This window comes from Rossellomorea sp. GAMAL-10_SWC (assembly GCF_049568075.1).
GTDB lineage: Bacteria > Bacillota > Bacilli > Bacillales > Bacillaceae_G > Gottfriedia.
Map to the genome: position 1 here is coordinate 2,076,168 of NZ_CP144911.1, position 57,671 is coordinate 2,133,838.

Below are 57,671 nucleotides of genomic sequence, written 5' to 3' on the forward strand. Positions count from 1 at the left end.
TCAATTCATTACTAAAATAGAAATGACTAAGAAATTGAACCAATCTAGAAAATCACTACATGAATTTGTTGAACTAACTAAAGATCATAAATTGGATGATAAGGGAATGCCACATCCGATTTTTGGACAAATCAATTTAAAACAATGGATTCCTTTTATAGGTGTTCATGAAAAACGTCATATTGAGCAAATTAGAGAATTAAAAAACGAATTATTTATTAAATAATCGGATTATAGTTACTTGGAAGTTGATTATAGAAGTTTTCCTAAATACAAAAAAGAGCTTACGCCTTGTAAGCTCTCTTTTATATTGAAGAAATTGCCTCTAATTCTTTTTGGTAAAGACTAAGGATTTGATCTTTATGTACTTCTAACTGATTTGACACTTGAGAAATTGAATAGCCGATAAATAGTGGCGATACAACAAATCTAGGAATAATTTTACAAATAATTTTCCCCTTCCATTTATAAAAGAATAAGTTATAGCTTTGAAGTCCTTTATAAAAATGGTTAAGTAAGTAATGTGTAACCGTTTGTAAGTAGACGGCCATTTGTGGAACAAATTTGGGTTCATCAATAAGAATATTGAATTCTCTAAATCCCATAATTGGATGAGTAGAAATGTTTAATTCATATCCATTACCCGACGAAATGGTAATCCCCTCAAAATATACATCTGTTACCTTTTTGTCGTAATCAATATTTTTTAAGCCAACAATTTGCATATGCGGATGACTCAGTGTTCCCCCTGATAATGGGCCATGATTTTTATATAAAATAACAGATTTAAATTCCCCTGTTGATTCCATTTCATCCCATTTATCAATTGCAAAGGCTAATAATTCTGTCAAATGTGTTAATGAATATTTCGAAGGATCTCCTTCACAATCATCGCTTTCAATAATAACAGTTTGAAAAGTATCTTCTAATGTCGGAAATTTATTTTTCAAATAAATGATTGAGCCAGCTGTATCGATAATATCCGTTAAGTTTTCACGATCACAGAATGGGCATTTAACTTCTTTATTTTTAATACTATCAGGTTTTTTAACGCCTATGTCCATCTTAAATTGTAAAACCTCATTTTGAATATCCATTTCGGTTTCCCCTTTGAATAAATTGAAAAAAAGTTAGACTAAATATTCTCCTCTTTGAAAATACATCATTTTTTAGTTAATACATTATTGTTTTTTTCTTATTGAAAATTGCCATCTTATTTCAACAACTTAGCAAGATGTATATTCTATTACTTAAAATAATAATAAACGATACAATGGATTATCAATTAAAACGCTCATTAATAACCATTAATTTTTAGATTTAACAATTTACTTAAATGAAATTCTATTTTCACCTTAAATACTTTAAGTTAATTTATATTCGTATAAACCAAAATCTCATGTAAAATTAAATCAAATTATTTTAGTGACTTAAAATAGTATCTTTTTCAACTAAGTTTCAAATACTAACAACGATATTCAATTGAATATCAAAGATATCCTAAATTATCTTAGAGGTGAATCAAACATGACATTAAAAAATCATTTAGATCCTCATTCTCAGAAATTTTACCACAATTGGACTAGACCTAAACATGCTAAATCACAAGTCAATGGACATACTATGGAGTCTCAGAACACGATCATTTTAAGAAGCAATGCTAAGGCACATAGATGGTAAAAATGGATAATTAAGGAGCAGGAAGACATTTAGATGTCTTCCTTTCTTTTATGAAATTAAAAAACTAGCCATGACATTTGCCATGGCCAGTAAAACAATCATTATTTATTTGTTCCATGTTGCTTAGTAGGTAATTTTTCATTTGGTGTTCCATTACCTTGATGTTCTTTATTTTTTTGGTCTTTTCTTTGTTTTTCATGTAATTTTTCGACAAATTCATGTGTATCTTCCATTTATTAATCCTCCTTAGTAAAGAATCTAAATGTTACTTTAACCAATCAGGTAGGAAAAAATTCATATTAGCGTGATATAGAAGTTACATTAGAATTTGAATCAAAAATAAAACAGAATTAACAATCAAGATTGTTTGAGCAATTCCAAATAAGAATCCTGTTATGAAACGTAAGAAATTATTACTTTCTCTCCATTTCCACTTTTGTGTATACCCATCAATTAATAACGGAATCATTAAAATAGGAATATACCACCAAAATATAAATGATGAGATCATAAATAGAAATGGAAGAAACAAATACCCCAGAAGTATGGCAGTACATCTTGCACATAGTGGAAAAGTATAAGAACCTATTTGAAATGACCTTTCTTGCTTACGATGACATGGAATCCAATTTAAAATCAAAATTAATCCCCCTATTAGCTTGGACAATCTGGGCTACAATCACAATCTGGTGCACAATCCGGTGTGCAATCAGGCATGTGATGATGACAATCAGGTATGTCACAATCTGGTATAAAACCAAAATCACCGCAATCACACCAATCGAATCCCCTTTTCTGTCTCCTCCGCTCATAGTAAATAATCATAATAATTCCAAAAACGATACTTGCACTAATCAAAATTAGTCCTTTTACTAAAAAACCCTTTATAATTAAAACAATTCCTAAAATAAGAAGAATGAAAAAACCACTGATTAAGAAAAAGACCAACTTTACCACTCTTTCTTAAATATAATGAAAGACTAACCTGATGTTAGTCTCAGACTGATAATCAAATTTTTTTGAACTTTGTGTATTTACTAAAGATTAAACTGATGTTAGTCTTGTGCTTATTCACATAAAACTTAGTAATAATCCCAAATAAGTCTATTTTGAACGTTGAGTCGCTGCACCAATTAATATAAAAATAGCTGATAGTATATGCATAATCATACCAAATATCGGAATCCATGCAAGACAAGAAGTTACGATTCCAAAAATATTTCCACTAGCAGAGACACCAGCCTTTTTCGCTAACACGAGTGTAATAATGTGGAGGATTAAAGCTATAAATAATGGCGTATATCCAAAACCAATAACGATTGAACCACCTAGAACAGGTATCCCGAGTAATGCTTCAAAACCACCCGAAATCCATTTCATATTTTTCACGTTTGATCTCATAAAATCTCCTTTTCAACTTAAAAATGTTAATTTTTTCTAATAAAAACTATTGTATTCGATAAATTCTTTTACGGATAGTTTTTATTATAAATTCCATTTAAATTCAGTCTAAAGAATGAGAATTTCAGAAAGTGTAAAAATTAAAAAGCAAGAGACAAAAACTCTCTCTTACTTTTTTATCAGTTATATTGTTGTAAAAAAGCCCTAACCGAATTTGCAATTGATTGCACATCTTTAAGTTGCTCATTTTTAAAGCTAAGTGATGTTTTCTTTTCATCTAATCCCAATGACTCTTGTAGTAAACCTGTTAAACCACGATATGAACCAGCTTTATCTACTGCTACCACCATAAACAGTCCATCTTTATTCGGTTCGATCATACATTCAATTTCATCAAATCGCCATTCTCTTTTAGAGCTTGGAACAAACTCCCACTCTTGATAAAATCGACCATTTTGAGCCTCCACTTCAACCTGACGTAAACGAAAGCCCAAAATTTTAAAAGCTTCTACAAAGTTTGCTAATTCTTCATGTGCATGAACCTTTAAGAAATCAGTATCTGTTGGGTCTATACTTAAATCGATATCTAAATCAGTCTCAATCCAAACTTGGCCATGTCTTAATGTAATCGGTGTGTAAAATGGCAATTGGAACGAAAAAGGAATTACTTTTTCTTCATTCGCTTCAATTTTCATTTTGCCGGATACACGTTCTTCATGTAATTGAATTTTAACGTTTACCTCATCGTCTCCACTTTTCTTTTTAGCATAAGACTTTAATTTAAGCCCAATATGATTAATTTCTTGTGCAACTGAACCACCTTTAATTTCAACTACACCTTCAACATTTTTTCCTGGATATAAATCTTTCGTATGAATAATTGTATCTACCGAAGCTGCTCCAATTCCTAGTCTAGCTAGTACTTTTTTAAACATCAGATCCCCTCCAAAAAAATTACTACATTTCCATTATATAGTAGATTACCATTCTTGAATAATCTAAATTTAGTAATTATTCCCTTCTATACATTATGAATAATAGATAGAATTAGTAGACAAGTTATTAGTAGGATAAGCATATTTTATAATATGAAATTAATTTTGGAGGTGTCATATGCACTTTATTTTTATTAAGAAAAAATGGTTATTAATTTGCTTTCTCCTTGTAGTGATTGGATTAAGTGGTTGGTATTACTTAACTCCAAATTCAGTTCAAACTGCAGTAGAGCAGCAGCACGTAAAAACAATAGACATCGATATGATTACAGCTGAATTCAGTACAAAACTAGATGATGGAACGGAAATCGAAGCTTATAGATGGGATCCAGGTACGATCGTTGTTGAAAAAAACCAAAAAGTAAATTTAAAAATTCATGGAATAAACGGAAAAGAACATAGTTTCCATATCGAAGGAACAAATATCACGGGTGTAGTTGTCAAAGGTAAAACGACTGAGGTACCTTTATTCATTAAAAAAGAAGGTACATACCGATTAATTTGTGATACACATTCCCATGACGGGGCACCGATGATTGGTTATATTGTTGTAGATTAATTATTTAATAACAGAAGCTGGTAAATCAATCTGGCTAATATGAACAACTAATTTTATTTCATGAAAAAAGATAGTAAAAATAGTCTAGTTTACTATATTTACTATCTTTTTCTGATTCTTGTTTATTTAATTGATACTTTACGTACATTTTTACCTTTTTTTAAAGTAATTTGTTTACTCCAAGTACCTTCCATTGGTAGTTCCAACCTCACTTCATATATACCTGTATTTATTTTCTTCATACTCGCTTCAACATGATGATTCATACTTTTCATTTCCACTTTAAAATTAATCGAATCTACATCAACTTCTTTTCCATCTGAATCTACTAAATTTACTAGATACACATGTGTATGGTTTTTATTTCTTAATATTTCTTCGTTAATTGAAAATTGAATATGATCTAAAAAAGGGCTCGATTTAACTTCAGCCTTTTTTCCACAGCCAGAACAAACTAGTAAAATACATAACATAGTTATGAATATGTAAAAGAATTTCTTCATTAACATCACTCCTTTTTAGATAAAATTCTCACCCCTACTTTACTTAAAAAGGTTCATTAAATTTGTGATAAAATGTGAAAGCATAAATTAAAAATAAAATTATTGTAATCTCATCATACAATTAAGCTTTTTCAACATATAATTGAACGTTATAACTCAATAAACTAAGGATCCTACATAGGGAGGAGTTTAACTTAATGTTCTTAGAATGGGCTAGCATTGTCTTAACTGTTTTACTTTCATCATATGTCATCTTAATCGCAAATAGAAAAAAAGAAAAACTTTCTTGTACAGCTGGAAAAATGATCAGTATGACCAATTCAATGATGACAAGTGTCACCGTGGGTACAATCTTTGGTATTTTTTTTCGGAATACAGATTTAACAATCCCTACAATTATTTCAATGACTGCAGGCATATTAATAGGATACTTAACGGGTAAACCTTTATCATTAATGGCTGTACTAGAAGGTATAACTGCTGGAATTATGGGTGGAATGATGGGAGCAATGCTTGGTATAATGCTACAGGAAACTTATTTAAACATTTTAATCTATTTTATAGATGTTGTTTTTGTATTAGTTACAATCCTATTAATTAAAGTGATTGATCTAGAAGTAAGCAAATTCAATAAAAATGAAAAATCTATCCAATCAATTTGATCATTAAAATAGCCTACCTCTTTTAAATTAGGTAGGCTATCATATTTTAGTAAAAAAAAATAAAATACGATCCAAATGAGCTGTATCGCATAGTAATTGAAATTCAAACTCTTTTTCTTCACCAAAATTTATTTCTTTTGAATCATCCTCTTCAATAATTACCGTATCTCAGAGTCTTTTTAAATGAATTGATAACAACTTTAATCCTCCAGCTTTAGTAAATTATTCATTACCTTGTTTTTCTTCTCTACGTTCATATAATATCCCTGCGATTAAGGCAAGTAAAACATTTGTTATTAACAATGGACTAAATCCAGAACCACAAACTACTGATAAAAAAAACGCAATAATAACGAAAAGGACTGGCAAATTCATTTTGTATTCTCCTTAAATGAAAAGTTAAATAATGTTGGACATATTTAAGACTATTTTATATTAAAATTATTTTACCATGAATTAACTATTTTCTAACAATTCAAAAAAAAAAAAAAAACGATTCATTTGAATCGCTTTGTAGTGATTATTGGTTGATTATTTCTAAATTTCTTGTTTTACTTCAAATCGATTATCAATTCTACTTGCCCCCAGACATTTCTATTATATCTGAACGATTCTCGTTTTGAACAAATATGACTACTCAGTTATCATTTATAATAACCTACTCACTCTAAACATTGTGTTTAGGAAGTTGATATGTTCCAATTGGTGAAGTTGAAGTAAGAAATTCTTGATGACTTTCTATAAATAATTTACCTATCTGAGCCCTTTTTTCTATTGCTTTTAGATGAAGCTCAGATTCCTTTATCATCATTTCAATCTGCTCATACTGTTCAATACTTTCATATTGCCAAATCGCTTCAATTTTATCATTCGATTCGTTTACCCACCTGCCAATCAATTTAGCGCCATGCTTAATTTGATTCGGATATAAATATTGATGAAAAAAATCATTAAATTGTAATAATTTTTCTGGGTTTATTTTATAAGACTTCTTTCTATAGATCATTTTTATTTTCCACTCCATAAAGTGAATTTAGACAAGCGTTTTTTTAATAAATTGATTTACTTCCTTAAAAAAAAGTTCCTTCTCTTCTAAAAATGGATAATGATTACTTTCATTTAAAATGACTAATTTCGATTTTTCTATTCCTTCAGCCATTTCTTCTGAATATTCGATTGGACATTGTACATCATGTTTGCCACAAATGATTAAAGTTGGACAACTTATTAAAGCTAACTTTTTTGTTACATCGTAAATTTGATATTCCCTATTAAAATAATTAAGTCGAATTGCAGACATTTTTTTAGAGATTGGTAAATTAAAATAGTCATGGTATCGTTCAGGTTTATGTAAAGATAGCTTTGTTCGCTCAATTGATAGCGCTTTTCTTTCTTCATTAGACACTTCATTACTTTTTAATCTTTCAATTAATTCTTGCATGTTATTAAATTGCGGATGAGCCCGGTTATAAATACAGTTTTTTGAAAATGTTGCATAGTCTCTTGCTGCAGCCCCAACGATAATATTATGATTTAAAGAATTTGAAAAATAGATCGCATAAATGATTCCAAGCATTCCACCGGTAGAATGTCCAGCAAAATTCCAGGATGAATAGCCTAACGTTTCCCTAATGTCTTCTAAATCAAAAATCGTTTCTAACATACTTAATTCATAAGGAAAATGTGCTTTTTCGGAATTACCTGTTTCTCTTAAGTTTATTAAAATAACTTTAAATAATTTAGTAAATGAATTGGCAAAATAATCTCCAGTATCATTAAACTCAGAGTAATTATGTGTGACACATAAAGGCTCTCCCTCACCTTTACAAAATACTTCAAATGTACCTCGTTTCGTATTAATTAGTCTCCGTTCCCATTTCTCCATAGCGTAAAAACCTCTATTTTTTGACATACTCTACTATTTCTTGAAAATAGGTACTAATTCCTATCATTTAAAAAATTGTTCACATATTATTCAAAATTAATAATACGGAAAATTCAGTTATCTCTGAACAATATAATACCAAACTGCTTCTTCTCCAAAGTAGTCACCAGTTGGATTAAATCCGGATTGCTTATATAAATTCATAGCTAATTTATTATCCTTATGAACTGTTAAGCGAATTTCATTGCATTGCTGAAATTTATTCATTATCCATTTTATCATTTCAGCAAATGCTAATTTACCATAACCTTTACCCTGAAACTGTTTATCAATTAAAAACCCATTTATCCAATAACTATTTGTTGTATGTTCTTCATAAGCATGCATAATAAATCCGACCATTTTCTGATCATCATAAATTGCAAATGGGATATATTCCACATTTTCGCCATCTGGTTTTATATATACTTTTGCAATGGATACTGCAACTGAAGGAACAAAATTCAATTGTTCACTATCTATATCAAGTTTTAAAGCTTCTTCCCAATTTTCTCTTGTTACGAATTCTAAATGAATAGTCATCGATAGCCTCCCTTTCACCTTAAATTTAAACCCCTTATATCATATCACTTTCTTTACAAAATTCAGAAATTTCCAAAATTACGGTAAATGAAATTTTTAATTAAAAGCGAATATTTTTTAGTCTTTAGGCAATAACAACCTTGAAAAGCAATTTTTCATATTTACTACCTAATTTTTATTTAGCTAGTACATTTAATATATATGAAAGGAAATTATTATGAAAAAAATTGTTATTATTCTCTCTATCTTATTTGCATTTGCATTTGGTTCATTGGCTGGCATTGGTTTTAGTAAAGCTGAATTTGCAAGAAGCACACAAGAACATAATGTTATGTCTACTAATTGGTTTCAATCCTCTGCGGAAAATAAAGCTTTGCAAATTCAAATTTATAATCAAGCAAAAGAAGAGCTTGCTGAAACAATGGTTAAAAAGAAAGCAAGTGATAAATTAAATAAAAAGGCAAAACCAGCCGCAGTAGTTTTAGACATTGATGAAACAATCCTTGATAATTCCCCTGATACTGCTTGGTCCATTAAAAATAATACTTCCTACCCACAAGGCTGGGATGAATGGATCCATATGGCAAAAGCTAATTTAATCCCAGGTGCAAAAGATTTCTTGCTCGCAGCGAAAAAAATGAATGTGGATGTTTTTTATCTTACAAATCGTCCTGAAAAAACACGAGATGACACAATTAAAAATTTGAATTTACATGGATTACCGAATGTTGACTCAAAACATTTATTTTTAAAAACAGATATAGCTCAAAAAGGACCACGACAAGCAGAGATTGCAAAAACTCATGAAATTGTTATGTTAGTAGGCGATAATTCAAACGATTTATCAGATATTTTTTATAAAGCGGATTTGAAAACTCGAAAAGATAATGTCGATAAAATTGCAAAGGACCTAGGTATAAAGTATATCCAATTACCAAATCCGATGTATGGAGACTGGGAAGATGCGATCTATCATTACAAAATGTCAAAAACTCCAGATGAAAAAGCAGTCGATCGTTATAAGGCATTACAGCCAATGAAATAGATAGCTTCCTAAGGTTAGATGAGTTAGTTTTAACTTATCTGACCTTTTTTCTTTATTAAAAATCCAACATTCGATTGGATAATTACTATTTTCATATGATTAAATCATATCATTTCTTGTATTATTTAACTCTAACATATCCCCCTTTTTATCAATACTACGGTTTTTCAATACATTTAAATTCGACAATACTCCCGAATTACCACAATTAATATGCCCTAAAATTTTTTTTCAAAATTTTCTTTAAACATTAGTCTGATAGACTTTGATTTAAGCAGGAAAATGCCAACACAATGAGGAATTTATTCTAAAAACAGATATTTTGTCTACGGATATTGTAGCCTTGATTCAACAATCTTAATTTTAGTGTTTTTTCTTTTCTACAAAAATGATTTGCGAAATTTGTTCAAAGCAATGATTTCACCAATTTTTCCTAGGATTTGTATTAATGAAATATACAAGGAGATGTGACAAAATGTTAGAAGTAGGAAATTTAAAGGAAACCGAACAAACCATTTTTAATCATACTGGCCCGATTATCCAAACAATTGATCGCGAGATTGAGATACTTTCTCGGAAAGAGGAACCGTTAGTTGTCTTACTTGATAATGTTTTAAGTGATGAAGAATGTGACGAGCTAATAAACCATGCAAAATTACGTATGAAACGGTCAAAAATTGGGTTAACTCCTGTGGAAAATGAGATGCGAACAAGTAGTGGTATGTTTTTTGAGGAAAGTGAAACGGAACTGATCAAACGCATTGAAAAACGAGTCGAAACGATTATGAATATTCCAATCGAACATGCAGAACCATTACAAATTCTTCATTACGAGCCTGGTCAGCAGTATAAACCGCATTTCGATTACTTTTCTAATCATCGGACAAATAATAATAGAATCAGTACACTTATTCTCTATTTAAATGATGTGGAAGAAGGCGGAGAAACGATTTTTCCTACACTTAATTATTCTGTTACCGCCAAAAAAGGCACTGCTTTATACTTCGAATATTTTTATCAGGACGAAGCAATCAATGAACTAACGATTCATGCAGGTAGTCCTGTTATTAGCGGAGAAAAATGGGTTGCGACTCAGTGGATGAGACGACAACGTATTCGTTAGTATTAAAAAAATAAATAGGTTTTAAAGTTAATATTTTGTATATTTAGGACCTTATATTTCAGATAATTCTAATAATATTTGGTCCTATTTTATGTATACTGTATTCATTATTGTTTTTCCAGTAGCCATATACACTCTATGAGGTACTATAGTTCACTTTTTTTCTTTTTAACTTCCTCATGAACACTCTATGAGGTACTATAGCACTCATTTTTCCTTTTTAACTTCCTCATGAACCCTTTATGAGGTACTATAAATCACTTTTTTTCTTTTTTACTTCCTCATGAACCCCTTATGAGGTACTATAAATCATTTTTTTCCTTTTTTACTTCCTCATGAATCGCCCATGAGTTACTATAATTCTATTTTTTTCTTATTTTACTAGCCCATAAACACCTCATGAGTTACTACAAACATTATCCCCAAAATTCCCCGACTCATTAACGCTAACGGAAATCACCATCAAAAAAACGCAAGGTATCGACCTTACGTTTCACAAATCATTTGTTTATTCAACTTCCTTCAAAAAGCCTTCAACTACTCGAATATACTCTTCTGGCTCTTCTATGTACGGCATATGTGCACTTTGCTCAAAAACGTGGAATTTTGAATTAGGCGTTAGCTCGCTGAAATATTCAGTTGATTTAGGTGTTGCTTCATCGTATCTACCACAAGTGTACATTGTAGGGATTTGGATGTCTTTTAATTTTGAAGTGCAGTCAAAATCCTTTAAGTTTCCAGTTACATGAAACTCGGATGGTCCCCACATAATATTGTATACTTCTGGATTTCTGTAGTGTTTTCCTTTTTTAAGGAATTCTGGATATGGGTCTAATCTGCAAACAAAATGTTTGTTAAATACAGCGTTGGCATTTTTGTATTCCTCTGAATCTGTTGTACCATTTTCCTCGCACTTTATTAATGTTTCTTGTACATCAAGCGGGAGTAGTTTTCGATTTCGATCTTGATCCTCAGCCCATAATGGGGCACTTAAACAAGGGCTTGAAAAGATTATACTTTTCACTCCAACTGGTCTCGATAAATAATAAGCAGCAGCAAGTGTTGTACCCCATGAATGACCAAGTATATGAAACTTATCAAGCGATAGAGCTTCTCGGATTTGACTAATTCTTCCACGAATCTATCAATATTCCATAAAGTAGTATCTGTTGGACGGTCAGACTTTCCACAGCCTAACTGATCATAAAAAATAACTGGGCGATCTTCTGCTAATACGTGTAGACCTTGCATGGAATAATGCGATGATCCAGGCCCTCCATGTAAAACAACAAGAGGGATTTTAGATGAATTTTTATTATGAAACTGATACCACACTTTCCCGCCTGTTACTTCAATAAAACCCTCAATCACATTCATTTATTTCTCTCCTTTTCATTCAAACAGTAAATTAATACCCATTCAACCATTGTTTTTTTTAATAATATAAGCAAGTGCTAATGGAATCATTGGAAGAAATGCAACCAACTTAAACCAACTCTCTACGCCACCAAAATATAGTGTTGGTAGTATTAATGCAACTCCGCTTAATATTAATGTTTTCCAGGATTTTTTCCATAGTCCTAAAACTAAAAGAATAAATCCAGAACTAATTAACAACCAAAAGATTAAACCTACCCAATAGAATCCAGCATGTTCCACTAATTCACACCCTAGTCAGTTTTATGTATTACAGGATAAAATTTAAAGATGATTCCGATAAAAAAATAAACGATAGGTATTATTTCATATTTAAACTTGGAAATTCTATATTTATCTGAATTTTACCACATTTCTATTTTAAATAGAAAAACAATATGTAGTTACAAGTTAAGGTGATTAAAAATAGTTATTTTTACTTAAACAGCCTTATTCAAAGAAATTGCGTAAAAGTCATGAAATATTATGAGATGAAATAATATAGGAAAGTAAGGCATTTAAAAGCCAATGGGGGCGATTTTATTGGCATATGTAGAACTTGATTCTCATACAAAGCTCTACTATGAAGATCACGGAGAAGGTCAAACAGTTGTTTTTGTTCATGGAGTAATGATGAGTAGTAAGTTTTTTCATAAACAAGTACCGTATTTTAGTAAAAATTATCGCGTCATTACTTTAGACTTACGAGCACATGGTAAGTCCTCAAAAGTTCAATATGGGCACACAGTGGCACAGTACGCTCGTGATTTAAAATGCTTTATTGAAAAACTAGATTTAAAGGATGTAATTTTAGTAGGTTGGTCAATGGGAGCTTTTGTATTGTGGGATTATGTTAATCAATTTGGGAGTAAAAATATTAAGGCGCTAACAGTTGTTGATCAATCTGCATCCGATTATATATGGCCAGATTGGGAGTTTGGAGCATTTGATTTTACGATTTTAAAAAATGTAATGCAGTCGATCCAAGAAGATCAGAACAAATTTAATAGTGATTTTATATATGGTATGTATATGGATCAACCTGATCCAAAAGAACAAAAATGGATCTTAAAAGAAATGAATAAATTACCTGCAGCGATTGCAAGTACAATCGTGTTTAATCAAACGGCTGTAGATTATCGGGATACTCTTTGTAATGTTGATATTCCAACATTAATTTGTTTTGGTAGTCATGGATTTTTTCCATTAGCCGCTGGTGAGTTTATACAAAAAAATATAAAAGGTTCAAAATTTGTTCCATTTTATAATAGTAGTCATCTTTTATTTTTGGAAGAAACAGATAAGTTCAATCAGGAGCTAGACGAATTTTTTAAGGAAGTACAAAAATCTGGAAAAGGAAAAACAAAATCTAGAAAAAAAGAAAAAAGAAAAGCAGGAAACTAAATGGTGAACAAGGAATGCAGGATTTAGGCCATTTAGGATTGAAAAATTTTGTTTTCAATTCTTGCCCTACCTGCTTTTCTTGTTTTTATTCTTCCTGCCATTAACTTCACTTAAACCAACCTTTTTCTTTTGATTGTTTTATAGCTTCGATTCTATTTTTAACCTCTAATTTGTCCAAAATCATAGATATATAATTTCTAACTGTTCCTGTTTTCAGACTCAATTCATCCGCAATTTCTTGTGTGTTTTTACCATCCGCTACTAGTTCTAAAACTTCTTTTTCACGGTCAGTTAACGGATTTTCTTCAGCGTATACATCATCCATAAGTTCTGGAGCATAAATTCTCTTCCCGGCAATAATACTTCTAATTGAACTAGCTAACTCTTCACTTGGACTATCCTTTAATAAATAGCCTTTTACACCCGCTTTTAATGCTCTTTGAAAATAACCTGATCTAGCAAAAGTTGTTAAAATAATCACTTTACAATCTAAAGCTTTTAATTCTTCTGCAGCTTCAAGTCCAGTTTTACCAGGCATTTCAATATCCATTATACAAATGTCAGGTTGTAATTGCTTGACTAGTTTAACTGCTTCTTCTCCATTTGATGCTTGACCAACAACTTCCATATCATCTTCTAGATTAAGTAAAGAACCAAGAGCACCTAATAGCATTCGTTGGTCTTCAGCAATTACGATCCTAATCATACTAGTTCCTCCAATTCAATTTGTTTTACATCGATTGGAACTGTCATAATTAAAGTCATTCCGTTTTCACAGTTTACCTCTAATGTTCCATTCACAAATTCGAGTCGTTCCTTCATTCCAATTAACCCATAGCCAGTTGTAAACTTTTCCAATTTACAACCAACTCCATTATCTATTACCGAAAAAATTATTTCATTTTTCATTTGTTTAATTGATATTTTACATAAAGTGGCACTACTATGTTTTACAACATTTGTTACGGCTTCCTTTAAGCACATACTGACAATATTTTCTGTCAGTAAGGAAACATTTGAAAGTTGGAAGTTTTCGTTACATTCAACTGTAATTTCAGCCGCATGTAGAATTTGCTTAATTCTTATTATTTCGTCTTTAATTCGAATCCCTCTCATTTGAGAAACGATTTTTCGTACCTCATTTAAAGCTGTTCTGGCCGTTTGTTGTACATCCTTTAATTCATTTTGAGCTAAATCCGGATCCTTTGTAATTAACTTTCTAGCTAAGTCACTTTTTAAGCCAATCAGAGAAAGTTTTTGACCTAGTGTATCATGTAAATCACGAGCAATTCTTTGACGTTCTTCTAGTTTTACAAGATCTGATATACGTTTATTAGCATCTACTAACTTTTCTTCCAATTGCCCTCTTTCATTTCGACTGTAAAGACTAAATGGTAATAAAATAACGCTAATCCAAGTAATGATAATAAATGGAAGTTGCCTAATGATTAATTCTTCTTGAAGGATAATCGTGATGTTGATTGATATTGTAGTGATGACTAAATGAAGGATATATAAAGTTAAAAAAGTAGCTCGATTTTTTCTCTTTCCAATCATATAAGCTATAAAAAATGCAAAATATACATAGCTAAAAAGTATATTCATTGAAGTGGATATGATGATTAAGATGGATGACCATAGAAAAATTGACCATCCTTTTGATCTGTACGCCAATCGATAGATAATAAAAAATGATATTGTTAGTAAAATCCCGATTATGATTCTTAAAGTGGAATGAGCAGAAAGAAAAATAAAATAAAATGGCAATATTCCTAAAACTGTCCAAATATATGGTGAGATTCCTGTACTTTTTAGGAAAACTAAATATCTTTTAAACATAAATTTACCTCATTATTCAAACATTTTGTGACCTACTTTAACAATCTTATCATATTTAAGCAAAGTTAATCTTTATAAAAATGTAAATAAAATACATCAAAAGTTCAGACAGTGTCTGAACTTTCGTGATTTACTTTATAGATTGATTTTATATCTTTAAATCCTACAAATCGCTTTGTTTCTTCATCCCATAATCTGAATTTTAAAGATGTAAAACTTGTTTTTAGTGTAATCGTCGGTACATTTTGTAATGGAAGCGTATTATTATGAACAGACTCTAAATTATAATTCGGTACCCTTGGACTTAAATGATGAACATGGTGGTATCCAATATTACCAGTTATCCATTGTAATACTTTTGGAAGTTTATAAAAAGAGCTTCCCTCAACCGCTGCTTTTACATATTCCCAATTCGCATCTTCTTCAAAATAAGTGTCTTCAAATTGGTGCTGTACATAGAAAAGCCAAATTCCTAATACTGCCGAAATGAAAAAGATCGGACCTTCCACTATTAAATAATTTTCCCAACCTATTGTATAGCAAAATAAAGCTGAAACCCCAACAATTAAAATATTCGTTAAATAAGTGTTTAGTCTTTCTTTTAATTTTGCATTTTTCGTATTGAATCGATTGGAAATTAATACGATATAAATTGGTCCTAAACCAAACATGATTAATGGATTACGGTATAGACGATATTGTATTTTTGTCCAGAAAGGTGCTGCAACGTACTCTTCAACAGTTAAAACCCACATATCTCCAATTCCACGCTTATCTAAGTTACCACTGGTCGCATGGTGGACTGAATGACTATGCTTCCACTGGCTGAAAGGAAATAATGTAACAACGCCTGTAATTGTGCCAAGAACTTTATTTGCTGTTTTATTCTTAAAAAACGATTGATGACAACAGTCATGGAAGATAATAAATATCCTTATTAAGAATAGTGCAGCAACTATATCAATAAAGATCGTTAATACTACTGAAATAGAAATACTTTTATAAGCAAGATACCACAAGAAGATAAATGGAATAAAAGTATTAATCATTTGCCAAATACTAGCTTTTAAATTTGATTTTTCATAAGGAATAATTTGCTTTCGTAAACTCTTTTGATTTTCTTTTGACATTTAGAAGTTCCTTCCTAATGTTGTAACTTTTCATTATTATATTATCCTAATTATATAAGTTAATTTTTCTAGTGGTAGTAGCAGGCGTCATATGAAAAAGATGACAAATGTCATATTAAATTAAACGCTTACTTTCAATCTCGATTTCATCTAAACATATTAATTAGAATGTTTAATTTTTTGGTAAATATTATGGTTTTTTCATAAAAAAAAGTAATACTCAAATAGTATTACTTTTTAATCAGTTAGAACTCCATAATAAGCAATTTTTATGGTGTTGCCACTTTTTTATTATTTTTTATTTTTCCAAAAGGTTTAAAATACGTAATGAACGTCATGAATGCTAAACAACTTAAGTTAAATATTCCAGTTATAATAATCGAAAGCCAAGTTGACTCAAATTTATTTTGATTAAGTGCACTCGCACCTAATCCTTCTGCGGTTTTTACTAAATATGCGAACCAATCATTAATCAAAAAGATGCCAATCAGAATAATTAAGACAGTTAGAATAAGTTTTATAACAACCCAATAATGCTTTACTAATCCCCACTGCGTCCATACAGAAAGTAAAATCCCAGTAACTAAAGTTGCAAGTGCAGGATATTTTAGTAAATTTTCATCAATGATATGCATACTTGATAATGTATAAATAAGCTGCTCCGAGTTTTGGGCATTTTTTAAATCTAAAGCTAATATTATTAAACTTAATGTACCTCCAAACCAAGCACATACTGCTAAAACATGTACACTAACTAATATATTTTTTTTCGTTAAATTTAATTTCTTTTTAGCCACTACTCTGTTCCCTCCGTTTTCATTAATTTTATACTTTTCATCATAGTGGCAACATATAAAACTGCTATTATCAATTTCTTAAATAATTCTTAAATCATTTCTAAAACTAAATTGCTTATTAATTGACGACCAGATAAAGTTACTTCACCGCTGTTTTAACATGAAAAAATTTGTATTTTCTTTGGTGAAGTATTGAAATTAATGTATTTTCTCATTGAATATGAAAAAGAGTCATCTTATAAGCGAGTTTACTAACTCACAGGATCACTCTTTATTTATTGTATTGAAATTTAATCTTTAAACCGATATCCCGCTCCCCATATCGTCTCAATATAATCCGGATTGGACGGGTCAACTTCTATTTTTTCTCGGATTTTTCGGATATGAACAGTTACAGTAGAAATATCTCCGACCGTTTCAAATCCCCAAATTCGATCAAATAATAATTCTTTACTAAATACTTTATTTGGATTTGAAGCAAGAAATGTAAGTAAGTTAAATTCCTTCGTTGTGAATATTTTTTCTTCTCCATTAACAAGAACTTTTCTAGAATCTTTTTGAATTGTAAGTCCCCTTACTTGAAGTTCATCTACATTAAGATAACCTTTATTTGCTAAACGTTGATACCTTGAAAGATGAGCTTTCACTCTAGCAATTAATTCACTTGGACTAAATGGTTTCACGATAAAATCATCTGCCCCTAGACCAAATCCCCTAATTTTATCAATATCTTCTGTTTTTGCTGAAACAATTAGGATTGGGATGTCTTTTCTTTCTCGGATTTTCTTACATATTTCAAATCCATTTAATTCTGGTAACATTAAGTCGAGTATGATTAAATCATATTCCTGAGATAAAGCTTTTTGAAGTCCGCTTTTCCCATTTGATTCGATTTCAACTTCAAAATCATTTATTTCTAAATAATCTCTTTGTAATAAAGCGATACTTTGATCATCTTCTATAATTAAAACCTTTTTCATTTTGTCACCTTTAATAATGATTTCTTATTTAATGAAAGAAAAATGTTTGTATATTCACCAATTTGACTTTCTGCCCACACTTCTCCACCGTGCTCTTCTATGATTCTTTTTGCAATAGCCAGCCCGAGTCCCGTCCCACCTGTTGATAGATTTCTTGATGGATCGGCTCGGTAAAAACGATCAAAAATAAACGGAAGCGCCTCTTTCGAAATCCCTTTACCATTATCATGAAATTTTATTTTTATTTTTTCTTTGTCATCTATTAATTTTATAGTAATTTGCTTTTCATCTTTATCCATGTATTTCAAACTATTTTGAATGATATTTGTCATTACACGTTTGAATTGTTCACGGTCTATTAGTACAATACTATTTTCTCGATCCACATTCTCACGATAAGTAATACTTACATTTATCGGTTTTAAATCAAATTTCAATTCCTCAATCCGATCGACTAAATAATCATGAATATTTACTTCTTCAAAATGGAATGGTACTCGTTTTAAATCTAACTTCGAATAAAGGAATAGTTCATTAATCAATTGATCCATATCTAAGGTTTTCAGATAAATTGTTTCAATATACCTGTCCATTTTTTCTGGGGTGTTCGCCACGCCATCTTTAATTCCTTCAATATATCCCTTTATTGATGTAATTGGCGTTTTTAGATCATGTGAAATATTGGCAATTAATTCTTTACGATTTTCTTCGTATTTTTTCTGTATTTCAGCTGACTCTTTTAGATTTCTTCTCATTAATTCAAAGCTAATGGCTAACTGACCGAGTTCATCATTGTTTATTGGTTTTACTTCAAAATTTAAATTTCCTTCACTAATTTGTTTAGCAGCAATTGTAAGATTTTTTACTGGCCTTAGTATGCTTCTTGAAACAAAATATGATAGCACTCCATTTGTAATTGCAAAAATAGGGACAATGATTCCGAAACGAAAAAAATAAAATGAATGGGGTGGATGATCATTAAATTTAGGTACAAAAACTTTATAGTAAAACACACCGAGTAAAATCTCGATGAGGATAAAAGAAATGATTGGTATAACAATCATTGCTATATTAGATAGGATTAACCGTTTTCGAATCGACAAAATTTATTCCAACTTTCAGGTGAGAGATGAACTTTTACTTAATTTCAGTTTTGAAACTTGTATGTGGCATAGTATAATTCAGAAAAATTAATAGCCTATTATTAAATTCTTAAATAATTCTTAAATTTTATACTACCATTCTCCCGAAAACTAAATTTAGGTAAAATATAAAAAAAGTGTGACACATTCATTAGTATCACACTTGGCATTAACTTTTCTACAGGCTACCAATAAAATTCATTTTAGCTACTTCCATTGAATCGTAAGCACCATCGATTAGTTTTCGAACATCTTGTAAAGTATTTTGCAAATTAACAGATGCTCCTTTTGTACCTGTGAATTCTTCTGCTACGAAAAATGGTTGAGTTAAATAGGCTTCTAATAATTCACCACGTTTATATGTTAATTTTTCATTTTCTGGTAATGAATCTAATCCATGTACTGCTACTAATGATCTCAACTCACGATAACGACGTAGTAATTTCTGAGCTGCTTTTTGCACTTGGTTGTGGGTTTGATCTGGTTGATTATCTTCTAAAACTGTGGATGTTGAATGAATAGGATTAATTGCAGGATATTTATGTCTGAAAGCTAAGTCTGCATCAAACAGCCATAATGTTTCTAAAGGTCCGTAAGGGAAATCTTCGTCCACCGCTTCTCCTTTTAAATCAACTAAAAAAGTAGTTACCTCTTCAATACCGATATCTGCTAATTTTTGTTGGAGACGGTTTATATCACCTGTAATGACGTTTGAACGATCTGCTGCGAACGCAAACTCTACGTTTTTTCCCGCTTTTGCAATCGCTTCATACACTTCATCAATTGAATAACATACTAAATTTACATCAGCTAAAATATCGTCAATTTCTGGATGCTCTCCTTCTGGTTTTAATAAAATCGTAAAATATGAATCATTCTTTAATTTATATAACATTTCTGCTAATACAACTAATTGCCCCATGCCTGGTCTTGCAACCAACCCGACTGTACCACCTTTTACTAATGGAGCAAATAAATCAAGCGTTTTTATTCCTGTTTCAATCATCTCAATCTTCTCCCCTCTAATAATCAGTTCATCCAATGTACATTCTGCTAAAGCAGCTAATGCGACTAGTGTTCTTACTTCTGAGCGACCAATTGGAATTTTCCCAGTACATAAATTGGAAACAGTTGCTGGTCGAAGTCCAACAGATTTCGCAGAAGTAGTCAAATTCGGTACTCTACGGCGTAATAATGCGACATTCAAGCGTAAATTTTCCATTTTTCTCCTCCTTTAAGTTTAATTTATTCGAATTTACAGAATTATGCAAGTGTTTTTTACTTTAAAGAGTAATTTTTTTACCCTTAAGAGTAAAAAAGGTATTATTCATTAAAAGCGCTTTATGTTTTGGAAAATAATTATTTTTTTTAATCAGTAGGTCTGAGTAGTATTTCTTATCAATGAATAGTAAAAAAAGAGAAGTGGATCAGTCTTCTCTTTGATGTGTTTCTATATGAATTGATCATGTTAATAATAATGATTTTCTACTATATTACAAACATCTATATGGCTATTTAAATGTCAGCCCAAACAAAAAACATTAATTTTCATAATTTAATAAGGATAAAACTAAAAAGGAGTTGATAAAATGAACTTTTCCCCTCATTATAGAACATTTCCAGGCTTTCCAGGACAACCGGGCGGTTTTCCAGGGCAACCAGGTGGATTCCCAGGCTTTCCGGGACATCCGGGTGGTGGAGGCCATGGTCAATCTCAAGGTCAACCGACTGCACCACCACCTTCATTCACACCAACAATGTCTCAAGCTACAGCATTCGCAGTAGATCCTGGTGCAATTGCTGGGTGTCGATTTAGAAATACTTATGTTTGGTTGAATAATGGAGAACAATTTTGGTACTTTCCAACCTTCGTTGGCAGGCATTCAGTTGCAGGCTGGAGATGGATTGGCTGGAGATGGGTTTTCTTTGGAATTGATACACATCGAATTAGATCGTTTACGTGCTTCTAAAAACTATAGCTACTTTAAAAAGCCTTGTGATTAACGATCACAAGGCTTTTTTAACGAAAGACATTTCCAAATTATTGTTTAATCCACCTATTTATATTGAATTCGATTAAACCCAATTAAGAAAAAAGTAACAATGAAAAATTAAGAAATAAATCTTTAAACATCTTTACAACTAATCTTTCTAATTATATAAATGCTCTTATTGAATTGTAGTTCGTCTGCTAGTAAATTTAAAGCTTTATTCATTTGAGTGTCTATAATAGAGCCTTTAAACTTTTTATATTCAGTACTATTTAATAAATAAGCCCATCATTACAGTATTACAGTACTTTCCATTTATATAAGTATCTTCCTTTATTACCCCTTCAATTTCAAATCCTAAATTTTTATACAATTGAATGGCTTTAATATTATCTTCATTCGTAACTAATTGAATTTTTCGAGTTAGATCATTTTGTTTAGCCCAATCAATTAATGATTGCATTAGTAACTTCCCTAAACTTAATCCCCAATATTCTTTTTTAACTACAATACCTAACGTACCAACATGCTTTGTACGTTCCTTTTGACTGGAATTGATCGAACCGATACTTATTATCTGATCATTTATTGTGACTAATAAAATAATTGAATTTTTTTCATTGAAGGTATCATCTAAAAATGATTCATATTCTGCTTCATTTCTTTTAAACTCGTTTCCTCCAAACGATAAAAAGTTCGTTTCTCCACCTACGATGTTATAAAAATCTATAATTGATTTAGCATCAGTTCCTGTAGCTTGACGAACTTTTACTATATCTCCATTTTTTAATTTTAATTCAAACATTCTATTTTACTCCTTTTTAAATTAAAAATAGCTGCCTAAGCAGCCATTTCAGGCTGTTGACAAACGCTCGCTTTCTTCGTTGCTTCTCCTGTCTGCGGTGCTCATTACCGTCTAAGGTAACTCCGCTCTTCACCAGACTTCGCGCCTCGAAAGACAAGCGTTTGCAATCAGTCTGAAACCCAAGTTTTTTGTACTTTGACTACACACTGAAATAGCTACATAAGTAGCTAATTTAACATTTACATATTATTAAACTAATATTCTAAATACAGTTTATCATATACCATTTAAAAATCCATTCTATTCTCAACAATCTTTCTTTTCTCACTAGTAAGAACAACTAAAAGCGCTCCACCTAGAACAATAGTCCCACCTATGATTTGAAGTAAACTCATATTTTCATGGAAAAGAATGGTTGAAAATGAGATTGTCACTACTGGCTCAACCATACTTAATACTGCCCCTTTTGTCGGACCTATTCGTTTTACACCAGCAAAAAATGTACCCATTGATATAACACTTGATATAATTGAAATACCTAAAATTGAGATCCATCCAATAAATTTAAAATGAATGTGTATCGTGTTTGTCGATACGCCAACTAGTAAAAATGAAATTGATGCAAATAAAGAAATATATGCACTTGTTACTAATGGAGGAACTTGCATTGAAATCCTCCCACCAACAATTATGTATATTGAGTAAACGATTGCTGCTGCAAATGCTAATATGATGCCAAATGGATTTATATTTTCCGCAGGAGCTCCCAACACTAGTACTATTCCAACCAACGATAGTACAATTGATATCATTATATTTTTTGTTAATTGCTCTTTATTTACTAAAAATGATAGAATTGCTACAAAAATGGGATATAAATAGAGAATTAATGCAGCTAATGAAGCAGGGATATATTTTACTGAACTGAAATAAAAACTTGATTGAAGCATATACAATACTCCACCTAGTAAAACAAACAAGACTAATTGTTTTTTCGTAATTTTAACTAATTTTTTACTAACCACTAAGTAACTAAAGAACATAATTGTCGCAAATGTAAACCTTAAAAATAATAATGTATTTACACTTACATTTTGATCATAAGCGTAAAGCGCAAAAATAGGCATTAATCCAAAGGCTATTGCAGATATTAAAATTAATATATAACCGAAATACAAAGCATTTTCCCCTTCCTATACCATTTGTCTGAATTTTATAATTATTAGATAACAGTTTAACATAAAACTCTACTTCAATCTCTAGCCATTTACAATGTGTACATAAAAATTATGCAAGTCATAGGTTAAATAAAAAATTAAAGGAGTGATGAAAGTGGAATTATTGGGAATTCATCATGTTTCACTACTTACAACAAAGGCTGAAAAAAATTACGAGTTTTACACTAAGGTTTTAGGGATGAGACTTGTTAAGAAAACTGTAAATCAAGATAACACTTCTAGTTATCACTTATTTTACGGTGATGCAAAAGCAAATCCCGGGACAGAAATAACATTTTTCGATATCCCTCATCTAGGAACTACATATCCAGGTCACTCGATTGTATCTTCAACTTCATTAAGAGTGGCCACAACTGAGTCACTACATTATTGGAAGAATCGCTTTAAAGAACTTAATATTTCACATGATGAAATACTTAAAAGAGCAAATCGAGATACACTCGCATTTCAAGATTATGAAGGTACAAGATTAATTTTAGTAGCAGATAATGGTGAAAAAGGTGTTTCACCGGGTACTCCTTGGAATAAATCAGATATCCCAATCGAGCATGGAATTGTTGGCTTAGGTCCAGTGACACTTACCGTAAAAGATTCGACTCCTACAAGTAAAACTTTAACGGATGTTTTAGGCTTTAGACATGTTGGTACATACCCTTCTACAGAAGGGAATTTTGCAAGTATAGAAGTTTACGAAACCGGAGCAGGTGGTGCTGGAGCAGAAGTTCACTTGGAAGTAAGACCAGACTTACCGAGAGCTAGACCAGGACGAGGTAGTGTACATCATGTAGCTTTTAGAGTACCAAACGAAGAAGAATATAATAAATGGGTCGACAAATTAAATTCACTTGGGATTACGAATTCAGGAAAAGTAGAACGCTACTATTTTAAAGCGCTTTATTTTAGAGAACCAAATCATATCTTATTCGAATTATCAACTGATACCCCTGGATTTGATGTAGACGAAAATATTGATACTTTGGGAGAACGGTTAGCACTGCCTCCATTTTTAGAGCCTAAACGTTCTGAAATCGAAGCAAGTTTACGTCCATTAGACTTTAATCAAAATTAATTTTAGACATCGGCTTAATTATTTAATAAGAGTACTTAAATTAAGGGGTTTCAACACAATGTAATAATCCCCTTATAGTAGACAGTTAAAAGAAAGAGGCTGTACTGTCTACTATAGGGGGAATTTTTTATGGGCAAAATTAGAAAGACATATGATAATCTGGATAATGCATGCATTGTAAGTTTCTTCAGTCATTTTAAAACCGTGTGTTTTTACCGCTATCAGTTTAATGATCAGAACAAGGTTGAACATGCGGTAATGCAATATATTTGGTACTACAACAATAAAAGATTTCAAAAGAAATTTAATAACCTTACCCCTATTGAATACAGGGCTAAGGCTGCTTAAAATACCTTTAACTGTCCTTATTTGAAATATCGTATTTCAAATAAGGACTCACACTTAACTCTACTAATATAGTAAAGTTTTCATTAGATTATAGATCGAATAAATATTACAAGGTGGAGGTATTAATGTCAACTTTGAATATAGTAATAGATTTTAGTGGTACAATCGAAGATGGATTAACTTCTGCGTTCAAGAAGATGGGTTTATCAGCAGCATTAAGTGGTATAGTTGCTAGAGCTGTTGTATTTGTTCTTATATAAATTTTAAGGTTGGATGTATAATGAGTACTTTAATTCCTTGGTATCTTCGTGATAAATTTATATGGGCTGTTTGTATAATATTACCGCCCCTTGCTTATATAATTTTACTACTTAATAAAAAAAGTTAAATCATAAAAAGTATGTAGAAAACTTAACAATAGCGACAATAATTGTTGGTATTTGGAAAAGAAGAGTGGACTGCAAATAAAATTAGCAAATCTGCAATTAAATATCGAGAATCGCAAATAAAACTTCCAAAACTGCAATTAAATTCAAGTGTATCGCAAATAAAATTGATTATTACTTATACCAGTATGGGTATTAATAGCTAATAATTGTACAATAACAGAAAATTAAAGATGGAAAATACCAAATATGCTCTAACACATACTAAATAGTATAAAAATCTGCTACTTATCATAAATAAAGACCGATTTTATTAACTACAGATGAAAGTACTATCAAGATACCCCACTACTTAGATCATCTTAGTTCCTCAGGTAATAATATTTGATGTTCCCGAAGCGGTCGTATAACTATAGAAAAAAGAGGCGCCTTTCATGTCAGTTGCCTGACTTTTATTGAAAGCCTCTTCCTTGATTCTTAAATAAAAATATCTAATACTAATGTAAGTCCAAACGCTACAAACGATAGAAGCGTTTCCATTACTGTCCATGTTTTGAATGTTTCTTTGACTGTTAATCCTAGGTATTCTTTTACTAACCAGAAACCTGCATCATTTACATGTGAAAACATTAGTGAACCTGCGCCAGTTGCAATAACAAGTAATTCTAAGTTTACACCAGTCATATGTGCAACTACTGGTGAAACAATTCCAGCTGCTGTTGTTAAGGCAACCGTAGCTGAGCCAGTAGCTATTCTTATTAAACCTGCCACTAAGAATGCAAGCACGATTGGTGATAATGACATTTGTTCAGCCATCGTTGCAATGGCAGTACCTACACCGCTTTCAATTAGAATTTGCTTAAATGCGCCACCTGCACCGATAATTAATATAATTGAAGCTAAAGGTGTTAAACATTCATCAGTTAATTTTTTTATTAAAGTTTTGTCCATTCCTTGGCGGTACCCTAATAAATAAAAAGCTGCAAAACAAGAGATTAATAGAGCAATTACAGGACTACCGATTAAAATTAAGAATTTAGCAATTGCACTAGGTAGAGATAAGTACGGTGTAATTACCGTTAACACCATTAGTAAAACTGGAAGTAAAATGATGAAAAATGATACACCTGTACTTGGTAAAGCATTTGACTTCGTTTCAACTCGAATTAATTCTGGTTCACCAATTGGTGTTACACGTTTGTGAATCCATTTTGAAAAGATCGGACCTGCAATGATTGCAGTTGGAAAAGCAATGATTAATGAATAAAGTAGAACTCGTCCTAAGTCTGCATTGTAAATACCAATCGCTGTCATCGCACCAGGATGTGGTGGTACTAAACCATGTACAATTGATAAACCAGCAAGTACTGGGATACCAATTAATAGAATATTTGAATTGGTAGATTTACGAATTGATATAACAAGAGGTAACAAGATTACTAGACCAACCTCAAAAAATACTGGAATGCCAATAATAAATCCTGAAAGCAACATTGCCCATGGTAGGTTTTTTACGCCGAATTTTTTAATAAAGAAATCAGCTACTTGCATACCTGCTCCAGAATCGGACATCATTTTTCCTAAAATCGTACCTAAAGCTAAAATCCCAACAAGATGGCCGAGAACGGCGCCAACTCCTGTTTCATAAGCAGTTACAATTTTATCCATTGATACGCCAGAAAAAACGGCTAGGAAAAGGCCTGCTACGGATAAGCTAATAAATGCATGCCATTTCCACCACGATACTCCTAAAATAACGATAACGATTGCTACTAATGTAATTCCAATCAAATATAAATCCATTATTACACACTCTCCCTTAGTAATCGCTTACATTTTATACAATGCAGATATATTACTGCGTTGAATCATTGTAGGTTACAACGTAATTTTGCTTGGCCGTATTATAATAACCTTCACTAATTTCTAAAACATCTCCATCTTCATCACTAGAACGACGTATTCTTTTTAAAGTGGTTGTGCCTTTTTCTAAATTTAAAATCTCACAAACATGATCTGGAGCAACCGCTACTGCAAATTCATCACGGAAAGATTCTAAACGAATATTATTTTCTTCTAAGAAACGATATAAGGAACTAATCTGTATGTCTTCTAATTCTTCTTCTGTTACGTCAATTGAAATATAGTGCGTAAAGTAAATATATGGTTCATTTTCCAGTAAATAAATTCGCTCAATTTGGACATATTTATCACCAAATACAGAATAAGGAATAGAATCCGCAGGTATTTCCGGCTTTTTTATACTCAGTACTTTTTTAGTAATATGATGTCCTTCCTCAACTAAAATTTCTGTAAAACGTTTCCCTTTTGAAAGTTTTGCGCTCGTTACATTCGCAATAACCTTTGTTCCTTTACCACTTTTCTTTTCTAAGTATCCTTCTTGAACAAGTTCTTTTATGGCATTTCTAATCGTAATTTTACTAACACTAAACTCTTCTTCTAACTGAGGTTCAGAGGGAATATTTGTGTGAATTGGATAAACTCCATGTAAAATTCGATCCTTTATCATCTCTTTAATTTGTAAATATAACGGTCCTTTTTTACGATTCACACTCATTCCCTTACCTCTCCTTTTTTAGCGCTTAATATCATCAATTGTTCCAGCCATAGCTGATAAAATTTCTGCTTCAGTTGACATTGGAGTATCTCCAACGATCGTACATGCTAACATACCTGCTGTTTGAGCAAAAAGAACGGTTTTTTCTGGTGAAAACTCAGCTAACACACCATGTAGTATACCGCTAGTATAAGCATCTCCAGCACCAATTCGGTCGTATACGGAAAATGAAGTATTTTCCGAGAAATGAAACTCTTCATTTGTGAAAATATATCCACGTAATGAATGTGAATTGTCACTATTAATTGCTCTGTGGGTTCCAGCAACAGTTTGTATGTTATATTGTTTTGCAACTTTAGGTATAAGGTCTTTCAGTTGTGTTTCCCTAGAAGTTCCTTCAGTCTCCATTCCTAAAACATACATCGCATCTTTCTCATTCATCATGACGATATCAGCTAAAGCTAACATATCTTCATAATGAGGTTTTGCTTTACTATATCCTCCCTCCCATAAAGAAGGTCGGTAATTACAATCGAAACAAACTAATCCGCCATTTTCTTTTACTTTTTTCGCAAGAATTTTCATAGTTTCTTTTGTATCATCTGTCATCGCTAGTGTAATTCCACAAAAGTGGATAACATCTGCTTGTTTTGCGATTAGATCAAGATCATAATCGATATAAGATGCAGTATTAAAGCTACTTTCTAAACGATTAGTATAGGTAACCCGACTAGAGCGCTGTCCAAAACCGTTTTCTAAAAAATACAGTCCAAGATATTTTCCGCCTCTAGTAATATAATTTCGATTAATTCCTAATCGCTGCAAGAAAGAAACCGCAGCATCTCCTAATGGATTGTTCGGCAATTTTGTTACTAAATAGCCATCATGACCAAGCTTAGTCATCGCGGAAGCAACGTTTACACCAGTTCCCGAGAAAGAATATTGTAATGCGTTTGCTTGTGCCAGTAGTTCATACCCTGGGACTTGTAATCGCATCATTACTTCTCCGAAAGCAATAATTTGTTTACGCATATTTTTCAACCAAACTTTTTGTGATTGCTAATAATTTTCTTACATCCTCAGGATTAGTTTTTCCAGTTTCTTCATTAATAATAGAAGAATATACGTGTGGAATAATTTTAGGTACTTTTTCTTCCAATGCAATTTCTAAAATCTCTGCAAAATTCTCTAAATCAATACCTCCAGTAGGCTCTAAAGCAAAACCTTCTTCACCACATGCTTTTGCTACAGCACGGAACTCTTCTATGTGTTTTAAGCCTTTCATTGGGAAGTATTTTAATGCATTTCCACCCATGTCACGAACTAAAGCAATCGCAGATTTGATTGGTACAATTGCTGTTTCGCTAGCAGCACTTACTGGTCCAGTAGAAATATTTACATAGCCCACTTTTCCAGTTGGAGATACTAGTGAATTGATCCAGCTATCTTTTTCACCTAAGTTAGCACGTGTTGCACCTACTGCAGGAAATACTTGATTAATATGACTTCCTGGATAATGTTTAGCGATTTCTGCTACAACTGCTGCTTGTCTGCTATCGCCAGCACCAAGTCCAATCGATACTGCTTCATCAATTGCTGCACCGTATTCTTTCATTGCTGTAACTGCAGACTCTACAGTTGGGTAATCTTTAGATAGAACACCAACTAGTACATGGCCTTCTGCAGCTTCAAAAACTTCAACTGCATTTTCAATACTATTAGCTAAAACATTTAATGCTACTCGGTTGTTATAAAAACGTTTTTCAATATTTGTCATTGTTCAGTTCCTCCTAATATTTCTCTTAGTTGTGCTTCAATTACGTAAATATCATCTGATTGTAGTGGTCTTGGATCAATATCGAAAAATCCTTGACGAACTCCGTAATCACGAGTGTAAATCGCAATACTGCCATTCTTTAATTGATCATTTACATCCTTTGCTGTAGTTTTCGTTACAACAGGATCAATTTGGATTCGAGCTCTAAAAATAGCTCGTCCCGCTTCATCTTGTACAATTGTTACTTTTAGACCATCGATTGATTCTAGTGATTTTAAAACTTCTAAACTAGCTTTTTCATTTTCACTATTGTCTTTTTTGACAAAATATTCATCCAAAGCTTGCAGTAGACCAAAAGTGGTTTCTTTACCAACTTTCATACTTCTACCGATACAATGTAATTGGACCTTTAACCATTCAATATATTTTTTTCTACCTGCAACTATACCTGAAGTAGGTCCTTCAATGGCTTTCGACCCGCTATAAATTGCTAAATCAGAAACTTTGACATATTTTTGCAAATCTTCTTCAGCAGCAGCATCAATAATCAATGGTACATTATTTGCTTGAGCTACTTCCCAAGCTTCTTCAACTGAAATCATATTTTTTTGAACAGCATGATGAGATTTCACATATAAAATTGCGGCAGTTTTTTCATTAATAGCATCTGCAATATGCTCTACTTTCCCCTCATTTGCATAACCGACTTCTACTAATTTACCTCCACCAAGGAAAATCATCGTTTCTACTGGAGCACCATACTGTACGTTGTGTCCCTTTAACATAATGATTTCATTTTTTTGAATTGGTTCTTGATGTAATCTTTCGCTTTTACGTCTGTTTCCTTCAGTTACAATTGCCGCTACTGAAAGTGCAATTCCACTTGAAGCTGAGTTAACAACAACAGCTGACTCTGATTGAAGGAGTCCCGCAATATGAATACCAGCCTTATCAACTAAGTCCGAAATTTCAACGTAATTTTGACCACCAATTTTCATTGCTTCCATGACAGTGTCCGTTGGAGCAGAAACACCTAATATACTCATCCTACCGCTTGCATTAATTACCCTTTTCAAACCATATTTAGCATTCAACGTGTTCTCCATTTATAACCACTCCTTTTACTACGATTTTTTGTTCAGTTTTACGCTCGTCTCCTTCAGAATCAAGTAAGGTTGTCTCTTCATCTTCTACAGTAAATAAAGTGAGATTCGCAATATCTCCTACTGAAATTCTTCCAAGTTCCGGTTTATTAAGCCACTTAGCCGCATTAACGGTAACAGCATCAATAATCTCTTCTAGTGAATAACCTAAATATAAAAATTTTGATAAAACATGTGACATACTATAAACTGGTCCATTCAATCGATTTTTTCGATAAATATCAGTACTTATCGTATCGAATTTAATTCCATGTTCTTTAGCTTGTAAAGCCGTTTTAAACGAAAAGCTTGCATTACCGTGCCCTACATCTAAATGAATACCTCGATTAATTGCCTCTAGAAAATTTGGAAGAGGTCTTCCCATTTCATCAAATAAATTATTTGCTTTCCCATTTAAGTAGTGAGTAATAATATCTTTATTTTCAAGTAGGTTTAGAACATCATTAATATCTGGAGGTCCTGAACCAATATGAACCATCAGTGGTAAGTCTGTTTCATTTGAAAACGTACGAGCTATTTTTAAAGGCTCGACACCATTATCACCTACTACACTTTTGCTAATCCTTGCCTTCAGTCCGATTATAAAATCTTTATGTTCTGCAATTGTATTTTTGAGTTGATCCTCATCTAACCAAGACAAATCAGATAACTCGTCAATTCGTTTTAAGCCAATTCGCGAAATATTTAAAAAAGCGAAAACATTTGTTTTTGACTTTTTACAGCTACTTATCAATTCGGACAAATTATCAGCACCAGTGCTACCCGCATCAACAATTGTCGTAACACCTGATTTATAACCGATCTCATCGACATCATCACCATATGGCTCAAATTCTGCATATGCATGGACATGCATATCAATCCAACCACTAGAAACAAAAACATTATGCTTGTAATCTACTATTTTCTCACCATTACCGGTTCCAGCAGCTACAATGTCTATAATCTTTTTATTTTCGACTATGATATCTACAGAACTTCCGTCTATCATTTTTACATTCTGTAGTACGAAATGATTCTTCATTTCCCCTCATCCTTTTCAGTAAACTAACTAAATTGATTATTGTATTCGTTTACATCTATCTTGTTTATTATTCCAATGTAGAATAACATCTAATTTCGAGTTAGTCAATATAACGTTATAATGTTTAAAATGATTTTTATCTTATTTCATAAAACCTATCACGAATAAAATGCCTCAGTGGCTCTATTCGTGACTTTCACCCTACTTACTATTTGCTTTTAAAATTTTTTTATGATACAAAAAAAACTTGTAAACATGGAAGAAACTCCAATTGTTTACAAGCTAAAGCGAAGTGAACTTACCGAATACGTTTCATAATTAATTAATATTATCCTTTTAGTTCACAATTAATTCTTTCTTAAAAACTTTTTGTGTTTTTGTGTTTTCAAACCCAATCTTTTCATAAAAAATAAGTGTCTCTAATCTAGTTTCATTTGTCCGTACTCTTATTTCTTTAAATCCCGATAATTTTGACCATTCTTCGCATCTTTTCACTAGAAACTTACCAATATTTTTACCCCTATATGTACTATCAACAATCAAACCACCAATTTCAACAGATGGAGGAGACTCAATTAAATAACGACCGTGAGCATGAATCCATCCAATAAGCTTATCTTCAAATTCTGCTACAAATACTACATGGTCCTTCTGATTTAAAATGTTATTTAATCTTTCAATAACTTGATTTTTTTCAACATTGTAACCCAGTTTTGCGTTAGTTGATTCGAGTCCGTAGTAATAATATTAACTTTATCACCAAACCTCTTAGTAAAGACCTCTATATTGTTTAAGTGTGACACTAGGATTTTAGTAGGGCTTATTAATTTTATTTTTACAATTTCAATAATTTCAGGAGTCTCAGCAACCTTAGTAAATGAGCGATAATCAATATTTTGATAGCTATACCAAGTGTCATTAACTTCAATTGAAAATACATGATCTGGTTCATTGATAATTAAGTACTCAATAATTTGATTATTTAGTTTCGAATCTATAAAATAATGCTCATTAATTTGCAATTGGTCATTAATAATTAATGCACCATTATAATAAACAAAAATTGCTATTTCTTGTATTTCTTTTGGTAGTAAGTATTTGATTGTTCTTGGTGGTCGTGCAGTTGGAATTATTATTGGTATTCCAGCTTTATGTATATATCTTAACGCGTCAAGATTTCTTTTACTTACCTCCTTATTAGAAGTTAGTAATGTACCATCTAAATCCAATACTACTGCATCTACTTCCTTTCTAACCTTTAAAAGCCCCATATTTGTCCCCCTATTTTATTCAAAAAATATCCAAGTTATATTTCTAAACTGGTTTTAATTAATATTCTTTATCTAACAGATTTGTCCTCTTCTTATTAAACTATCCTTACATTTTGTTGAATAAGAAATCAGTGTAAAGGCAAAAGAAAAACCACTAATGCAATGATTTACATTAGTGGCAATTTAATTATTTACCTGAATTTTATTTTTTCGCACTTCCACAAATCCCCATCATTTCTATAGCAATTGTCCAATTCTCATTAGCTGTATAAATCATTTGTCTAACTATTTGGGTTTACTTCATATAGCTGGACTTTCATCCTTCCTCAATGGTTAGTTTGCTAAACAAATCAGATTCTCCTTGTCAGTCTTTTACAAGCGGAGACAACTCTCACTAAGAATGGGAAATCATTAAGAAAAACCGGCAACGTCATTTCGATCGCCACCGATTTTTAAGTTTAGGTTATTACAAGTGAATCAATCTAACACATAATCTTTTTAGTCCTTACCTCATTCCTACCTCGTGAAGAACATCATTTAATGCTTTCCCCTTGTATTTCTCTTCCGGTTTCGGAGCCTTGTCTAACATCCATGGGTTTTGCATTAAGTAGTTTTTCACCACAAACTGCATATCTTTCTCATCTACCACACCATCAAAGTTGATGTCAGCTTCACGTTTGTTTGTTTTCCAATTGGATTGAATGGTAAGCGCATCTCGGATATCGATAACATTATCCTTGTTCACATCACCTGCAGGCGCATAGTCATAATAGAGTGCCTTTGAGTATGGCTTGACTTCACCATTTTCTTTCAACCCGATCGTAAATGTTTTCTTAACCGTGAAATGCCCCGGCATATCTACAACTAGTGTAAATGGTTTATCCGTTAGCGGCAGATTAGATGATAATGAGGAAGGAAACGCCATAGTCCCTTTTCCAAATGTGTTTGGATATTCTTTTCCTGTTTCATCTGTTACTTTGACGTTGGCACCCGCCTTTACATAATCCAAGGTCGATGGTTCTTCAAGATAAGGAAGAAGCGTAAATGCTTCGGCATAGACATACGATTTCATAAATGAATAATTTCGATCAACATAATAAGGAAGACTGATGCCAAATGCGGATTTCGTTGTGTCATCCGTATTGGTATACGAAGCATTAAATTGTGCTAATGCTTGGAATGCAGTGTCGGCATCATTTTTCACTTTGTATGTGAGATCTACCATTGGAACCTTTCCAGATACTCCTGCTTTTGCTACATCGCCAGTTAATGTTACAGTGATATCCCTTTTTATCGAACTGCTGTTACTTAAATTTGAATTTGCCGTCTTAATATCTACTTTCCCGTCCATTGCTCCATGCGGTTTTATGCTCACTAAATCGATATTCGATAGATTGGAGTCTATAAATGAATATACAGCTTGTTTCATGTTTGTCATATTGTTCATGGAAAGAGTAACCGTCACTGTATCGCCCGCCTTAACTGTCTGTTTGTCAGCAATAGCAGTCGCATACGGCGTGCCTTTTTTCACATAGTATAGAATTTTATTACTAGTATAGTTCCGCACTGTCGCCTTGTTTTCTGCATACATTTGCACTTTGAACGGTTGTACATTTGGATTCAGAGGGATTTGTGTAGCAAACTTGCCATTTTCGTCTACCGGTACCGTAACGGCCTTAGTCCCTCCTCCAAGTCCGCTTCCACTACCCGGCATCGTATAGACAACTTTGTTATCTGCTTGAGAAACATTAATGCCTCCAGCTTTCATCTCATCCACATCTGGATCATAAACAGAACCTGTTAACGAAACAGTTGGTTGATCCGGATTATATTCATATACACCAGATTCGGAGCTGAGATTGAGCGTTGGCTGAGTAACGCTATAGTAAACAGGTGCATCTGCGCTGAAGGTTTTTCCATCATCATTTGTCCCAACGAGCCTGATTTTGTATAATCCTGGTTCGGTTTGTTCCTTATCATACGCAATCGGGTTTTCCTTATCTCCCGTTAACGGATAATATACTCCTTCGTTCATTGCGCCTCTTAGATAATATTCAATATTCTCATCCGCACCGGTACCGTCCAATGATCCAAGGAAACCTATTTCTTCGTTGGTTTTTGGATTTACAAGAAATAAATCCATTGTGCGCATATGGGACTTTAATTGAAAGCGAAGACCAACCGACCATCTTATTCCGTTGTAACCTGCCTCAACAGCTGTCGTATAGGCTGACGGATCTACCGCGATATGATCGATTCCTTCTTTCACTGTATGGATGGCAAATGGCACTTGGTATGATTCTTCCGGATTATCTTTGTTTATGTACGTGATATACCCTTCATACGTACCTAATGCTGCTTCTTTTAGAACCTCAATTACAACATTTGTATTCTGTTTCGAATTTTCCTTTACTGTAATTGTCTTATTAGTTAAGAGCTGGACTCCATTTGCAGCCGCATCCTTTGAACCTCTTCGACCGGTCTGGAACTGAACCTTCACATCAAACGTTTTTGCTTGCTTGCTGTCGTTGTAAATAACTAGAGAACGTTTATCCTGCACATTTTTTCCATCTGGTGCAATGTTGCCAAAGCTGACTGCTCCAGTGTTATCTTTAATGCTCTTTAAATTTCCTTTTTTATCAAATGTCCCTTCCGTTTTATCGACTACTTCGATTCGAGTTTGGGAATGAACCGCTTCGTAAGGATCAACTTGGCCTGCCCCAACTTCAAATACGCTGTAATCCCCATTTAACGGATCGGCAGTGTTCATCAATTTTTCCTTCACTTCGGCTGGTGTGGACTCTGGATTGGCTTGTAATAACAGAGCCGCCACGCCGGAAACATTTGGGGTCGCCATAGATGTGCCTGATAGGCGCTCGTATGCGTATTTGTAGTTTCCAATTTGATCAGGCCCGTGCACATAAGACGGCACAGTAGAGAATACGGCAACACCAGGTGCAGTTACTTCCGGCTTGATATCGTACAACACTCGAGACGGGCCGCGGGAACTGAAACCTGCCAACGTATTCCCTTTCGTTTGCATTTGACTCATTTCTCCAAAGCTGAAGCTTGTGTATCCAGCTTTCACTTTTGCCTGCAGTGACAATCCATCGGCATTCGTGAGATTGAACGCCGGGATAAAGTCCAAACCTTCCCCTAGATTAAACGGTAGATATCCTTCTTCCGTATTGTTGTTATACATCAGTACAGCCAGTGCGCCATTTTGCTTAGCATACTTGACTTTATCATTTATCGCGTACGTGCCTCGGCTTACAAGTACAATTTTCCCTTTTACATCTTTCCCAGCATAATCGTTTAAACCACCAAGACCCACATCTACAACTGGAAGAGTTTGACCTTTTAGAGCAGGGATGTTATCAGTATAATTCTGTCCTAGAAGGTGCATATCAACAGATACTGTGTCAATAGCTCCCTTAAATGCTGTGATATTCTCCGATACATCGTTCGCTCCGACTGTGATTGCCAAAGGAGATGTACCCGGCGAACCTAGCGTATACATTTTGTCACCGGAATTACCTGCTGCTACAACCGTTGTGACTCCCGCAAGAACCGCATTGTTGACCGCGATGCTCGTCACGTATAATGGATCATTGTAAGAAGCACCAAGAGACATACTGATGATGTCCATACCGTCTGCCACCGCTTTATCGATACCAGCTAAAATTCCTGCCGTCGAACCGGACCCGAATGGACCTAGTACACGATAAGAGTAAATATCTGCATCTGGAGCAACGCCTTCCACGGCATAATCCGTGTTGTTCTTTCCTTGTCCAGCAATAATTCCAGCGACATGAGTACCATGTTCGGTATAATACGTTTCGCCGCTGGAGCTTGTTTGCGGCTGTCCTGATTTCTTCCAGTCATCATACGTTGTTTCCATCGGGTCATTATCATTGTCGACAAAATCATAACCACCTTTATACGCATCGCGTAAATCCGGATGATTGTAGTCAATTCCAGTGTCAAGAATGCCGATTTTAATGCCTTTTCCTGTATATCCTTCTTCATGAAGCTTTTTGATGCCAGGGAATGTCACTCTTGTATGTGTATCTGCTTGTTGATTCGATTCTCGTTCTACCGTTGGCTCTACCTGTACTTGCATATCGCTCCAGACAGTCTTTACCGCTTCGGATTGGAGCAAATCTTTGGCCTTGTTGGCAGGAAGTGTCATGGCAACCCCGTTAAACGCATGCTTAAATGTCTGTTTAACTGTATAAGGATTTTTCTTTTCTTTTAGCTCCTGTTTGAAAATCGTTTTCAAATCGTTTTGAAACGTTTCATGAGCAACATCTACTTTTTGTTTTGCTTCAGCAGAAGAAAGAGATTTACCTTCCGCTTGCGCTACTAATATTGCTGTTTTTTCTGGCTTGTCCTTAAACTCAACAATGACAGAAACAGGAGCATCACTTTTTGGATCAATCTCTGGAGATAATTGCAATCCCTCTTGATCATTCGTTTTTAGCTGTCTAATGGCTTGCCTCTGAGTCGATGTAAGATTTGATAATACTTGTTCGATTGAAGTTGATGATTTTGCGCTAACAACGGCATTTGTGTTGATGTTTGGCAAAGTACTAAGTAGAACTCCAGTGCTGAGCGCAAAGATTGCGGTACTTTTTACAAATTTCTTCTTCATTTCTCTCTCCCCTTCATTCTGTGTTTGTTACATCTTCATTGTATATAGGGTTGAGTGAATTTTAATTTTTGCAAAATTCCATCAAGTCTTATTTTTTTATAAGTACTCCCAAAGCAGAGGTTTCTCTTTCAATCTGATTACCTAAATCGTTAAAAAGAAGCTTTTAATTTTTGTTATCTTTACAGAACATGTTCACAAACAAATACGAAAAAATCGTGTACTGCTCCAAACTATTTGGAAGTGTTTCAGTTGCATTCTTTTATACTTAATAATTGTTTATATTTAACTTCATGTTCGGTAGTCGCATAGGATCTATATTCCCAGTAAACTTGAAGGCATTGTTTCAATCTTTCCATATTCCTTATTTGATTTGCCGCTTCCGCTACATCCAATAACTCATCCAACCCTTTTGAAAACTGATTTCTTTTACATCGATACAAAGCATGTGCATAACGAAAATCCCAATACATTTTCTGCTTTAACCAAGGTTCCTTACTTACAGCCATATCTTCAATCACATGGCGGAACCTTTCTATTAATCTTGTAGCATCATCTAGGCGACACAAATAGACATATGCCTCCAGTACTCTTGGTAAACCAACGTACACATCATCTCTTTCTTCCAACCAAATCAAATACTCATCTACATACTCCAGCCTCCCATAATCTAACAGAACAATATATCGATTCCCAACTGCAATATCAGCAAAAAACTCATTTACTTGCGCATATTGATCGATATAAGTCAGCACTGTATCCAATGGAGCCCCTAATCGCATTAGCGCAAAACTCTTATACATAAGAGCTATTCCATAATGCCTACCTGCACTGGATATGCGTTCTAACGCTAGAGCATTATGGAGAACTTTTTTCCATTCTTGACGTCTATAGCAACCGGCTGTAATCCATAAATAAGCTTCTCTACGAACTCCTCTTGGCATATATGGGAGATGCTCTAACACATACGTTAACGCATGTTCCCCTTCCTCAGTCATGCTGATCATATAAAACTTCCTAAAATGACTGACTGCTAGTTGTTCTGAGAAGTGATCAGACGTATTTTCAATGATTTTCTCATAGAGCGGAAGCGCCTTCTCTTTTTTTCCCGCTGCAAATAACTTCTCTGCCACGGAAAAAATATATGTCATATACTTGGTTCGCGTATTATGTGAAGTTTCTTCCATCATTACACGTAACAGTTCGTGAAATTCTTTCTCAAACTCATAAACTGCACATTTATATAAAAACTGTATACACGTTCGCTTTTCTGCATATTTATTGTCACTAAGACACTCCTGTACAAAATATGAATATAAAGAACCTTCCATTAACCCAAACGCTTTCGTTATCACATCCAGTTTTTTTAATGAGAGAGGCTGCTTGTGGTTCAAAATACGACTTATATCACTGAAATGAATACCAGTATATTTAGATAAGTCACTTTGATTCCAATTTTTCTTCTGCATATATGCTGAATCTTTTGATATAGAACAGTATTCATCTTAACCACCTACCATTTATCGCCGATAAGGCTATGAAGATATAAAATTAGATATTCCATAAAACTAAAATGATTTCCAAACATAAATCTAATTATTAAAATATAATATCATTATTCTCATTCTCCTTTTCCCTAGATGTTGACAATTTCATTATATTGCGACTTGATGGGATTTCAGTTTTAACAAATTCTATCAATTTTACTTTTTTATAATAATAAAAAAGAAGTCTCTGTATTGAGACCTCTTTTTCTTACTTCTCATGTTAATGTAAATGATGAAGGATTTCCTATCCTTCCATTTTTTGAGGATGGGTCTTCTCTCCTGCGAAAGATAAAGAGATTAAGATATTACCTACTTCACATAATTAATGTAGCTCGCTCATATTTTCTGTTTGGAATAAGTTCACATACATTTCTTCATGCTCGACCGTGACATAATCTCTATATTCCCAATAGAGAAGAAGGCATTGTTTAAATCTCTCCGGAATTCCGATTTTATTTGCTGCATATGCTACATCCAACACCTCATATAGCCCTTCTGAAAACCGCTTGCTGGCAAATTGGTACAAAGCATGTGCATAACGAAAACGCAAGTACATTTGCTGCTGATGTGGATGATTACTTGCAGCCCAATCTTGGATAATATGCTGAAATCTATCCATTAATCGCTTAACGTCCTCTAGTCGTTGCAGTTGAACATATGCTTCTAACACTCGCGGTAAGCCGGCAAACATATCGTCCCTCCCTTGAAGCCACTTTAAGTATTCATCCGCATATTCGAATTGATTAAAATCTAAATAAGCACAAAATTGATTCCCAATAGCTGCATCAGCATAATATTCATTAACCTTTGCATATCGATCTATAAGGGCTAATACTTCTTCCAATGAGCCCCCTAGACGTGGTAATGCGAGACTTTGGTAAACAAGAGCCCTTCCATAATGCTCACCTTTTTTAGCCATTTTCTCTAATTTACTAGCATAATAGAACGTTTTTTTCCATTCCCGTCGTACATAAAACGTAGCTGTAATCCATACATAGGATAATATCTGAAAATCTTCTGGCATATAAGCTATATGCTCTAGCACATACCCAAGGGCGAATTGTCCTTCTTCGGTCAATCGGACTATGTAAAACCGTCTGAAATAACTGATTGCTACTTCTTGTGAGAAGTGATCGGGCATGTTCTCTATGATGAATTCATACAGTAGCAATGCTTTTTCTTCCATACCTTCTTCAAACAGCTGCTCTGCCACAGAAAAAATGTGGATAAAATTTTTGCTTCGAACAGTTTTAGATCTCTCTTCCACTACTGCATCAAAAATAGCATGGAGTTGCCCTTCATATCCTAAAACTGCACATTTATATAAAAACTGCTCACCTTTTCTCTTATCCAAATTTCCACTCTCATTAAAACATTCCTCCACATAATAAGGATATAAAGTGCCTTCAATGAGCCCGAGTGCGATAGTAATTATATCCAAATTGTACAAGGAAAGTGACTGCTTATGGTTCAAAATACGGCTTATCTCACTCAAGTGGATACCGGTTTGTTTTGCCAAATCCGTTCTGCTCAATTTCTTTTTTTGCATATGTTGGTCAATTTTATCAAATAGATTGACATTCATCTTATCCACCTGCTTTCTTGTTCCGTACTTACCAATACGTTTTCTATCTTTATCTTTTTAATATCGTATAATACTATTATATTTTTTTCAATTTACTAAATATTATTTCAAATTAACAACTTTAGATTTTTATAAAAAATAGACATGTTGTAAGAATGCAATTTAATGACCATACAAATGACCATCAGTTGCTTAGAAATCTCATTTTTCTAGTAAGAGTTTAGGAATACTCCTTAAAAAGGTAAGATCATTGCTAAAGTGTCACTTCAAATTCATTTGTGAAAGAACACTTCCGAGAGAAAAAAATCGTTAAAACAGTAAAATTCTTATCCAAATCTACAATTTAGTTCAACAAAAAAACTGCATTTAAGCAGTTTGTGTTCTTCAACTAAAGCATGTGTTAATTCAATAAGAATTGAATTCAAATAGCCCATGGAAGCCAAAAAACAGGTTCAGTTCCAAAGTCTTCGTTATTTGCGATGTCACAACACCTGTCTGCTTCAACAAGGGATTTAATAAAACTATATTCATTGTCTTCCTCATCTAAGAAACTATCTAAATAAACATTTGGCAGTGCAAATACCTGTTATTCTTAAGTCTTCTACATGATTTATAAATGTACTAAAAAACTCTTTTGCTAAATTTAATGTTATTTGTTCTTAATTCTCAATATGCTTACAATTAACTTCGAAAAATTTCTATGCTTCAAAATTTATTTTTGATATTTCTTTCTTAAATATATTTTCTAATATTAGTAGGTATGATATTCCAATTGCTACCCAAGAAATTCCTAAAACCAGAGCATGCTGGTCAAGATTTAACCATAAAAATACGATTAGGCTTGTACCTATTAACGGTGAAACGAAATAATTTAAAACAGATTTGAATCCTCTTCTTCTTTCTTTGATTATATATTGGAATATGACTGACAAATTCACAAAAGTAAAGGCAGTAAGTGCTCCAAATGTAATAAATGAAGTTGCAGTTTCTAAAGTTAGAAATATAGCAGTTAAAGCTATTAGCCCAAGCAAAAGGATATTATAGACAGGTGTTCCAAAGCGCGGGTGTATATAACCAAAAAATTTTCTTGGTAAAACACCATCCTTGCCCATTGCATATAAAATGCGTGAAGCACTTGTCTGTGAAACCATGGCTGATGCAAAAGTAGATGTAAGTGAAGCTGAAAATAACATGGATTGAAAAAATACCCCGCCTAAATATTTAGCCAAGATAGAGGAGGTACCTTCAATATCTTCTATTTTTGGAAAAATAGATAATACAGATTGCTCAAAATAGGAAGCAATGACGAACAAAGAACCTGCAATAATGACAATTAACAATATTCCATTTGGAATTGTTTTTTTCGGATCTTTCGTTTCTTCTGCAAGCGTAGTAACTGCATCAAATCCAAGAAATGAAAAAGCTAGTAATGCTGCACCACTCATTAACTGAGAAAATTTCAAATTGCTTGAATAAAGTGGTTCTAAGGAAAATATTCCTTCCGGACCCTTTGCTTGCAATAGATGGATTATGCATAATGCAGTAAAAACAAATACTGTAATAAATTGCCAAATAACGAACAAAACATTTACAGATATCGAAATTTTTACACTAAATAGATTAGTTAGCGTTGTCACAAGAGCAAAGATCACAATGGTTAACCAGACCGGAAAATTGGGAAACAATGTTGAAACATATATACTGCATACTAAAGCATTGATCATCGGTGTAAAAAGATAATCTAAAAGAAGTGACCATCCAACTATAAAGCCGAGTGTTGGGTTTATAGTCTTTTGTACATAAGTATAAGCAGACCCTGAGGAAGGGAAAACCCTCACCATTTTCCTGTAACTTCCGGCTGTAAAAAGAATCGCTATCACAGTAAACAAGTAACCGCTTGGAACATTCCCATCTGTTGCTTTCGAAGTAATACCAAAAGTATCGAACACGATTGTCGGCGCAATGAAGCCTATCCCAATTACGACAATATGCCAAAGCTTTAATGAACGTTTTAAAGAATCCACTTTTTCCATTTATTTTCCTCCTAATTCCCAAAAAATAATTCTCAAAAAAGAAAATTAGTATATTTTGAAACATTAGCATTGCATGAAAACTTTCTAGTCTTGTTAAATTGGGTTTTTATGTTACTTTAGATACCGACTGAATTTTCAGTTATTTAATCCCGAATAAAATACACCATTATATAAAGCAGCATTTCTTTTTCACAATAGATAATTAACATACTGATCAACATCGATGACATTAATCATTTGGATAAATGTCTATTCATCAAAACTTTTAATATTTCATTAAGTAGGATTTCAATGTTGACCTTTATTTTAGGGATCCCCTTATAATTAGTGATTGATCAGGACTAACCAGCCTAATTATAAGGGTTTTTTATTACTCAACAGGATTAGATAAATTTATAAATTAGATAACTTTCTATGAAATATATCTAGTTAAATTGCTTAGTTATAATACTAGCATGTAATAATATTATATTTTTATGACGGAATCCTTCCTAACTTTTAAGGCTATCAAACTACCAAAAGTATGCACGATTGTTGCAGCCAAAAGGGCAGTAGTTTGAGTTGGATCAAATGAAGGTAGTACCTCAACCAGATCAAACCCAATAAAGTTAAAATCAGTAAGAGAACGAACCATTTTAAGTGTTTCATGACTGCTGAAGCCACCCACTTCAGGTGTACCTGTTCCTGGAGCAAAAGCAGGATCAACGAAATCAATATCGAAAGATAGGAAACAAGGAGTATTACCAATCGTGCTTTTTACTTGTTGGACAACATCATCAATCCCACGAGTAAACAACTCGCTCTGAGGAATAACGTTATACCCTAACTCAAGACTAGAAGTTATTTCCCAGCCACGCATACCGATTTGAAATACTTTATCTGGCTGTATTAGACCTTCTTCATGTGCGCGAATAAAAGGAGAACCGTGCCAGTATTTCTCATCCATATATGTATCCCATGTATCTGTATGGGAATCAAAATGAAGTAAGGCCACAGGTCCATATACTTTGGCTGCTGCACGTAGACTTGCTAATGTGATGGAATGGTCTCCACCTAATCCAATAGGGATGATTCCCTTTTTCATTAGATCGAACATGGCATTTTCTATAATCCCATAGCTTCGATGGATATTTTGGGTAACTACAGGTAGATCCCCAATGTCGATTGCATTTGTATCTTCAAAAGGTGAAATATTAAGCAGTGCATGATAAGAAGATAAACTCATCGACATTTGACGAATGGCTTGTGGACCAAATCTAGCGCCTACGCGATAAGAAGCTGCCGTATCAAAAGGCATGCCTAATATAGCAAGTCTTGTATTTTCACTTTCGGAAGGCAATCTCATAAAAGAACCTGAAGTACAAAAGTCAGGTTGATAATCTTCAAATGGATTTGACATTTTCCAAATACCTCCATACTATCTTTTTTCCCATAATATAATCCCCTTTCTAACATATGAAATTTTAATTTATTATGAAAATAACAAACGTAAGTAGCTTATTCGTTATTTTATAATTTAAGTTTATCCAAGTTGGAAACTACATTAGTTTCTTCAGTTTCCGTAGGCGTAAAAGAAGAATAAAAGAAAATTCCTCTTTTATTCTTGTATAGTCAGGCCAAAAAGTAGAATATCAACAATTTCAGAAAGTGCCTCAGAAACAGTCATTCGATTTTCCATATAAAAATTTTGATCTAATGTAGAATTAATAGATTCAATAATAACTTTCATAATTAGAGATATATTCCGATCAACGATTATCCCTTCCTTGATTGCTTGCTCAATTAAATTACGAAGCAACTCCCAATCACTCTTTAGTATGGTATCCATCCTAACCCACTGTTCAGGATAATATCGTTTCATTTGATCTAATATATTTTGGTCAAGAAACTGATAGTGATCTGGTAAAACTGTAATAACATTTTTAATTTTTTCGATTAAAGACAATTCGTCATTCTGTATAATTGCTGTTGCTTTCAGATCCATATCTTCAAAAGTGTAATCAATAACCGCATCTAGCATTTCAAATTTTGAAGTAAAGTACTTATACAATGTTTTTTTACTAATGCCTAGTCGTTTTGCTAAATCATCTAAAGGAAATTTCAAGCCTTTAAGTTGAATTTCTTCAATAAAAGCTTTTATAATTCGATCTTTAATACATATCCACCTCACAAGTATTTATGGAAACACAAAAAACTATAATAGTTTCCATTATTGTAACATTTAATATAATATTCTGACAACAAAAAATCGTTCCTGCACCACAGATAATGGAATTAGCGTTTTGTGGTCATGCCATTTCGTTCAATAAATTAAGACCGACGAATCGTCGATGATGTTGTTCAACTAAAGCATAAACATACGATTCTATATATGAATTTTACAAACTAAACTGAAATTGTTCATATTCCATTAACCTGCTAATTAGTTCTTCAAGAACGTCAACAATAAAAAAAACCTATCCAATCGGATAGGTTCAAAATCTAATTAATTCCTAAAGACTTCTTAATCGAATCAATTGTTTTTCCATTATACTCTTTAGCACCAGTAGGAGTATCTAATACATAATCATTCTCTTTTAAATAATTAGTTTCTAGTAACTTGAAATCCAATGAGTCAACTTTTCCATCAAAATTAATATCAGCATTGCGGTTATTCGTACCCCAATTTTGTTCAAGAAGTATTACATCGTAAATATCAATTACATTGTCTTTATTTAGATCCCCTGCATTTTCTCTTACAGTAGGATAAGAAATACTTTCACCAATAAAAATATCACGATCTTTTCGACCAATTTCCATAGGTGTGTATGTTGTAAAATGACCTGGAACATCTATGATGACTGTATATAATTGTTCCGTAATTGGAAGTTTACTGAATACAATGTTTCCATTCTTTTGAATTTCACCAGTATAGTATTGACCTTTTGAATCTTTTGCTTTTGCTTGTGCACCTATTGTTGTGTAGTCGATCGCAAAATTAAAACTGCCATTTGCACTTAATAAACCTGCAGCGTTGATTTTTGCTGTTGCAGTTGAACTAGCCGGATAACTTGGAATTAAACCAACTTGAGTATACGGACTAACTGTTTTTCCATTAAGATCTTTATAGCTCGATGAATTGATATAGAAAAATATCGTACTAGGATTAACAAATTCAGTTTCATTTGTTTGTACTTGCATATCAAATAATGGAAGATCACCACTTAAACCATCACCTGGTGCTTTAATATTAATTGTATTTGATTTACTCCCAGTTCCTGTTGAGGTTGCCGTAAACTGTGTATCATCGGATAAAGCAGCATTTTTATTAAATTCAACTGATTTAAAAAATCTTGATGTGTAATCAAATTTAAGTGTATAATCTTTTGCATTTTGTAAACCGTGAGCATAGAAAGTATAAGTTACTTTGTCACCCATCATAAAACTCTCTTTATTTGGTTTAGCATAAATAAATTGTGATCCAGGTTTCATATAGTAAATAACTTTTGCGTTGGTTGAATTACCTGCTCGATCAGCTCCAACAAATTGAAGCATGTAAACTGGGTTTGGAGAATCCACTGATATTTCTTTCGTGAATCTTCCATTGGCATCTGCAGTGATACCATAAGCTGGTGAATTAGGTCCGTACCAAACATTATTAGTCGCTTGTGTTACATTCATCCCATTAGTTCCCATTTCCTTTGCTTCATTATCAATAACACTACCAGATAATGTAACTGTTTTTTGACCTGGTGCTAACTCAACAAATGGAAGATCACCTTTTGGTAGTGCATTTGTATCATCTAGTGTGAAAGTTGGACGGTTATTATCGATATATACTTGGTCTGTTTTTGTGTACTGTTTCCCGTCTAAATTTGTACCAATAACTTTCATTTTATATAATCCAGGTGTTGCTAGGACCGATGTGTAGCCAACCGGTTTCTTAGCATTACCTGTAAATGGAAAATATCGACCATTAAAGGCTTTTTGAATAAAGAGATCTTTATCGACTCCGGCGCTTGAGACATTAATTGTACCGATTATCCCTAAATCTTTATTAGTTTTTGAATCTACTAAAATAAAATCTAATGTTTTCATTGGTGAATTTAATTTAAAATCTAAATCAGACGCCTTAACGCTATATGGTGCATTATCACGAGTTGTAGAGATGCTAGGTGAATGAGCTCTAAAATATTCAAAGCCTTCTTCTACTAAACGGAAGCCAAATGGAATTTGATAATTATCATCTGGATCCTTTTCATTTACAACATGAATATAGCCTTCATATGTTCCTTTACTAGCAGTTGTTGGGATCGTAAGTGTTGCAGGAATCATCTCCTGGCTATTCTTTTTCATTTTAAGGTCTTTTGGTACTGTAACACTTACCTCGTTTGCCTTAGCATCCAAAGATCCGCGTGTACCGATATTATATTCTACCGAAATATTATATTTTTGCATTTTATCAGTATGATTTGTGATTAATATATTTGTAGTTTTCGAAATAGCATTTTTATCTACAGGAATAAAACCAAAGCTTAGTCCACCAGTTTGTTCATCAATAGTTATTTTTTCATTTTTTTTAATAAATGGCGTTGTATCTTGAACTCCTAATTCAATGCGTGAATAAATCGCTTCATAAGGATCTACTCTTCCTGCCCCAACTTCAAACACACTGTATTTACTTCTTAACGGATCCGCTGTATTCATCAATACGGTTTTAATGTCAGCAGGAGTATAATCAGGATGTGCTTGTAATAGTAATGCAGCTATACCAGTAACATGTGGAGTTGCCATCGACGTACCAGACATTCGCATATAAGCAGAAGAATAATCTGTTGAATCATTTTTGTTATTGATGTATGCAGGAACAGTCGATAAAACATCTACACCAGGTGCTGTTACTTCAGGTTTAATATCATAAAGCGTTCCAGATGGTCCCCTAGAGCTAAAGCTAGCTAGATCATCACCAGGAATTTCAGACTCACCAATTACCCCTAGTGTTACTGAAGGAGTTCCCTTGCTAAATAAATCATTCACCGCCAAGCCGTCTTTATTTGTCATCGAAAATACAGGGATATTATCATTGCTTTCTCCCAAATTATACGGGATCTGTCCTTCAGAAGCATTATTGTTGTAGATAATTAACCCTACAGCTCCTTTTTGCTTTGCATAGTTCATTTTATCAATAAGTGCATACGTACCACGAGCAACAAATGCAATCTTACCTTGAACATTTTTTCCTGTGTAATCAGTTGGACCACCTACTCCAACATTTACAATATCAAATGTTTTTCCAGACAAATTAGTAAAATCATCTGTCCATTTTTTCGTCATTAATCGTAGAGTACTATCCGTACCTTGACCGTTTACTAAAAATTTACTTCCGAATGTAGTAACTTTAGTAGGAACAGAACTCGCTCCAACTGTTAATGCAAGTGCCGCTGCACCTGGAGAGCCTAAAGTGTACATACTATCTCCAGCATTTCCTGCTGCAACGACAGCTGTTACCCCATTTAAAACGGCATTATCAATCGCTAAGCTAGTCGCTTCTAACGGATCGTTTATAGAGGCTCCTAGCGAAAGGTTAATTACATTCATTCCATCGGCAACCGAACGGTCAATACCTGCAATTACTGCAGAATTAGAACCTGACCCATAAGGACCCAATACACGGTATACATATAGGTCTGAATCAGGTGCTACTCCAGTTACTTTATAATCAGAATTATTTTTCCCCCGACCAGCGATCGTTCCAGAAACATGCGTCCCGTGTTCAGTATAATATGCGCTTCCATTAACAAATTCAGCTTTTTTAGAAGCTTTCCATTGATCGTATGTTGCTTCCATTGGGTCATTATCATTATCGACGAAATCATAACCACCTTTGTATGCTTCTTTCAAATCGGGATGGTTATAATCAATACCCGTATCGATTACGCCAATCTTAATATTTTTACCTGTAAAACCTTCCTGATGCAATTTATCAATCTTTAAAAATGGTAAACTATCTACCTTTGTTTGATCCTTCTCTTCTACTGGTTCAACAGGTGGCTTAATTTGAATTGTTGAATCACTATACACTGCTTTAACTGTATCCAAATCTAACAAATCTTTAATTTGATTTGCTGGAAGTGTCAATGAAACGCCGTTAAACGCATTCTGATATGTATATTTAATTTGAACTTCTTCATTACTAGATTTCTCTTTTTTGCCTATTTTTTCTTGTAATTCTTGTTTAAAGTGTGCATGAGACTTTGTTACATTTTCTTTCGCTTTTTCTAATGAAATAGACTCCCCTTCTGCAGCTTTCTCTAACTGTGCTACTTTAGCTGGAAGTTCTTTAAATTCAACAATTACAGATACTTCTTTATCACTCGATAAATCGATGTCATCAGATAATTGCAAGCCAGTTTTTGATTCAGCAATTTCTAATTGATTAAGAGCTTCTCTTTGTTCCGGTGTAAGAGATTGAAGAATACTTTCTACGTCATTTGAGTTCGCATAAGCTGACTTTTTAATAATCATAGTCGATCCAAAAATTGTACTGCTAGCTAAAACAAGTACAGATGTGGTTTGAAAAAATTTACTACTTAACCCCTTCATTAAATAACCTCCAACTTTTTCTAAAATGAAAGATTGCAAAATAAGATAAAACAAAAGTGTTTTTTTAGAAAAATCACTCAATTCAAATTATAGCGGTAGTCTTTCTTGAAAAGTATTGGGGGAATTTTCATTAAACCGGGATTTTACAAACTAAAACAAATGTCGATTTTAGTAAAATCAAGTAAAAAGAAAAGTTATTATATTTATCCAAGTGTAGATTTATGTAATTTTATGTAAAATCTCATTAAATAATTTGGGGGAATTTCACTATCTTTGCCTAATATAATTGTTCTAACTAAATTTCAAATTAAAAATTTTTAATTATTTGTAGAATTTAAATTAGATCAGGCAATGCCGAAGTAAGTGTCACCTCAACAATTGCTTTAATAAGAAAATAACCAAAATTCGGTTTAGCTGTTCATAATATAAAAGCAAAAAAAGAGTTTCCCAAATAAATCATTTGAGACAACTCTTTCATCATTTTTTAAATTTTTTCACCAATATTTTTCCATTAAAGCCTTTGACCATTCTGCTTGTTTGATCTCCCCTTTTGGAAGAAATTCTTTCATAATTGGTTTGATATCAATGATTGGCGTTCCATCGATGGCATCTAACCCTTTAACTTTAAGAATGCGACCACTATGTTTTAATAGTTCGACTAATGTTAGACCTAATTTATTTGGCCTGTTTTTACCCCTTTGAGCAAAAATTCCAACCTTTGGATAATGAATATTATTTCTAGGATGTCTAGCATTGTATTGAATCATTTCATCAGTCACTTTATCGAAATAAAAAATTATCTCTAGATGTGAAAAATCACTTATTCCACTTAATGCTTCTTCATTAAACTCCTCTGCTAACTCGATTTCAGAGATAATTGAACCCCAGTGATCGTCTTCAATTTCTTTTCTTGAATTTTTAACAAAAGCAATCGGATTAATTGTAAATGTCATCACTTCATCTCCTAACTTATTGTAATTTGTCTATATTATATGGAATTTTTCGCTAATTTTTTGAAATAATTTTACCAGTAATACAATATTTAACTTTTAAATAGATTGGAGACCTGGTATTGGTGATGCAACAGACCTACTTCATACTTACAAAACCAGTTCCTACAATATTTTTGTTAAAATTTTTTTGAAAAAAGTAGAATTGTATCGGTTGTATGTTCTAAAATTAGTGAATGAATTATATAAAATTACAAAATAAACGATAAAAAAGAAAATTCTTATTTCATAACTTGGAAATCTTGGAAATACTTTGTATATAACTTAGTTACTAAATGTTTCATCAAACGCTGAATTCTAGTATAATAGATAAGATGTAAAAATTTGATTATGATCTTTGATTTAGAAAGGACTTTATAATAGATGGCAAATAAAGAATTAATTAATCAAGTTGCTAAACGCCGTATTTTTGGGATCATCTCTCACCCGGATGCTGGTAAAACAACTTTAACTGAAAAATTACTACTTCATGGTGGAGCCATTCGTGAAGCTGGTACTGTAAAAGCTCAAAAAAATTCAAAATATGCAAAATCTGACTGGATGGAAATCGAGAAGCAACGTGGTATTTCTGTTACTTCTTCTGTTATGCAGTTTGAATACGATGAAAAAATGGTATCAATTATGGATACTCCTGGTCATAATGATTTTGGTGAAGATACATATCGTGTACTAACTTCTGTTGACTCTGCAGTCATGGTAATTGATGCTGCAAAAGGTATTGAGGCACAAACTAAGAAACTTTTCCAAGTTTGTCGTTTACGCGGTATTCCTATTTTTACCTTTATGAATAAATTAGACCGTCAAGCTAAAGATCCATTAGAATTAATGGAAGAATTAGAAGAAGTTCTAGGTATGCCTTCTGTTGCAGTTACTTGGCCAATCGGTAGTGGAATGCAATTTGAAGGTGTTTATGATCGATTAGAAAATGAAGTTCATCTTTTCCGTAAAGATGAAGTGATTAAACTTGGTCAAGATGGCGTTCATGGTTCTGAATTAGAAGCACATTTAGAACCTTCCAATTTAGAAAATTTACGTGATGAAGTTGATCTTTTAGAAGGTGCAGGAAATGAATTCAATTTAGACTTAGTTCGAGCTGGGGAACTTACTCCTGTTTTCTTCGGAACAGCATTAGTCGATTTTGGGGTAACACCATTCTTAAATCATTTCTTAGATATGTCACCTGCACCAGGACCTCGTAAAACAATTAATGGTGAAGTTAATCCAACTGATGAAGTATTTAGTGGTTTTATATTTAAAATTCAAGCTAATATGAATCCTGCTCACCGTGATCGTATTGCATTTCTACGAATTTGTTCTGGCGTATTTGAACGCGGAATGAATGTTATGCTTTCTCGTACAGGAAAACAAATTAAATTAAGTCAATCAACTCAATTGATGGCTAACGACCGTGAAACAATCGACCGTGCATATGCTGGTGACGTAATTGGTATTTACGATTCAGGTACTTATCAAATCGGAGATACAATAACATCTAGCAAACAGAAATTATTCTTTGAGCCATTACCAACTTTCCCACCTGAGTTATTCTTACGTGTTAGCCCAGTTAACTCATTAAAATCTAAGCACTTCCATAAAGGTGTTGAGCAATTAGCTCAAGAAGGTGCAATTCAGGTTTATAAAAATGAATTTAATGAGGTCATTTTAGGTGCTGTAGGTCAACTTCAATTTGAAGTATTTGAATACCGCTTAAAAAATGAATATGGATCTGATATCCGTAAAGACCATGTTGATTATAATATTGCTCGTTGGGTTAAAACAGACGACGTAAAAGGACTTAAGAAATATCAAGATATGCGTAACATGCTTGTATATGACCGTTTCGAACGTCCACTATTCTTATTTGCAAACGAATTTACTTTCAACCGTTTTAAAGAACGTCATGAGGAATTAGAATTAGTTGAAGCTCTTGATGTTAATAATGAAATACAAGTTGATTAATATAAAAGTGGATGCTTCTAGCATCCACTTTTTTTAATGGTAATTTAACTTTTTGGAGAAGTTGCTATTTTCATTCAGTATTCTCGATTTGATCGGTTTTATCGTTTCATCTTAATAATTCAATTAAAAATAATATTCAAGTAAGTAAAGTTTTTTCTCACTTCGATTTAGGATAAAAATTGCATATTGATCTTGTTTTTCTTTATCGCGTTTTACGTAGTAATAACAATTATCGTTAATAACAACAGGATTTTTCAATAGGTTTTGTCTACTTTTCATTGAATGTACTGGATATTTAAAATTGAATTATTATATTCAGTTACTCGTTGATTGAGATTTTTAATATTATTGTTTGATACTTTAATCCAATACTTTTTCTTTTTTAGTTTTTTGATTGTTTTTTTATTGTATGTATATTGGGTATATACTGGTCCATCAACACTCAAAGGAGCTGTTTCATCTAAGATTATTTTTGAATACGTAGGTTGTTCAATATCAACATGCCAGTTTAGTCGAACAATCCCCCGTTCACTAAAAAAATGTTGATAAATTTCATACCAACCTGACAAGCCAATTAGGATAGAAAAAATGATTAAAAAAGGTAAGGAAAATTTTCTACTAATTTGTTTCCACATTAATTACACAACCTTACAACCTAAACCATCTTTAAAACATGATTTATAAATGGCTTCATAGGTAGATTCAAGTGGGCTTGAAGAATCAGGATTTAGTTTACCTTTTAAAGAGTAAAGTAGTTTTTCTTGTTTTTTTATAAATAATTTCGTAATGTCTCTTAAGATGGCATACATGTAAAAGCTCCTTAGAACAGATTCTATTTATCTATTATACATTTTTTTCCAAAAGTGAAACAATGAATACAAAAAAAAAGCCTAAAAAAAAGCCGAACCTACTATTATTTGGATAGTAAGTCGGCATTTTTCAACTAAATCTATTATTCTTTTAAATTACATGTTTTTCTGTTTCAACATTAGCTTCCTTGTTTCTTGAAAATAAATTAGCCAATGCTTCTGGCAATGCAATCATTGCTGGTAAAAAGATTGGTAATAATATAAAGCAAAGGACGACTAGACCAGTTATTACCGCTATTGCTAATTCAAACAATAAAAGGATTCCAGATGGCATAAGTGTAGCAAATGTACCTCCAAGTATGATTACCGCTGAAATAATTACTCCACCAGTATGCTTAGATGCTAATACGATTGCCTCTTTCGGTGCCAAATGAGTATATTCCTTAAATCTCATCATTAGGAAGATACTATAATCCACGCCTAAAGCTACGATAATTATGAAAGAGAAGAACGGAACAAAAGAAGATATTCCTTCGTATCCTAGCAAATCTATGAAAATATAATTAATCATAAACATAGCGCAGTAGTATGCTCCTAAAAGTGATGCAGTAATAAATACTGGTGTCCAGAATGATTTTATCACTAGGAATAATACAAGTAAAACCCCAATTATAACGATGGTTGTTGTTTTATTTAGGTCACTACTCAAAATATTGTTCATATCATTTGTTGTAGCACTTGGACCTGAAACACCTGACTTTGCATTTGAAAGTTCTGTGCCTTTAAGTCCATTTTTAACAGCTGAATTTATTTTATTGATCGTTTTTAAAGATTCTTTTGAATATGGATCATTCTCCATAACAATTGTTAGCTTTGTAATCTTTCTGTCTTTTGACATAAACATGTCGATTGATTTTTTAAAGTTCTCATCTGCCAATGCTTCTTTTGGAATAAAGAACGTTTTATTGGAATTATACTGTGTTAAGAAATCATTTGTCTTTCCTAATCCGTCAGATATTTTCTCTAACCCACCGTTTACATCTGATAGTTTTTCCCCGAAAGTACTAAATCCATTGATGCCGGTTACTAGCTGTTTCTGACCCGATTTCATTTGACCAAGTCCATCTGATACTTTATTCATATTTGTGACAATTTTTCCGATTCCAGATGATGCATCGCTTAAGCCACTTTCAAGCTTTTTCAAGCCATCAGCCATTTGAGTTAAGCCATTACTCATACTAGAAAGATTACTATTTGCAGTAGCAAAACCTGAAGTTACAGCATTATAATTATCATTTAATGCTTTGATTCCTTCTGGAGTAATTTGATTTAATGAAGCAACTGTTTGATCAATTGTTTGCTTTAATGTTTGGTAATTTACATCATCTTTTGAATTTGCATAACTACTTCCTAGTGCTGTCACCATTGATTGCATTTGAGAAATTGCGCCTTTTAGACCAAGCAATGCTTGTGCTGATTCTTGGTAATGAGTTCCTATTTCTTTATAACCCGATTGCATTTTCTTATAATTTTTTGCTAATAATGATACACCACTACTCATTTTTCTTAGATTCGTTTCAATCGTTGCTATACCACTAGAGATCGTTTGAGAATTACTAGAACCATTACCAATTCCTGCTTGAATTTGTTTTAACCCACCACTTAATGCTGTTACACCATTTTGTAGTTGCGTTGTTCCATCTACCATTTGGTTAACCTTCGAAAAATCTGCTGATCCTAGTTTATCTTGGGCCAAACTTAATCCGTCATGTATTGCGTTAACTCCATCTTTTGTTTTTGAAATACCATCAGTCACTGTACCCATTTGGCTATCAACATAAAAACTATCAATTTGTTTACTTTCAGGTTGTGTTACTGAAGATACTTGCTTAACACCCTTTATCTTCTTTAGTCTTTCAGTAACATTATCAATTACTGCAAGTGATTGATTATTATCAAGCGCCTGGTTGTTTTCAATAACGACTGTTGCAGGCATTGCCTGACCTTTACCAAAATGATCCGAAACGATATTAAATCCTTTTGATGAAGGATATTTATTACCCAGTTCTCCAATTGTATCAAAGTTTAGCTTTTCTTGATGGGAATAGACCATCGGAGTTAAAATCAATAGTATTACGACAATTGTGATAATCGGTTTCTTTATGGCAAAAGCAGAAGAATTACCAAAAAATTTATTTTCCTTGTGTCCACCAACATTTTTAGATGGCCAGAAAAGTTTTTTTCCTAATACCTTCATAATAAATGGTGTTAACGTTAGAATTTCTAGTAATAATATACATACACCTATTACAACTACTACACCTGATTTATAAATTGGAGACTCTGCGAATACAAGTGCTAGGAACGCAATGAACACAGTTAAAATACTATAGGCAATTGTTTTACCAGCCGTTTTATATGTGTTTACAATTGATTCATCAACTGAATGTCCAAGTGAAAGTTCCTCTTTGAAACGATTAAAAAGGAGTATGTTGTAATCAGTACCAATCCCAAAAAGAATAAGAATTAGTAGCATTTGAGTAAGACTTGTAATCGGAAATCCAGCTTTATCGATTAATTGAGCAGCTATTCCCATTGAACATAGATAAGAAAATCCAACCGCAATCAATGATACAAATGGTGTAACGATCGACCTAAACGCAATAACAAGTACGACTAAAATAAAAATAACTGTCAAAGCAGCACTTTTTTCTACTCCCGCTTGCGAAGCTTTTAAATAATCATTATTGATAAAATCTTCACCACTTAGATAATATTCAACTGGTACCTTACTTAATTTATTATCTATTTGTTTTTTTATATCATCTATTTCTCTTCCGTTCTTATCTAGCTTATAGCTCACCATTAGTGTGGTGCCATCTTTTGAGACTAATGAACTTTTTGCATTAGGAATACTAAAAGGATCAATGATTTCCGAAATTCTTAGTTCTTTACTACTATCTCGTATTCCTTTAACAGCATCACTAATTTTGTCCATTTCGTCATTCGAAATTTTATTTTTATCATAAAAAACAATCAGATTATTCGTTCCTTTTGCAGTATCCATTTTTTTGAGGATATGATCTGCCATAACAGAGGGTGAATCGCTATTCGCTCCTTCCTGTCCCTTATTCCGTAGAATAGCATTTATGTCAGGCTGAAGAACTGTTAACAAAACTGTAGCAATTAACCAAATTGAAAAAATGATCCAACGACCCTTTATGATTTTGTTCACTCGGTCCCCTCCTTCATTATTTTATTTCTCTTTTTTTCCTTTTTCCTCATCAAGAAAGTACAATACGTCAAAGAATTCATAATTATCCATTCCATCTGTCTCCATCTTTTTCTTAACAGCTGTAACTAATAATTTCATTCCTTCCTCTACAATCTCTTGTTCATCATGGTCTAGAAGACTTAATGCACTATTTAATGACTTATTTGCAATTTCAGTAATGCTACCGTGTATTTCATCTGCAATATTTTCAGGTAAAGAAATCTCCACGAAACGTTTATCTTTTGGATTTGGTGTTTTCAATAAAAGGCCTTTTGTAGTCAGACGCTCAACGATATCTGAAACAGTACTTTGCGTCATTTTTAGATTTTTAGAAAGTTGTTTAATGCTCATTGTTTTATGAGCATACACTTCGCCAATAACTCTTGCTTGTGGAATTGTAACGCCATGTTCCTCCGAATGCTTTTGAAGGCTTTTCATTAAAAAACGCTGTAAAAAATCGATTGATTCACGAATAAATTCTGGTCGTTCTACCATTTAATCCCTCCAACAAAATACTTCTAAGTAAAATACATCTTATACGATGTATCGTACAAGATTTATATTATTTATCTTAACTACATTTGTCAATTTAAATAAATATAAAAGTCTGTATTTAAAAAATTCAATTCATCTAATCTTAAGATTCGTATATTTAAGTAAATTAGCCAATAAAAAAAGCAGTTGAGTATACCAACTACTTTAAAATGTGTCATGCTTTTTTCGAGTTATATTGAAGTGTCGTTTTCTGCTTAGGTTCTTTAATCGATAAATACACTGCTACTACTATTAGAATACTTCCTATGAAAAAAGAAGGACTAATTTCTTCATTTAATAAAAAATAGCCAAATATCGTACCAATCAATGGTTGTAAAAAGAAAAATAATGACCCTGTGGAAGTATCAATAAATTCAAATCCTTTGTTCCAAAGATAAAAGGCACCTGCTGTTGAGATTGTTCCTAAGAATATGACACCAATCCAAATCCATCCATTTGATGGTAAGTGAGTAATGTGTTTACTTTGTTCAATAATTGTAAATGGTAATGTGAAAATTACGCCAAATACAGTCGCCCAAGTTGTTACGGTTAATGATGAATATTTACTAGTCTGAACTTTACTTAGAACTGTATATAATGCCCAAGTAATTGCTGCTCCTACTAGTATGAGATTTCCAAAATATGCACCTAAATTTGATCCACCTTTTGGTAATCCTATTACAACGATTACGCCAATTGTTGCTAAAATTAACGATACGATCTTACGACTATTAATTTTTTCTTTTAAAATAAAAAATGCAAATAATGATATTAATGCAGGTGAAGCTGAAGTAATTAATGAGCCCATTGCTGCGCCTGAAAGCTTAGTACCAACAAACTGGAAACCAATTGAACCAGTATACCCGACTAAAGCAATAACTGCGAGAGGAACCA

The 57,671-nt window shown here is 32.8% G+C and carries 54 protein-coding genes and 1 pseudogene (2 of these 55 cut by a window edge); 12 read left to right on the forward strand and 43 right to left on the reverse strand.

Features of this window, described 5'->3' with window-relative positions:
• Nucleotides 1-226, forward strand: partial view of a DinB family protein gene (locus V5E38_RS10060; RefSeq protein WP_499213172.1) — the 3' end only. 266 nt of this gene lie to the left of the window's left edge; the window shows 226 of its 492 coding nt (coding positions 267-492); the start codon falls outside the window, past its left edge; the stop codon is at nt 224-226.
• A 79-nt stretch (nt 227-305) separates the two neighbouring features.
• Here V5E38_RS10060 and V5E38_RS10065 read toward each other — a convergent pair whose 3' ends face one another.
• Nucleotides 306-1,091, reverse strand: coding sequence for a DUF4931 domain-containing protein (locus V5E38_RS10065; protein ID WP_499213561.1), 786 nt, complete (start codon nt 1,089-1,091; stop codon nt 306-308).
• A 436-nt stretch (nt 1,092-1,527) separates the two neighbouring features.
• Between V5E38_RS10065 and V5E38_RS10070 the strand changes: the two genes are divergently transcribed.
• On the forward strand, nt 1,528-1,680 hold the full coding sequence (locus tag V5E38_RS10070) for a YpzG family protein (protein WP_069032114.1): 153 nt from the start codon (nt 1,528-1,530) through the stop codon (nt 1,678-1,680).
• Nucleotides 1,681-1,781: 101 nt separating this feature from the next.
• Here V5E38_RS10070 and V5E38_RS10075 read toward each other — a convergent pair whose 3' ends face one another.
• The 5 genes from V5E38_RS10075 to V5E38_RS10095 form a co-directional block, all read right to left on the reverse strand.
• A complete protein-coding gene (locus V5E38_RS10075; protein ID WP_056466015.1) occupies nt 1,782-1,913 on the reverse strand; it encodes a DUF4023 domain-containing protein in 132 nt (43 codons plus the stop codon).
• An 83-nt stretch (nt 1,914-1,996) separates the two neighbouring features.
• Complete coding sequence (locus tag V5E38_RS10080) at nt 1,997-2,320, reverse strand: DUF2085 domain-containing protein (protein ID WP_499213173.1); 324 nt, start codon at nt 2,318-2,320, stop codon at nt 1,997-1,999.
• 14 nt (nt 2,321-2,334) lie between these two features.
• Complete coding sequence (locus V5E38_RS10085) at nt 2,335-2,628, reverse strand: hypothetical protein (protein WP_499213174.1); 294 nt, start codon at nt 2,626-2,628, stop codon at nt 2,335-2,337.
• Nucleotides 2,629-2,784: 156 nt separating this feature from the next.
• Nucleotides 2,785-3,081 (reverse strand): hypothetical protein, encoded by a 297-nt coding sequence (locus V5E38_RS10090; RefSeq protein WP_499213175.1) that lies wholly within the window; start codon nt 3,079-3,081, stop codon nt 2,785-2,787.
• Nucleotides 3,082-3,260: 179 nt separating this feature from the next.
• Nucleotides 3,261-4,016 (reverse strand): sporulation protein, encoded by a 756-nt coding sequence (locus V5E38_RS10095; RefSeq protein ID WP_097976927.1) that lies wholly within the window; start codon nt 4,014-4,016, stop codon nt 3,261-3,263.
• Nucleotides 4,017-4,194: 178 nt separating this feature from the next.
• Between V5E38_RS10095 and V5E38_RS10100 the strand changes: the two genes are divergently transcribed.
• The gene (locus V5E38_RS10100; RefSeq protein ID WP_499213176.1) at nt 4,195-4,635 is read left to right on the forward strand and encodes a cupredoxin domain-containing protein; all 441 of its coding nucleotides are present in this window, start codon (nt 4,195-4,197) and stop codon (nt 4,633-4,635) included.
• 122 nt (nt 4,636-4,757) lie between these two features.
• On the opposite strand, the gene V5E38_RS10105 is transcribed toward V5E38_RS10100, so the two are convergent.
• Nucleotides 4,758-5,138, reverse strand: a complete 381-nt coding sequence (locus V5E38_RS10105; RefSeq protein ID WP_499213177.1) for a FixH family protein — start codon at nt 5,136-5,138, stop codon at nt 4,758-4,760.
• A 197-nt stretch (nt 5,139-5,335) separates the two neighbouring features.
• On the opposite strand from V5E38_RS10105, the gene V5E38_RS10110 reads away from it, so the two are divergent.
• Complete coding sequence (locus tag V5E38_RS10110; protein ID WP_499213178.1) at nt 5,336-5,800, forward strand: hypothetical protein; 465 nt, start codon at nt 5,336-5,338, stop codon at nt 5,798-5,800.
• Nucleotides 5,801-6,022: 222 nt separating this feature from the next.
• Here V5E38_RS10110 and V5E38_RS10115 read toward each other — a convergent pair whose 3' ends face one another.
• The 4 genes from V5E38_RS10115 to V5E38_RS10130 form a co-directional block, all read right to left on the reverse strand.
• On the reverse strand, nt 6,023-6,175 hold the full coding sequence (locus tag V5E38_RS10115) for a hypothetical protein (protein ID WP_499213179.1): 153 nt from the start codon (nt 6,173-6,175) through the stop codon (nt 6,023-6,025).
• A 292-nt stretch (nt 6,176-6,467) separates the two neighbouring features.
• The gene (locus V5E38_RS10120) at nt 6,468-6,806 is read right to left on the reverse strand and encodes an NIPSNAP family protein (RefSeq protein ID WP_499213180.1); all 339 of its coding nucleotides are present in this window, start codon (nt 6,804-6,806) and stop codon (nt 6,468-6,470) included.
• Nucleotides 6,807-6,833: 27 nt separating this feature from the next.
• On the reverse strand, nt 6,834-7,685 hold the full coding sequence (locus V5E38_RS10125; protein ID WP_499213181.1) for an alpha/beta fold hydrolase: 852 nt from the start codon (nt 7,683-7,685) through the stop codon (nt 6,834-6,836).
• Nucleotides 7,686-7,802: 117 nt separating this feature from the next.
• A complete protein-coding gene (locus V5E38_RS10130) occupies nt 7,803-8,267 on the reverse strand; it encodes a GNAT family N-acetyltransferase (protein ID WP_499213182.1) in 465 nt (154 codons plus the stop codon).
• A gap of 217 nt (nt 8,268-8,484) precedes the next feature.
• Here V5E38_RS10130 and V5E38_RS10135 point away from each other — a divergent pair, with 217 nt between their 5' ends.
• Both V5E38_RS10135 and V5E38_RS10140 read left to right on the forward strand, forming a co-directional pair.
• The gene (locus V5E38_RS10135; RefSeq protein ID WP_499213183.1) at nt 8,485-9,312 is read left to right on the forward strand and encodes an HAD family acid phosphatase; all 828 of its coding nucleotides are present in this window, start codon (nt 8,485-8,487) and stop codon (nt 9,310-9,312) included.
• A 475-nt stretch (nt 9,313-9,787) separates the two neighbouring features.
• Entirely contained in the window at nt 9,788-10,435 is a 648-nt protein-coding gene (locus V5E38_RS10140) for a prolyl 4-hydroxylase family protein (RefSeq protein ID WP_499213184.1), read from the forward strand.
• 508 nt (nt 10,436-10,943) lie between these two features.
• Here the strand turns inward: V5E38_RS10140 and V5E38_RS10145 are convergent.
• Both V5E38_RS10145 and V5E38_RS10150 read right to left on the reverse strand, forming a co-directional pair.
• Nucleotides 10,944-11,812 (reverse strand): annotated as a pseudogene (locus V5E38_RS10145) (proline iminopeptidase-family hydrolase).
• Nucleotides 11,813-11,854: 42 nt separating this feature from the next.
• Nucleotides 11,855-12,094, reverse strand: a complete 240-nt coding sequence (locus V5E38_RS10150; protein WP_499213185.1) for a hypothetical protein — start codon at nt 12,092-12,094, stop codon at nt 11,855-11,857.
• 300 nt (nt 12,095-12,394) lie between these two features.
• On the opposite strand from V5E38_RS10150, the gene V5E38_RS10155 reads away from it, so the two are divergent.
• Nucleotides 12,395-13,255 carry an alpha/beta fold hydrolase gene (locus tag V5E38_RS10155; RefSeq protein WP_499213186.1) on the forward strand — a complete coding sequence of 287 codons (861 nt, stop codon included), beginning with the start codon at nt 12,395-12,397 and terminating at the stop codon, nt 13,253-13,255.
• Nucleotides 13,256-13,361: 106 nt separating this feature from the next.
• Here V5E38_RS10155 and V5E38_RS10160 read toward each other — a convergent pair whose 3' ends face one another.
• The 7 genes from V5E38_RS10160 to V5E38_RS10190 form a co-directional block, all read right to left on the reverse strand.
• Nucleotides 13,362-13,961, reverse strand: coding sequence for a response regulator (locus V5E38_RS10160; RefSeq protein WP_335448964.1), 600 nt, complete (start codon nt 13,959-13,961; stop codon nt 13,362-13,364).
• The gene (locus tag V5E38_RS10165; protein WP_499213187.1) at nt 13,958-15,094 is read right to left on the reverse strand and encodes a sensor histidine kinase; all 1,137 of its coding nucleotides are present in this window, start codon (nt 15,092-15,094) and stop codon (nt 13,958-13,960) included. Before V5E38_RS10165 ends, V5E38_RS10160 begins: the two co-directional genes overlap by 4 nt.
• Before the next feature lie 104 nt (nt 15,095-15,198).
• On the reverse strand, nt 15,199-16,224 hold the full coding sequence (gene desA / locus V5E38_RS10170) for a fatty acid desaturase (protein WP_499213188.1): 1,026 nt from the start codon (nt 16,222-16,224) through the stop codon (nt 15,199-15,201).
• Nucleotides 16,225-16,493: 269 nt separating this feature from the next.
• Complete coding sequence (locus V5E38_RS10175) at nt 16,494-17,021, reverse strand: hypothetical protein (protein WP_499213189.1); 528 nt, start codon at nt 17,019-17,021, stop codon at nt 16,494-16,496.
• Nucleotides 17,022-17,311: 290 nt separating this feature from the next.
• Nucleotides 17,312-18,001 carry a response regulator transcription factor gene (locus V5E38_RS10180; RefSeq protein ID WP_499213190.1) on the reverse strand — a complete coding sequence of 230 codons (690 nt, stop codon included), beginning with the start codon at nt 17,999-18,001 and terminating at the stop codon, nt 17,312-17,314.
• Nucleotides 17,998-19,104, reverse strand: coding sequence for a sensor histidine kinase (locus tag V5E38_RS10185; protein ID WP_499213191.1), 1,107 nt, complete (start codon nt 19,102-19,104; stop codon nt 17,998-18,000). Before V5E38_RS10185 ends, V5E38_RS10180 begins: the two co-directional genes overlap by 4 nt.
• A gap of 217 nt (nt 19,105-19,321) precedes the next feature.
• Nucleotides 19,322-20,365 (reverse strand): P-loop NTPase family protein, encoded by a 1,044-nt coding sequence (locus tag V5E38_RS10190; RefSeq protein ID WP_499213192.1) that lies wholly within the window; start codon nt 20,363-20,365, stop codon nt 19,322-19,324.
• A 367-nt stretch (nt 20,366-20,732) separates the two neighbouring features.
• On the opposite strand from V5E38_RS10190, the gene V5E38_RS10195 reads away from it, so the two are divergent.
• Nucleotides 20,733-21,113, forward strand: a complete 381-nt coding sequence (locus V5E38_RS10195) for a collagen-like protein (protein WP_499213193.1) — start codon at nt 20,733-20,735, stop codon at nt 21,111-21,113.
• 289 nt (nt 21,114-21,402) lie between these two features.
• On the opposite strand, the gene V5E38_RS10200 is transcribed toward V5E38_RS10195, so the two are convergent.
• Together V5E38_RS10200 and V5E38_RS10205 are read right to left on the reverse strand one after the other, a co-directional pair.
• On the reverse strand, nt 21,403-21,939 hold the full coding sequence (locus tag V5E38_RS10200; RefSeq protein ID WP_499213194.1) for a GNAT family N-acetyltransferase: 537 nt from the start codon (nt 21,937-21,939) through the stop codon (nt 21,403-21,405).
• Nucleotides 21,940-22,226: 287 nt separating this feature from the next.
• The gene (locus V5E38_RS10205) at nt 22,227-23,117 is read right to left on the reverse strand and encodes a DMT family transporter (RefSeq protein ID WP_499213195.1); all 891 of its coding nucleotides are present in this window, start codon (nt 23,115-23,117) and stop codon (nt 22,227-22,229) included.
• A 154-nt stretch (nt 23,118-23,271) separates the two neighbouring features.
• On the opposite strand from V5E38_RS10205, the gene V5E38_RS10210 reads away from it, so the two are divergent.
• The 3 genes from V5E38_RS10210 (at nt 23,272) to V5E38_RS10220 (ending at nt 24,854) form a co-directional block, all read left to right on the forward strand.
• A complete protein-coding gene (locus V5E38_RS10210; RefSeq protein WP_499213196.1) occupies nt 23,272-24,246 on the forward strand; it encodes a ring-cleaving dioxygenase in 975 nt (324 codons plus the stop codon).
• Between the two features lie 129 nt (nt 24,247-24,375).
• On the forward strand, nt 24,376-24,594 hold the full coding sequence (locus V5E38_RS10215) for an IS3 family transposase (protein WP_499213197.1): 219 nt from the start codon (nt 24,376-24,378) through the stop codon (nt 24,592-24,594).
• A 125-nt stretch (nt 24,595-24,719) separates the two neighbouring features.
• Nucleotides 24,720-24,854: a hypothetical protein gene (locus V5E38_RS10220; protein WP_499213198.1), complete on the forward strand. Its 135-nt coding sequence runs from the start codon at nt 24,720-24,722 to the stop codon at nt 24,852-24,854.
• A gap of 603 nt (nt 24,855-25,457) precedes the next feature.
• On the opposite strand, the gene V5E38_RS10225 is transcribed toward V5E38_RS10220, so the two are convergent.
• From V5E38_RS10225 to tsaA, 16 genes are all read right to left on the reverse strand, one after another.
• Nucleotides 25,458-26,783, reverse strand: a complete 1,326-nt coding sequence (locus tag V5E38_RS10225) for a GntP family permease (RefSeq protein WP_499213199.1) — start codon at nt 26,781-26,783, stop codon at nt 25,458-25,460.
• Between the two features lie 52 nt (nt 26,784-26,835).
• Complete coding sequence (locus V5E38_RS10230; protein ID WP_499213200.1) at nt 26,836-27,558, reverse strand: GntR family transcriptional regulator; 723 nt, start codon at nt 27,556-27,558, stop codon at nt 26,836-26,838.
• Between the two features lie 18 nt (nt 27,559-27,576).
• A complete protein-coding gene (locus tag V5E38_RS10235) occupies nt 27,577-28,590 on the reverse strand; it encodes a sugar kinase (RefSeq protein ID WP_499213201.1) in 1,014 nt (337 codons plus the stop codon).
• Nucleotides 28,583-29,335 (reverse strand): KDGP aldolase family protein, encoded by a 753-nt coding sequence (dagF, locus tag V5E38_RS10240; RefSeq protein ID WP_499213202.1) that lies wholly within the window; start codon nt 29,333-29,335, stop codon nt 28,583-28,585. Before dagF ends, V5E38_RS10235 begins: the two co-directional genes overlap by 8 nt.
• Nucleotides 29,332-30,441 carry a PLP-dependent aminotransferase family protein gene (locus V5E38_RS10245; RefSeq protein WP_499213203.1) on the reverse strand — a complete coding sequence of 370 codons (1,110 nt, stop codon included), beginning with the start codon at nt 30,439-30,441 and terminating at the stop codon, nt 29,332-29,334. The genes dagF and V5E38_RS10245 overlap by 4 nt, the downstream gene beginning before the upstream one ends.
• On the reverse strand, nt 30,419-31,522 hold the full coding sequence (locus V5E38_RS10250) for an amidohydrolase family protein (RefSeq protein WP_499213204.1): 1,104 nt from the start codon (nt 31,520-31,522) through the stop codon (nt 30,419-30,421). Before V5E38_RS10250 ends, V5E38_RS10245 begins: the two co-directional genes overlap by 23 nt.
• A gap of 336 nt (nt 31,523-31,858) precedes the next feature.
• On the reverse strand, nt 31,859-32,233 hold the full coding sequence (locus V5E38_RS10255) for a GNAT family N-acetyltransferase (protein WP_499213562.1): 375 nt from the start codon (nt 32,231-32,233) through the stop codon (nt 31,859-31,861).
• Nucleotides 32,191-32,793, reverse strand: coding sequence for an HAD family hydrolase (locus V5E38_RS10260; protein WP_499213205.1), 603 nt, complete (start codon nt 32,791-32,793; stop codon nt 32,191-32,193). The genes V5E38_RS10255 and V5E38_RS10260 overlap by 43 nt, the downstream gene beginning before the upstream one ends.
• 505 nt (nt 32,794-33,298) lie before the next feature.
• On the reverse strand, nt 33,299-37,447 hold the full coding sequence (locus V5E38_RS10265) for a S8 family serine peptidase (protein ID WP_499213206.1): 4,149 nt from the start codon (nt 37,445-37,447) through the stop codon (nt 33,299-33,301).
• 245 nt (nt 37,448-37,692) lie between these two features.
• Nucleotides 37,693-38,913, reverse strand: coding sequence for a helix-turn-helix domain-containing protein (locus V5E38_RS10270; RefSeq protein WP_499213207.1), 1,221 nt, complete (start codon nt 38,911-38,913; stop codon nt 37,693-37,695).
• Between the two features lie 400 nt (nt 38,914-39,313).
• Nucleotides 39,314-40,576, reverse strand: a complete 1,263-nt coding sequence (locus tag V5E38_RS10275) for a helix-turn-helix domain-containing protein (protein ID WP_499213208.1) — start codon at nt 40,574-40,576, stop codon at nt 39,314-39,316.
• A 698-nt stretch (nt 40,577-41,274) separates the two neighbouring features.
• Nucleotides 41,275-42,609 carry an APC family permease gene (locus V5E38_RS10280; RefSeq protein ID WP_499213209.1) on the reverse strand — a complete coding sequence of 445 codons (1,335 nt, stop codon included), beginning with the start codon at nt 42,607-42,609 and terminating at the stop codon, nt 41,275-41,277.
• A 466-nt stretch (nt 42,610-43,075) separates the two neighbouring features.
• A complete protein-coding gene (gene speB / locus V5E38_RS10285; protein ID WP_499213210.1) occupies nt 43,076-44,008 on the reverse strand; it encodes an agmatinase in 933 nt (310 codons plus the stop codon).
• Nucleotides 44,009-44,206: 198 nt separating this feature from the next.
• The gene (locus V5E38_RS10290) at nt 44,207-44,764 is read right to left on the reverse strand and encodes a TetR/AcrR family transcriptional regulator (RefSeq protein WP_499213563.1); all 558 of its coding nucleotides are present in this window, start codon (nt 44,762-44,764) and stop codon (nt 44,207-44,209) included.
• Nucleotides 44,765-45,090: 326 nt separating this feature from the next.
• A complete protein-coding gene (locus V5E38_RS10295; protein WP_499213211.1) occupies nt 45,091-49,191 on the reverse strand; it encodes a S8 family serine peptidase in 4,101 nt (1,366 codons plus the stop codon).
• 494 nt (nt 49,192-49,685) lie between these two features.
• Nucleotides 49,686-50,144, reverse strand: coding sequence for an SAM-dependent methyltransferase (tsaA, locus tag V5E38_RS10300; RefSeq protein WP_499213212.1), 459 nt, complete (start codon nt 50,142-50,144; stop codon nt 49,686-49,688).
• Between the two features lie 420 nt (nt 50,145-50,564).
• Here tsaA and V5E38_RS10305 point away from each other — a divergent pair, with 420 nt between their 5' ends.
• Entirely contained in the window at nt 50,565-52,160 is a 1,596-nt protein-coding gene (locus V5E38_RS10305; RefSeq protein WP_097978630.1) for a peptide chain release factor 3, read from the forward strand.
• Nucleotides 52,161-52,435: 275 nt separating this feature from the next.
• Here V5E38_RS10305 and V5E38_RS10310 read toward each other — a convergent pair whose 3' ends face one another.
• From V5E38_RS10310 to V5E38_RS10330, 5 genes are all read right to left on the reverse strand, one after another.
• Nucleotides 52,436-52,795: a hypothetical protein gene (locus V5E38_RS10310; protein WP_499213213.1), complete on the reverse strand. Its 360-nt coding sequence runs from the start codon at nt 52,793-52,795 to the stop codon at nt 52,436-52,438.
• A 3-nt stretch (nt 52,796-52,798) separates the two neighbouring features.
• Nucleotides 52,799-52,969 carry a hypothetical protein gene (locus tag V5E38_RS10315; protein ID WP_176522658.1) on the reverse strand — a complete coding sequence of 57 codons (171 nt, stop codon included), beginning with the start codon at nt 52,967-52,969 and terminating at the stop codon, nt 52,799-52,801.
• A 151-nt stretch (nt 52,970-53,120) separates the two neighbouring features.
• On the reverse strand, nt 53,121-56,204 hold the full coding sequence (locus V5E38_RS10320) for an MMPL/RND family transporter (RefSeq protein ID WP_499213214.1): 3,084 nt from the start codon (nt 56,202-56,204) through the stop codon (nt 53,121-53,123).
• Between the two features lie 21 nt (nt 56,205-56,225).
• Entirely contained in the window at nt 56,226-56,738 is a 513-nt protein-coding gene (locus V5E38_RS10325; RefSeq protein WP_097978627.1) for a MarR family winged helix-turn-helix transcriptional regulator, read from the reverse strand.
• 214 nt (nt 56,739-56,952) lie between these two features.
• Nucleotides 56,953-57,671: the 3' portion of a DMT family transporter gene (locus V5E38_RS10330; protein WP_499213215.1), read on the reverse strand. 193 nt of this gene lie beyond the right edge of the window; 719 of the gene's 912 nt are visible here — the last part of the coding sequence; its start codon lies off the right edge, out of view; the stop codon is at nt 56,953-56,955.

Excerpts from the sequence above, each read along its gene's own strand:
- V5E38_RS10250 (WP_499213204.1), bottom strand. The coding sequence starts at position 31,522 with ATGAAGAATCATTTCGTACTACAGAATGTAAAAATGATAGACGGAAGT.
- V5E38_RS10270 (WP_499213207.1), bottom strand. The coding sequence starts at position 38,913 with ATGCAGAAGAAAAATTGGAATCAAAGTGACTTATCTAAATATACTGGT.
- V5E38_RS10305 (WP_097978630.1), top strand. The coding sequence starts at position 50,565 with ATGGCAAATAAAGAATTAATTAATCAAGTTGCTAAACGCCGTATTTTT.
- V5E38_RS10135 (WP_499213183.1), top strand. The coding sequence starts at position 8,485 with ATGAAAAAAATTGTTATTATTCTCTCTATCTTATTTGCATTTGCATTT.
- V5E38_RS10315 (WP_176522658.1), bottom strand. The coding sequence starts at position 52,969 with ATGTATGCCATCTTAAGAGACATTACGAAATTATTTATAAAAAAACAA.
- V5E38_RS10090 (WP_499213175.1), bottom strand. The coding sequence starts at position 3,081 with ATGAGATCAAACGTGAAAAATATGAAATGGATTTCGGGTGGTTTTGAA.
- V5E38_RS10225 (WP_499213199.1), bottom strand. The coding sequence starts at position 26,783 with ATGGATTTATATTTGATTGGAATTACATTAGTAGCAATCGTTATCGTT.
- V5E38_RS10275 (WP_499213208.1), bottom strand. The coding sequence starts at position 40,576 with ATGAATGTCAATCTATTTGATAAAATTGACCAACATATGCAAAAAAAG.
- V5E38_RS10095 (WP_097976927.1), bottom strand. The coding sequence starts at position 4,016 with ATGTTTAAAAAAGTACTAGCTAGACTAGGAATTGGAGCAGCTTCGGTA.
- V5E38_RS10245 (WP_499213203.1), bottom strand. The coding sequence starts at position 30,441 with ATGGAGAACACGTTGAATGCTAAATATGGTTTGAAAAGGGTAATTAAT.
- V5E38_RS10130 (WP_499213182.1), bottom strand. The coding sequence starts at position 8,267 with ATGACTATTCATTTAGAATTCGTAACAAGAGAAAATTGGGAAGAAGCT.
- V5E38_RS10180 (WP_499213190.1), bottom strand. The coding sequence starts at position 18,001 with ATGAAAAAGGTTTTAATTATAGAAGATGATCAAAGTATCGCTTTATTA.
- V5E38_RS10310 (WP_499213213.1), bottom strand. The coding sequence starts at position 52,795 with ATGTGGAAACAAATTAGTAGAAAATTTTCCTTACCTTTTTTAATCATT.
- V5E38_RS10160 (WP_335448964.1), bottom strand. The coding sequence starts at position 13,961 with ATGATTAGGATCGTAATTGCTGAAGACCAACGAATGCTATTAGGTGCT.
- V5E38_RS10140 (WP_499213184.1), top strand. The coding sequence starts at position 9,788 with ATGTTAGAAGTAGGAAATTTAAAGGAAACCGAACAAACCATTTTTAAT.
- desA (WP_499213188.1), bottom strand. The coding sequence starts at position 16,224 with ATGTCAAAAGAAAATCAAAAGAGTTTACGAAAGCAAATTATTCCTTAT.
- dagF (WP_499213202.1), bottom strand. The coding sequence starts at position 29,335 with ATGACAAATATTGAAAAACGTTTTTATAACAACCGAGTAGCATTAAAT.
- V5E38_RS10325 (WP_097978627.1), bottom strand. The coding sequence starts at position 56,738 with ATGGTAGAACGACCAGAATTTATTCGTGAATCAATCGATTTTTTACAG.
- V5E38_RS10165 (WP_499213187.1), bottom strand. The coding sequence starts at position 15,094 with ATGTTTAAAAGATATTTAGTTTTCCTAAAAAGTACAGGAATCTCACCA.
- V5E38_RS10100 (WP_499213176.1), top strand. The coding sequence starts at position 4,195 with ATGCACTTTATTTTTATTAAGAAAAAATGGTTATTAATTTGCTTTCTC.
- V5E38_RS10110 (WP_499213178.1), top strand. The coding sequence starts at position 5,336 with ATGTTCTTAGAATGGGCTAGCATTGTCTTAACTGTTTTACTTTCATCA.
- V5E38_RS10235 (WP_499213201.1), bottom strand. The coding sequence starts at position 28,590 with ATGCGTAAACAAATTATTGCTTTCGGAGAAGTAATGATGCGATTACAA.
- V5E38_RS10265 (WP_499213206.1), bottom strand. The coding sequence starts at position 37,447 with ATGAAGAAGAAATTTGTAAAAAGTACCGCAATCTTTGCGCTCAGCACT.
- V5E38_RS10295 (WP_499213211.1), bottom strand. The coding sequence starts at position 49,191 with ATGAAGGGGTTAAGTAGTAAATTTTTTCAAACCACATCTGTACTTGTT.
- V5E38_RS10220 (WP_499213198.1), top strand. The coding sequence starts at position 24,720 with ATGTCAACTTTGAATATAGTAATAGATTTTAGTGGTACAATCGAAGAT.
- V5E38_RS10280 (WP_499213209.1), bottom strand. The coding sequence starts at position 42,609 with ATGGAAAAAGTGGATTCTTTAAAACGTTCATTAAAGCTTTGGCATATT.
- V5E38_RS10260 (WP_499213205.1), bottom strand. The coding sequence starts at position 32,793 with ATGGGGCTTTTAAAGGTTAGAAAGGAAGTAGATGCAGTAGTATTGGAT.
- V5E38_RS10190 (WP_499213192.1), bottom strand. The coding sequence starts at position 20,365 with ATGGAAAATTTACGCTTGAATGTCGCATTATTACGCCGTAGAGTACCG.
- V5E38_RS10230 (WP_499213200.1), bottom strand. The coding sequence starts at position 27,558 with ATGAGTGTGAATCGTAAAAAAGGACCGTTATATTTACAAATTAAAGAG.
- V5E38_RS10070 (WP_069032114.1), top strand. The coding sequence starts at position 1,528 with ATGACATTAAAAAATCATTTAGATCCTCATTCTCAGAAATTTTACCAC.
- V5E38_RS10120 (WP_499213180.1), bottom strand. The coding sequence starts at position 6,806 with ATGATCTATAGAAAGAAGTCTTATAAAATAAACCCAGAAAAATTATTA.
- V5E38_RS10200 (WP_499213194.1), bottom strand. The coding sequence starts at position 21,939 with ATGTTTGAATTAAAATTAAAAAATGGAGATATAGTAAAAGTTCGTCAA.
- V5E38_RS10125 (WP_499213181.1), bottom strand. The coding sequence starts at position 7,685 with ATGGAGAAATGGGAACGGAGACTAATTAATACGAAACGAGGTACATTT.
- V5E38_RS10215 (WP_499213197.1), top strand. The coding sequence starts at position 24,376 with ATGGGCAAAATTAGAAAGACATATGATAATCTGGATAATGCATGCATT.
- V5E38_RS10115 (WP_499213179.1), bottom strand. The coding sequence starts at position 6,175 with ATGAATTTGCCAGTCCTTTTCGTTATTATTGCGTTTTTTTTATCAGTA.
- V5E38_RS10195 (WP_499213193.1), top strand. The coding sequence starts at position 20,733 with ATGAACTTTTCCCCTCATTATAGAACATTTCCAGGCTTTCCAGGACAA.
- V5E38_RS10075 (WP_056466015.1), bottom strand. The coding sequence starts at position 1,913 with ATGGAAGATACACATGAATTTGTCGAAAAATTACATGAAAAACAAAGA.
- V5E38_RS10105 (WP_499213177.1), bottom strand. The coding sequence starts at position 5,138 with ATGAAGAAATTCTTTTACATATTCATAACTATGTTATGTATTTTACTA.
- tsaA (WP_499213212.1), bottom strand. The coding sequence starts at position 50,144 with ATGACATTTACAATTAATCCGATTGCTTTTGTTAAAAATTCAAGAAAA.
- speB (WP_499213210.1), bottom strand. The coding sequence starts at position 44,008 with ATGTCAAATCCATTTGAAGATTATCAACCTGACTTTTGTACTTCAGGT.